This window comes from Streptomyces sp. NPDC107559 (genome assembly GCF_055657365.1).
Genome location: NZ_JBVKBD010000028.1, coordinates 1 through 54,780, shown reverse-complemented (window position 1 = coordinate 54,780; position 54,780 = coordinate 1). Strand labels below are relative to the sequence as shown.

General features: G+C 68.4%; 56 protein-coding genes and 9 pseudogenes (1 of these 65 only partly in view). 34 read left to right on the top strand and 31 right to left on the bottom strand.

Features of this window, described 5'->3' with window-relative positions; genetic code table 11:
* Positions 1-99, top strand: the final stretch of a protein-coding gene (locus ACZ7OY_RS41690; RefSeq protein WP_472250734.1) for a hypothetical protein. Its footprint begins 489 nt before the window's first position; only the last 99 of its 588 coding nucleotides appear in the window; the start codon falls outside the window, past its left edge; the stop codon is at positions 97-99.
* A 26-nt stretch (positions 100-125) separates the two neighbouring features.
* Positions 126-272 carry an antibiotic biosynthesis monooxygenase gene (locus ACZ7OY_RS41685; RefSeq protein ID WP_472250733.1) on the top strand — a complete coding sequence of 49 codons (147 nt, stop codon included), beginning with the start codon at positions 126-128 and terminating at the stop codon, positions 270-272.
* Here ACZ7OY_RS41685 and ACZ7OY_RS41680 read toward each other — a convergent pair.
* Together ACZ7OY_RS41680 and ACZ7OY_RS41675 are read right to left on the bottom strand one after the other, a co-directional pair.
* The gene (locus tag ACZ7OY_RS41680; protein WP_472250749.1) at positions 205-690 is read right to left on the bottom strand and encodes a zinc ribbon domain-containing protein; all 486 of its coding nucleotides are present in this window, start codon (positions 688-690) and stop codon (positions 205-207) included. The genes ACZ7OY_RS41685 and ACZ7OY_RS41680 overlap by 68 nt on opposite strands.
* A 118-nt stretch (positions 691-808) precedes the next feature.
* Positions 809-1,774 carry an alpha/beta fold hydrolase gene (locus ACZ7OY_RS41675; RefSeq protein WP_472250748.1) on the bottom strand — a complete coding sequence of 322 codons (966 nt, stop codon included), beginning with the start codon at positions 1,772-1,774 and terminating at the stop codon, positions 809-811.
* Between the two features lie 258 nt (positions 1,775-2,032).
* Here ACZ7OY_RS41675 and ACZ7OY_RS41670 point away from each other — a divergent pair.
* Positions 2,033-2,350, top strand: a pseudogene (locus tag ACZ7OY_RS41670) (transposase); the annotation flags it as partial.
* 229 nt (positions 2,351-2,579) lie between these two features.
* Here the strand turns inward: ACZ7OY_RS41670 and ACZ7OY_RS41665 are convergent.
* Positions 2,580-3,440, bottom strand: a complete 861-nt coding sequence (locus ACZ7OY_RS41665) for an alpha/beta fold hydrolase (protein WP_472250732.1) — start codon at positions 3,438-3,440, stop codon at positions 2,580-2,582.
* Between the two features lie 447 nt (positions 3,441-3,887).
* On the opposite strand from ACZ7OY_RS41665, the gene ACZ7OY_RS41660 reads away from it, so the two are divergent.
* Positions 3,888-4,424 (top strand): transposase, encoded by a 537-nt coding sequence (locus ACZ7OY_RS41660; protein ID WP_472250731.1) that lies wholly within the window; start codon positions 3,888-3,890, stop codon positions 4,422-4,424.
* 125 nt (positions 4,425-4,549) lie between these two features.
* On the opposite strand, the gene ACZ7OY_RS41655 is transcribed toward ACZ7OY_RS41660, so the two are convergent.
* Complete coding sequence (locus ACZ7OY_RS41655) at positions 4,550-5,818, bottom strand: FAD-dependent monooxygenase (protein ID WP_472250730.1); 1,269 nt, start codon at positions 5,816-5,818, stop codon at positions 4,550-4,552.
* Between the two features lie 663 nt (positions 5,819-6,481).
* Here ACZ7OY_RS41655 and ACZ7OY_RS41650 point away from each other — a divergent pair.
* On the top strand, positions 6,482-6,859 hold the full coding sequence (locus tag ACZ7OY_RS41650) for a TetR/AcrR family transcriptional regulator (RefSeq protein WP_472250729.1): 378 nt from the start codon (positions 6,482-6,484) through the stop codon (positions 6,857-6,859).
* A gap of 144 nt (positions 6,860-7,003) precedes the next feature.
* Positions 7,004-7,624, top strand: coding sequence for a hypothetical protein (locus tag ACZ7OY_RS41645; protein WP_472250728.1), 621 nt, complete (start codon positions 7,004-7,006; stop codon positions 7,622-7,624).
* Positions 7,625-7,888: 264 nt separating this feature from the next.
* Here the strand turns inward: ACZ7OY_RS41645 and ACZ7OY_RS41640 are convergent.
* Positions 7,889-8,403, bottom strand: a pseudogene (locus ACZ7OY_RS41640) (putative immunity protein).
* Between the two features lie 23 nt (positions 8,404-8,426).
* Between ACZ7OY_RS41640 and ACZ7OY_RS41635 the strand changes: the two are divergent.
* Positions 8,427-8,639 (top strand): hypothetical protein, encoded by a 213-nt coding sequence (locus ACZ7OY_RS41635; RefSeq protein ID WP_472250727.1) that lies wholly within the window; start codon positions 8,427-8,429, stop codon positions 8,637-8,639.
* A gap of 99 nt (positions 8,640-8,738) precedes the next feature.
* On the opposite strand, the gene ACZ7OY_RS41630 is transcribed toward ACZ7OY_RS41635, so the two are convergent.
* On the bottom strand, positions 8,739-9,305 hold the full coding sequence (locus tag ACZ7OY_RS41630) for a 2'-5' RNA ligase family protein (protein WP_472250726.1): 567 nt from the start codon (positions 9,303-9,305) through the stop codon (positions 8,739-8,741).
* A gap of 387 nt (positions 9,306-9,692) precedes the next feature.
* Between ACZ7OY_RS41630 and ACZ7OY_RS41625 the strand changes: the two genes are divergently transcribed.
* The 4 genes from ACZ7OY_RS41625 to ACZ7OY_RS41610 all read left to right on the top strand — a co-directional run bounded on the left by ACZ7OY_RS41625 (position 9,693) and on the right by ACZ7OY_RS41610 (position 11,034).
* Positions 9,693-10,052 (top strand): GNAT family N-acetyltransferase, encoded by a 360-nt coding sequence (locus ACZ7OY_RS41625; protein WP_472250725.1) that lies wholly within the window; start codon positions 9,693-9,695, stop codon positions 10,050-10,052.
* Positions 10,053-10,088: 36 nt separating this feature from the next.
* Positions 10,089-10,223, top strand: coding sequence for a GNAT family N-acetyltransferase (locus tag ACZ7OY_RS41620; RefSeq protein ID WP_472250724.1), 135 nt, complete (start codon positions 10,089-10,091; stop codon positions 10,221-10,223).
* Positions 10,224-10,452: 229 nt separating this feature from the next.
* Positions 10,453-10,605, top strand: coding sequence for a hypothetical protein (locus ACZ7OY_RS41615; protein ID WP_472250723.1), 153 nt, complete (start codon positions 10,453-10,455; stop codon positions 10,603-10,605).
* 48 nt (positions 10,606-10,653) lie between these two features.
* Entirely contained in the window at positions 10,654-11,034 is a 381-nt protein-coding gene (locus tag ACZ7OY_RS41610; RefSeq protein WP_472250722.1) for a hypothetical protein, read from the top strand.
* On the opposite strand, the pseudogene ACZ7OY_RS41605 reads toward ACZ7OY_RS41610, so the two are convergent.
* A pseudogene (locus tag ACZ7OY_RS41605) lies at positions 11,005-11,241 on the bottom strand (transposase); the annotation flags it as partial. The gene ACZ7OY_RS41610 and the pseudogene ACZ7OY_RS41605 overlap by 30 nt on opposite strands.
* Positions 11,242-11,364: 123 nt before the next feature.
* Here ACZ7OY_RS41605 and ACZ7OY_RS41600 point away from each other — a divergent pair.
* Entirely contained in the window at positions 11,365-11,493 is a 129-nt protein-coding gene (locus ACZ7OY_RS41600) for a hypothetical protein (RefSeq protein ID WP_472250721.1), read from the top strand.
* Positions 11,494-11,645: 152 nt separating this feature from the next.
* On the opposite strand, the gene ACZ7OY_RS41595 is transcribed toward ACZ7OY_RS41600, so the two are convergent.
* The 4 genes and pseudogenes from ACZ7OY_RS41595 to ACZ7OY_RS41580 form a co-directional block, all read right to left on the bottom strand.
* Entirely contained in the window at positions 11,646-12,314 is a 669-nt protein-coding gene (locus ACZ7OY_RS41595; protein ID WP_472250747.1) for a Type 1 glutamine amidotransferase-like domain-containing protein, read from the bottom strand.
* A 319-nt stretch (positions 12,315-12,633) separates the two neighbouring features.
* Positions 12,634-12,702 (bottom strand): annotated as a pseudogene (locus tag ACZ7OY_RS41590) (hypothetical protein); the annotation flags it as partial.
* Positions 12,703-12,927: 225 nt separating this feature from the next.
* Positions 12,928-13,365, bottom strand: a complete 438-nt coding sequence (locus ACZ7OY_RS41585) for a cytidine/deoxycytidylate deaminase family protein (protein WP_472250720.1) — start codon at positions 13,363-13,365, stop codon at positions 12,928-12,930.
* Between the two features lie 20 nt (positions 13,366-13,385).
* A pseudogene (locus ACZ7OY_RS41580) lies at positions 13,386-13,865 on the bottom strand (transposase); the annotation flags it as partial.
* A 140-nt stretch (positions 13,866-14,005) separates the two neighbouring features.
* Here ACZ7OY_RS41580 and ACZ7OY_RS41575 point away from each other — a divergent pair.
* Both ACZ7OY_RS41575 and ACZ7OY_RS41570 read left to right on the top strand, forming a co-directional pair.
* Positions 14,006-14,131 carry a hypothetical protein gene (locus ACZ7OY_RS41575; protein ID WP_472250719.1) on the top strand — a complete coding sequence of 42 codons (126 nt, stop codon included), beginning with the start codon at positions 14,006-14,008 and terminating at the stop codon, positions 14,129-14,131.
* A 27-nt stretch (positions 14,132-14,158) separates the two neighbouring features.
* Positions 14,159-14,462: pseudogene (locus ACZ7OY_RS41570) on the top strand (DUF2252 family protein); the annotation flags it as partial.
* 134 nt (positions 14,463-14,596) lie between these two features.
* Here ACZ7OY_RS41570 and ACZ7OY_RS41565 read toward each other — a convergent pair.
* Together ACZ7OY_RS41565 and ACZ7OY_RS41560 are read right to left on the bottom strand one after the other, a co-directional pair.
* Complete coding sequence (locus ACZ7OY_RS41565) at positions 14,597-15,073, bottom strand: iron chaperone (RefSeq protein WP_472250718.1); 477 nt, start codon at positions 15,071-15,073, stop codon at positions 14,597-14,599.
* A 60-nt stretch (positions 15,074-15,133) separates the two neighbouring features.
* The gene (locus ACZ7OY_RS41560) at positions 15,134-15,586 is read right to left on the bottom strand and encodes a pyridoxamine 5'-phosphate oxidase family protein (RefSeq protein WP_472250717.1); all 453 of its coding nucleotides are present in this window, start codon (positions 15,584-15,586) and stop codon (positions 15,134-15,136) included.
* 198 nt (positions 15,587-15,784) lie between these two features.
* On the opposite strand from ACZ7OY_RS41560, the gene ACZ7OY_RS41555 reads away from it, so the two are divergent.
* Entirely contained in the window at positions 15,785-18,583 is a 2,799-nt protein-coding gene (locus ACZ7OY_RS41555; RefSeq protein WP_472250716.1) for an ATP-binding protein, read from the top strand.
* Positions 18,584-18,801: 218 nt separating this feature from the next.
* Here the strand turns inward: ACZ7OY_RS41555 and ACZ7OY_RS41550 are convergent, their stop codons facing one another.
* From ACZ7OY_RS41550 to ACZ7OY_RS41535, 4 genes and pseudogenes are all read right to left on the bottom strand, one after another.
* Positions 18,802-19,152: a methyltransferase domain-containing protein gene (locus ACZ7OY_RS41550; protein WP_472250715.1), complete on the bottom strand. Its 351-nt coding sequence runs from the start codon at positions 19,150-19,152 to the stop codon at positions 18,802-18,804.
* A 586-nt stretch (positions 19,153-19,738) separates the two neighbouring features.
* A complete protein-coding gene (locus ACZ7OY_RS41545) occupies positions 19,739-20,107 on the bottom strand; it encodes a zinc ribbon domain-containing protein (RefSeq protein WP_472250714.1) in 369 nt (122 codons plus the stop codon).
* 163 nt (positions 20,108-20,270) lie between these two features.
* Positions 20,271-20,555: pseudogene (locus ACZ7OY_RS41540) on the bottom strand (transposase); the annotation flags it as partial.
* Between the two features lie 716 nt (positions 20,556-21,271).
* Entirely contained in the window at positions 21,272-21,685 is a 414-nt protein-coding gene (locus ACZ7OY_RS41535) for an aggregation-promoting factor C-terminal-like domain-containing protein (RefSeq protein ID WP_472250713.1), read from the bottom strand.
* 999 nt (positions 21,686-22,684) lie between these two features.
* Here ACZ7OY_RS41535 and ACZ7OY_RS41530 point away from each other — a divergent pair.
* Positions 22,685-23,665, top strand: a complete 981-nt coding sequence (locus tag ACZ7OY_RS41530; protein ID WP_472250712.1) for a threonine ammonia-lyase — start codon at positions 22,685-22,687, stop codon at positions 23,663-23,665.
* Here the strand turns inward: ACZ7OY_RS41530 and ACZ7OY_RS41525 are convergent.
* Positions 23,653-24,095, bottom strand: a pseudogene (locus ACZ7OY_RS41525) (transcriptional regulator); the annotation flags it as partial. The gene ACZ7OY_RS41530 and the pseudogene ACZ7OY_RS41525 overlap by 13 nt on opposite strands.
* 216 nt (positions 24,096-24,311) lie before the next feature.
* Between ACZ7OY_RS41525 and ACZ7OY_RS41520 the strand changes: the two are divergent.
* On the top strand, positions 24,312-24,653 hold the full coding sequence (locus tag ACZ7OY_RS41520) for a hypothetical protein (RefSeq protein WP_472250711.1): 342 nt from the start codon (positions 24,312-24,314) through the stop codon (positions 24,651-24,653).
* Positions 24,654-24,841: 188 nt separating this feature from the next.
* Positions 24,842-25,471, top strand: coding sequence for an Imm21 family immunity protein (locus tag ACZ7OY_RS41515; RefSeq protein ID WP_472250710.1), 630 nt, complete (start codon positions 24,842-24,844; stop codon positions 25,469-25,471).
* Between the two features lie 243 nt (positions 25,472-25,714).
* Here the strand turns inward: ACZ7OY_RS41515 and ACZ7OY_RS41510 are convergent, their stop codons facing one another.
* Positions 25,715-29,305: a hypothetical protein gene (locus ACZ7OY_RS41510; RefSeq protein ID WP_472250709.1), complete on the bottom strand. Its 3,591-nt coding sequence runs from the start codon at positions 29,303-29,305 to the stop codon at positions 25,715-25,717.
* A 68-nt stretch (positions 29,306-29,373) separates the two neighbouring features.
* Between ACZ7OY_RS41510 and ACZ7OY_RS41505 the strand changes: the two genes are divergently transcribed.
* Positions 29,374-29,763, top strand: coding sequence for a hypothetical protein (locus ACZ7OY_RS41505; protein ID WP_472250708.1), 390 nt, complete (start codon positions 29,374-29,376; stop codon positions 29,761-29,763).
* Positions 29,764-30,129: 366 nt separating this feature from the next.
* The gene (locus tag ACZ7OY_RS41500; RefSeq protein ID WP_472250707.1) at positions 30,130-30,285 is read left to right on the top strand and encodes a hypothetical protein; all 156 of its coding nucleotides are present in this window, start codon (positions 30,130-30,132) and stop codon (positions 30,283-30,285) included.
* Between the two features lie 98 nt (positions 30,286-30,383).
* Here the strand turns inward: ACZ7OY_RS41500 and ACZ7OY_RS41495 are convergent, their stop codons facing one another.
* The 3 genes from ACZ7OY_RS41495 to ACZ7OY_RS41485 all read right to left on the bottom strand — a co-directional run bounded on the left by ACZ7OY_RS41495 (position 30,384) and on the right by ACZ7OY_RS41485 (position 32,421).
* Positions 30,384-31,037: a hypothetical protein gene (locus ACZ7OY_RS41495; protein ID WP_472250706.1), complete on the bottom strand. Its 654-nt coding sequence runs from the start codon at positions 31,035-31,037 to the stop codon at positions 30,384-30,386.
* Positions 31,034-31,528 (bottom strand): hypothetical protein, encoded by a 495-nt coding sequence (locus ACZ7OY_RS41490; RefSeq protein WP_472250705.1) that lies wholly within the window; start codon positions 31,526-31,528, stop codon positions 31,034-31,036. Before ACZ7OY_RS41490 ends, ACZ7OY_RS41495 begins: the two co-directional genes overlap by 4 nt.
* A 239-nt stretch (positions 31,529-31,767) precedes the next feature.
* Entirely contained in the window at positions 31,768-32,421 is a 654-nt protein-coding gene (locus tag ACZ7OY_RS41485; RefSeq protein WP_472250704.1) for a hypothetical protein, read from the bottom strand.
* Here ACZ7OY_RS41485 and ACZ7OY_RS41480 point away from each other — a divergent pair.
* Entirely contained in the window at positions 32,411-33,127 is a 717-nt protein-coding gene (locus tag ACZ7OY_RS41480; protein WP_472250703.1) for an SUKH-4 family immunity protein, read from the top strand. The two genes, ACZ7OY_RS41485 and ACZ7OY_RS41480, sit on opposite strands and share 11 nt — an antisense overlap.
* 58 nt (positions 33,128-33,185) lie before the next feature.
* On the opposite strand, the gene ACZ7OY_RS41475 is transcribed toward ACZ7OY_RS41480, so the two are convergent.
* The gene (locus ACZ7OY_RS41475) at positions 33,186-33,440 is read right to left on the bottom strand and encodes a transposase (RefSeq protein ID WP_472250746.1); all 255 of its coding nucleotides are present in this window, start codon (positions 33,438-33,440) and stop codon (positions 33,186-33,188) included.
* 243 nt (positions 33,441-33,683) lie between these two features.
* Between ACZ7OY_RS41475 and ACZ7OY_RS41470 the strand changes: the two genes are divergently transcribed.
* Together ACZ7OY_RS41470 and ACZ7OY_RS41465 are read left to right on the top strand one after the other, a co-directional pair.
* Positions 33,684-34,571, top strand: a complete 888-nt coding sequence (locus ACZ7OY_RS41470) for a prohibitin family protein (RefSeq protein WP_472250702.1) — start codon at positions 33,684-33,686, stop codon at positions 34,569-34,571.
* Between the two features lie 469 nt (positions 34,572-35,040).
* The gene (locus ACZ7OY_RS41465; protein WP_472250701.1) at positions 35,041-35,547 is read left to right on the top strand and encodes a DinB family protein; all 507 of its coding nucleotides are present in this window, start codon (positions 35,041-35,043) and stop codon (positions 35,545-35,547) included.
* 12 nt (positions 35,548-35,559) lie between these two features.
* Here ACZ7OY_RS41465 and ACZ7OY_RS41460 read toward each other — a convergent pair.
* The 3 genes and pseudogenes from ACZ7OY_RS41460 to ACZ7OY_RS41450 form a co-directional block, all read right to left on the bottom strand.
* Positions 35,560-36,381 (bottom strand): annotated as a pseudogene (locus ACZ7OY_RS41460) (IS5 family transposase).
* A 105-nt stretch (positions 36,382-36,486) separates the two neighbouring features.
* Entirely contained in the window at positions 36,487-37,095 is a 609-nt protein-coding gene (locus ACZ7OY_RS41455; RefSeq protein WP_472250700.1) for an HD domain-containing protein, read from the bottom strand.
* A 305-nt stretch (positions 37,096-37,400) separates the two neighbouring features.
* On the bottom strand, positions 37,401-38,312 hold the full coding sequence (locus ACZ7OY_RS41450) for an MBL fold metallo-hydrolase (RefSeq protein WP_472250699.1): 912 nt from the start codon (positions 38,310-38,312) through the stop codon (positions 37,401-37,403).
* Positions 38,313-38,469: 157 nt separating this feature from the next.
* Here ACZ7OY_RS41450 and ACZ7OY_RS41445 point away from each other — a divergent pair, with 157 nt between their 5' ends.
* From ACZ7OY_RS41445 to ACZ7OY_RS41430, 4 genes are all read left to right on the top strand, one after another.
* Positions 38,470-39,012, top strand: coding sequence for a TetR/AcrR family transcriptional regulator (locus tag ACZ7OY_RS41445; protein ID WP_472250698.1), 543 nt, complete (start codon positions 38,470-38,472; stop codon positions 39,010-39,012).
* A 684-nt stretch (positions 39,013-39,696) separates the two neighbouring features.
* Positions 39,697-40,575, top strand: a complete 879-nt coding sequence (locus tag ACZ7OY_RS41440; protein ID WP_472250697.1) for a hypothetical protein — start codon at positions 39,697-39,699, stop codon at positions 40,573-40,575.
* Positions 40,576-40,875: 300 nt separating this feature from the next.
* On the top strand, positions 40,876-41,646 hold the full coding sequence (gene istB, locus ACZ7OY_RS41435) for an IS21-like element helper ATPase IstB (RefSeq protein ID WP_472250696.1): 771 nt from the start codon (positions 40,876-40,878) through the stop codon (positions 41,644-41,646).
* Positions 41,647-41,649: 3 nt separating this feature from the next.
* Positions 41,650-42,399 carry an MFS transporter gene (locus tag ACZ7OY_RS41430; RefSeq protein WP_472250695.1) on the top strand — a complete coding sequence of 250 codons (750 nt, stop codon included), beginning with the start codon at positions 41,650-41,652 and terminating at the stop codon, positions 42,397-42,399.
* Positions 42,400-42,428: 29 nt separating this feature from the next.
* On the opposite strand, the gene ACZ7OY_RS41425 is transcribed toward ACZ7OY_RS41430, so the two are convergent.
* The 3 genes from ACZ7OY_RS41425 to ACZ7OY_RS41415 form a co-directional block, all read right to left on the bottom strand.
* Positions 42,429-42,497 (bottom strand): hypothetical protein, encoded by a 69-nt coding sequence (locus ACZ7OY_RS41425; protein ID WP_472250745.1) that lies wholly within the window; start codon positions 42,495-42,497, stop codon positions 42,429-42,431.
* 406 nt (positions 42,498-42,903) lie between these two features.
* The gene (locus tag ACZ7OY_RS41420) at positions 42,904-44,400 is read right to left on the bottom strand and encodes a glycoside hydrolase family 64 protein (protein ID WP_472250694.1); all 1,497 of its coding nucleotides are present in this window, start codon (positions 44,398-44,400) and stop codon (positions 42,904-42,906) included.
* Between the two features lie 19 nt (positions 44,401-44,419).
* On the bottom strand, positions 44,420-45,847 hold the full coding sequence (locus ACZ7OY_RS41415; RefSeq protein ID WP_472250744.1) for a glycoside hydrolase family 16 protein: 1,428 nt from the start codon (positions 45,845-45,847) through the stop codon (positions 44,420-44,422).
* Between the two features lie 871 nt (positions 45,848-46,718).
* On the opposite strand from ACZ7OY_RS41415, the gene ACZ7OY_RS41410 reads away from it, so the two are divergent.
* The 5 genes from ACZ7OY_RS41410 to istB (ACZ7OY_RS41390) all read left to right on the top strand — a co-directional run bounded on the left by ACZ7OY_RS41410 (position 46,719) and on the right by istB (ACZ7OY_RS41390) (position 52,505).
* A complete protein-coding gene (locus ACZ7OY_RS41410) occupies positions 46,719-47,174 on the top strand; it encodes a hypothetical protein (RefSeq protein ID WP_472250693.1) in 456 nt (151 codons plus the stop codon).
* A gap of 392 nt (positions 47,175-47,566) precedes the next feature.
* Positions 47,567-48,889 (top strand): epoxide hydrolase family protein, encoded by a 1,323-nt coding sequence (locus ACZ7OY_RS41405; protein ID WP_472250692.1) that lies wholly within the window; start codon positions 47,567-47,569, stop codon positions 48,887-48,889.
* A gap of 528 nt (positions 48,890-49,417) precedes the next feature.
* Positions 49,418-50,110, top strand: coding sequence for an SMI1/KNR4 family protein (locus ACZ7OY_RS41400; RefSeq protein WP_472250691.1), 693 nt, complete (start codon positions 49,418-49,420; stop codon positions 50,108-50,110).
* Positions 50,111-50,343: 233 nt separating this feature from the next.
* On the top strand, positions 50,344-51,738 hold the full coding sequence (istA, locus tag ACZ7OY_RS41395; RefSeq protein WP_472250690.1) for an IS21 family transposase: 1,395 nt from the start codon (positions 50,344-50,346) through the stop codon (positions 51,736-51,738).
* Positions 51,735-52,505: an IS21-like element helper ATPase IstB gene (gene istB, locus ACZ7OY_RS41390; RefSeq protein ID WP_472250689.1), complete on the top strand. Its 771-nt coding sequence runs from the start codon at positions 51,735-51,737 to the stop codon at positions 52,503-52,505. The genes istA and istB (ACZ7OY_RS41390) overlap by 4 nt, the downstream gene beginning before the upstream one ends.
* A 22-nt stretch (positions 52,506-52,527) precedes the next feature.
* On the opposite strand, the gene ACZ7OY_RS41385 is transcribed toward istB (ACZ7OY_RS41390), so the two are convergent.
* Positions 52,528-52,998: a hypothetical protein gene (locus ACZ7OY_RS41385; RefSeq protein ID WP_472250688.1), complete on the bottom strand. Its 471-nt coding sequence runs from the start codon at positions 52,996-52,998 to the stop codon at positions 52,528-52,530.
* Positions 52,999-53,337: 339 nt separating this feature from the next.
* Between ACZ7OY_RS41385 and ACZ7OY_RS41380 the strand changes: the two genes are divergently transcribed.
* Positions 53,338-53,958: an FG-GAP repeat protein gene (locus tag ACZ7OY_RS41380; protein WP_472250687.1), complete on the top strand. Its 621-nt coding sequence runs from the start codon at positions 53,338-53,340 to the stop codon at positions 53,956-53,958.
* Positions 53,959-54,012: 54 nt separating this feature from the next.
* Positions 54,013-54,210, top strand: a complete 198-nt coding sequence (locus ACZ7OY_RS41375) for a hypothetical protein (RefSeq protein WP_472250686.1) — start codon at positions 54,013-54,015, stop codon at positions 54,208-54,210.
* Positions 54,211-54,258: 48 nt separating this feature from the next.
* Here the strand turns inward: ACZ7OY_RS41375 and ACZ7OY_RS41370 are convergent, their stop codons facing one another.
* Positions 54,259-54,597, bottom strand: a complete 339-nt coding sequence (locus ACZ7OY_RS41370; protein WP_472250685.1) for a hypothetical protein — start codon at positions 54,595-54,597, stop codon at positions 54,259-54,261.
* Between the last annotated feature and the right edge of the window lie 183 nt (positions 54,598-54,780).

The window sequence follows — 54,780 nt, the reverse complement described above, 5'->3', positions numbered from 1 at the left end:
GTCGTTGCCCAGCACGGCAGGATCGACACGTGCGGCGGCACGGTCTGGGCCGAGCCGACGATGCGGGATCTGTACCGCCAGGCGTTCCGGGACCAATGACCCGGGCCGTGCTGGAGAAACCAGTCATGATCTCCATCGCCGTCAAGTTCACCGTCCGTCGGAAGTACAGCGAGAGCTGGCTCGACCGTGTGGAGGACTTCACCCTCAGCCCCCGCCGCGAGCCCGGCAACCTCTTCTTCGAATGGTCCAGGAGTATCGCCAACCGTTGCTGAGTTCGTAGTCAGGTCTCAGCATTCCGGGCATTTCGGCCTGGAAGGTCCGTCTCATCACCAGAGCATCAGGGGCTCGGCTTGAGTGCGGTCTCTCGTTTCCTCCTGCTGCTGGTGCGGCAGGGTTGCGCCACCTGCCCCCCGCCTCCGCCTTACGGCGGGGGCGGGGGGGGCGGGTCTTCTGGTCGGCTCCGCGAGGCTTCGACACCCGCTCGGGGGTGTCCTGTTCGCCGGCCACTCCGGTACCAGTCATGCAGGCTGCCGCGAGGGCGGCGAGGTTGCGTGCGGCGTTGCCGTCCCGGTCGATGACCAGATGGCAGGCATCGCACTGGTAGGTCCGAACGTGCAGCGGCAGCTTGGCTTTCACCGTGCCGCACCCGGAGCAGGTCTTGGAGGAGGGGTACCAGCGGCTCGCCACGATGAGCCGGGTGGCGTGGCGCTGGCGGGTTTTGTAGTGGAGCTGGCGGCGGATCTCGCCGAATCCGGCGGGAGCGGCTGGGTCGGCCGGGAGGTCTGCTCCGGGGACAGCCGACTGATCGTCAGCTCTTCAGGGATCCGAGGAATTCGAGTAGCGCTGCATTCACCTCGTTGGGGCGTTCCTCGGCAATCCAGTGCCCGCAGCCGAACAGGATGTGCGCCGGTCCGACGGTCGGGTGGAGCGCGGGCAGGGCGGGGATGATTCGGTCCATCCCCGGGAATCCGTAGACCAGGTCCCGATCGCCGGTGAGATAGCGGCCGGGCATCCCATACTGCGCGCCGTCCCATGGGGCGGTCAGCTGCCAGTTGCGGTCGAAGTTGCGGTACCAGTTGAGGGCACTGGTGAACCCGGCTTCGGTGAACTCCGTCGCGAGTGTGTCGATGTCGGTCCCGGTGAGCCAGGCGGGAAGTTCCTCGGGGTCCTCGAAGAGGTCCAGGAATCCCTTGCCCGGTGGGACCAGCGGCTCGATCGGCGGGTCACTGTGCGGGTTGTCTCCGCAGAGGCCATACATCACGCGGCGGAAGGTGGCGTGCGGGTCCTTCGCGAGCTCGACGTCGGCGACGCCGGGGGTCTGGAAGTAGTTCCAGTAGAACTGGCCGCCGAACAGCTGGTGCATCGCCTGCAGCGGAGGGATCGGACCGCGCCGCGGCGGCGGGACGCTGAGGCCCACGACCCCCCGGATGACGTCGGGCCGCATCAGCGCGGTGGACCATGCGACCATGGCGCCCAGGTCGTGGCCGATGACCACGGCCTGCTGTGCGCCGAGTGTATGGATCAGGCCGATGACGTCACCGACGAGGTGCAGGGTGGTGTATTCCTCAACCGCGGCGGGCCGGTCGCTGCGGGCATAACCGCGCTGGTCAGGGGCGACGACGTGGTATCCGGCCCCAGCCAGGGGCGTGAACTGATGGCGCCAGTTGTACCAGCATTCGGGAAAGCCGTGGAGCAGGAGGACCAGGGGCCCCTCTCCGTCCTCCGCGGTGTGCAGCTGAAGCCCTCCAACGGTATGCGTGCGGTGCTCGACCATGGTCACGCGCCCCCTTCCAGGGTGCGGTTCGGTACGTAACTCACGCTACGCGCCATCCCACCGACCGCGGAGTGATCGCCCGCCGTGGTCGCGGAGCGGTGCTTAACCAGCAGTAGGTCGATGCCTCCGGAGCAGCGGCACCCCTGGGCGTTCGACGGGGAACTCGTCATCCGGCGCCAGGGGGACCACTCCGCGCAGGCGGAGGTTTCCGTCGAGCGCGTCGTCGACTACGCGCGCCGCCACGTTCCCCGGGCGACGATCTGGCGGCGGATCTGGTCAAACGATCCGCAGGAGCGGCTGGGCAAGGAGATTCGGCGTCGCACCGACGTGGTCGGCTTTCCCGTCGGCCGCACCGCCGTGATCCGCCTCGTCTGAGCGGTCCTGGCCGAGAAGATCGACGAGTGGACCGTGACCCGCCGCTGCGTGGGGCTTGGTCTGGTCGCCAAGGGCGTCCTCCACCCGGTCGAGTCAGAGTCCGGCGACACCACCCTGCCCGGCGAACTGACCGTACAGCCTCGGAACGAGATCACCGAGCAGCCGTCGGTACACCCCGGCTTTCCTCTTGATCAGGGCTGAGCGGCGGTGGCTCGGCGGTGAGGGATGGCGCCCAGCGTCGCGAGTGACTCGGCGGGGGGCGACCAGTGGAACATTTCGGGGAATCGCCACGGTCAAATCCTGTGGCTCCAACCACTTCATGACCGCCGACCAGAGCCTTCTCATTGACCTCTGATTCCGTGACTAACGGCAGGAAAATTGCATCAGGGCTCATCAGAAAGCCGACGGACCCACATACGGCCGCCCTGTTTCACTTCGGCCACATGTAATCCTCGGCAGCGTCGACGATCAGGTTCTTGACCGCCTGCGGGTGGGAGACGAGGGACACGTGCGAGGAGTTGATCTCCACTGTCTTCCGGGCGCCCGCCCGCTTCGCCTCGAACAACTCCAAGGCCGGGTTGATCGACTGGTCCTGCCTGCCGACGAGCACGTACACGGGCTTGTTCCGCCACGCGGCGCCGGTGAGCTTGTCCGCGAACGCCGACAGTGCGATCGGACGCTGGGTGACTCCCATGAGGTTGGTCTGACTGGTGGGCAAGTCCGCAGCGAAGACCTGGTGCAGCTTGTCCGGCTGTACGTAGACGTCCGTACCGGTGGAGCCGTCGCCGTTACGGAAGGGCACCTGCATGAGGACCTTGGTCAGCGGGGCGGGAGCGAACTTCGCAGAGAGGCTGGAGAAGGACTCTCCCACGTCCGGCATGATCGCGTTGATGTAGACGAGGGCCTTGACGTTGTCGTTTCCGACGGCGGCCTGCGAGATCACCTCTCCCCCGTAGGAATGGCCGACCAGGACGATCGGCCCCTTGACGGACTTCAGGAAGCTCGCGAGGTAGGTCGAGTCCTGGGGAATGCCCCGAAGCGGGTTGGCCGGCGCGTCCACCGTGTAGCCGTTCTGCTGGAGCCGCTGCACGACCCCGTTCCAGCTCGATGCGTCAGCGAAGGCCCCGTGCACCAGCACGATCGTGGGCTTCGCTCGGCCGGGATCACCGCCCGGACCACCGGCCTGCGCCGATTCGACTACCAGTGCGGAGGCGAGACCCGAGACGGCCGCAAGAGCCGCAGCCCAGCGGGCCATGTGCACGGTGGGGCGGGACGCGCGGGATATGTGCATGCCGGTCCTTCGGTGCAGGGGACGTCGTGCGACGCCAGGGATTCCATGTTTGATGGCACCCGACGGCTTGTCCCGGCGCCGGAGCCATTCGAGTGAAACATGAATCCCGCGGTAGCACTGCCGCGGGCTTCGGTGCACAAGAATTCGTCACTGAATTCCAGAGAGCCCGACGGTTTCAAGGTCGCCCTATCGCAATGGATTCAGTTTTCCCGTGCAGCCGACGGGAAAACTTGGTTGAAATACTTTCCCCCTAACTTGACTCTGTCGGGGATCTTGGAATTTCGCGGTGCGGCAGCATGGTCAACGGGCATGCTCGGGTAGTTCCGCCGACCGATGCAGCTGTCGAGGTGCCCGTTGCCCCTTCGCCCCCGTTCCGGTGAGCAGGTCCCGCCTCTGGCTGCGCAGATTGCGCGGGCGAGCAACCCGGGTGGTACGACGGCACTACGGGTGCGTGACCGGCTGGATGGGCTGTGGCGCGATGAGGACTTTGCCGACTGGTACCCGCGGGACGGGCGTCCAGGTCTCTCGCCTGCTCAACTGGCCACCGTCTGCGCGCTGCAGTTCCTACTCGGTCTCTCGGACCGGCAGGCCGCCGAGGCAGTCCGCTGTCGCATCGACTTCAAGCACGCCATGGCCATGGAGCTGGACGATCCCAGTTTCCATCACAGCGTGCTGGCCGACTTCCGCGACCGCCTCACTGAAGACGACCGTGCTGACCGCCTCCTCGACCTCGCGCTGGCCCGCCTCAAGGAGGCCGGACTCATGCGCGAGCGCACCTCGCAGCGCACCGATTCCACCCACGTCCTGGCCGCGGTGCGCGACCGGACCCGCCTGGAGCTGATCACCGAGGCCGTCCGCGCCGCACTCGACGAAGTCGCCGGCACATCCCCTCACCTGCTCGACGAACCGGTCGACGAGGACTGGGGCTCCGATACGGCCGACCGGTCCGCGAGATGCGAACGTGTATACGAAACCCTCATCTAGCCCCTGAACAGCGAAGTTATTACCGCATGAGCAAGGATTGACTCACCATCATGGCTACGTCGTCGCGCAGGACCGCGTCGGCAGGAGATCTGCAAGGCGGCGTCGAAGGCCCGTACCCCCGCTGCCTACCCGTCACGGTTTCCCGGTTGATCAAGTCCGGGCGGGCACGGTAGTCGGCCAGCTTGACGTGACTGGGCGTCTTGCCCGTCGCCTCTTCGGCGGGCGAGGTACCAACGTCGGCCAGTGGCAAAGGCGCGCCGTGCCGTGCGTACGGCAGCCATCTGGGTGGCAATGTGGAGTTGGTGGTGCCAGGGGCTCTGGCTGCCGTGGCGTACCGACATGGCGTGCGCGAAAGCCACAGCGTCGCGGTCGATGTACTGGTCCAAGTGCTCGAACCACGCCATGCTCGTACGCGAGGCCGCCTGCACCGGATGGAGTTCCACGCGGCGATGGCGGTCGTACTCCCGCAAGGCGTCCTCCACGGCGAGGTATTTCTGCAGGCTGTGTGCGAGGACGATCGCGTCGATGATCGCCAGGCTGGTGCCCGACCCCAGCGTGAAGTGGGTGGTGTGGGCAGCGTCGCCGACGAGCACCGTCGTGCCGTGGTACCAGGTCTCGTTGGTCACGTGCGCGAAGCGCTGCCAGTGCGCCGGCGCACCCCGTGATCGACTGATCAAGCGGTGGCCGTCGAGTGCGCGCTTGAAGGTGTCCTCCAGCAGTCGCACTCCCTGATCTCGGCCGAGCACGTCGAGTCCCAGACTGTGCCAGGTCTGCGGTGAGCATTCGACGATGCAGGTGCTGATTCCCGCGACCGAGGGGTAGGCGTGAAACCAGATCCATCCGGCGGACGTCTGCTCGAAGCTGAACACGAAGCTGCGGAACGCCTGGTCCGTGCCGAGCCAGATGTAGGGATTGAGGCCGACTTCCATGCGAGTCCCGAACGCTGTGCTCTGTCCCCGGATCCCGCTGTTCGCACCGTCGGCGGCAACGAGAAGGTCCGCTTTGGGAAGCGTCGTGTGATCTGCAACGCGATGACCATACTGGACGTCGACGCCGAGCTGCGAGGCACGCCGGGCCAGGACGTCGAGCAATGCAGATCGGCTGATGCTGTATCCGTAACCCCCGAAGTGCGCCGTCTGCTCGCCGCCCGAGCCGTGCACATGCACCTCCTGGTCCTGCCAGACCACGGACCTGGCGGTGACCTCCCGCGCGCTTTCCGGATCGTTGCGATAGAGGACGTCCAACAGGTCGTCCCAGTACACGACGCCCCAGCCGTAGGTGGCCGCGGGCGGGTCACGGTCGTACACCGTGATCTCGTGCCCGGCATCGCGCAACTTGGCCGAGATCGCAAAGTACAGCCCCGCAGGCCCCGCTCCGACGCACACGATCCTCACCGCTACCCACCGTCCCGACTATCAGTCGTATGGGAGGCCTGCCGCCTCAGACGGGTCCGGATGCCCGAGGTGTCTGGGCATCCGGATTCGGCACTCACGAAACTGCCGAACGTTGATTGCGAGCTCACTGCGCTGGAGCGTCAGTAGCCGTACCCGCCACCGCCGTGGTCACCACTGCCGTACCCGCCACCGCCGCGGGCTCCCCAGCCCCAGCCGCCACCGTAGAAGCAGCGATCCCCCAGGCCCTTGCTGCCGCAGGAGGGAGCCGAAGCGACATGGGACGACGAGGGGAAAGCGGCCGCGCCGGCAGCGTCGGCTCCGGCCGCGATGGCAAAGATGGTGCCGTGCAGATCACAGCGGCCATCCGCCGCATCCTGCTCGTGGTTGCGCGCATGATGTCCCCCTTCCGGGGGTCGCAACGGGGATCTCGGGCGCTCAGGGGGAACGCCGGTAGGCGCCAGATCCTGCGCGCGGGTCTGACGCGTGGTGATCCACCCGCCGGACCTGCTGAACCACGTCCCAGCATTTTCCGAACAGGCTTGCGGATCTTACTATTGAGTACAATGCGGAGCCTACAGTATGAAACGCACCGTTTCGCCAATATAGGGCCACTTTCGGGGCAAAATCAACGAGGCTGCCAGTGACTCACAAGGGGGACATGCGGTGGACGCTCCAAGGCGGCAAGACGGCCGCCAGAGCGCCTTGGCTCCTGAGTACGCCGCCCAGCCCGACCACATCGCGCCTGGCTCGCGTCGACGTCGCCGGGAATCTCACGAAGCCGTGCTCCGAGCCACGAAAGACCTCCTCAGCGAGGTCGGATACCAGCGGCCAACCTTCGAAGGCATCGCCCGGCGGGCCGGAGTCAGCAAGGCCACCATCTATCGGTGGTGGCCGAACAAGGCCGCACTCGTGATCGAGGCCCTCAGCGGGGGAGTCCCCCTGCCTTCCCTCCCATCCACGAGACCGGCGACCTCGAAGCCGACCTCCGCACGGCCGTCTGTCGCACTATCGAGCTCGTCTCCGCCATGCCCACTTGCCTGATCCTCCCGGCGCTGCTCGCCGACGTGATCGAGGATCCCACCGGCACCGAAGCCTTCGCCGAGCCCATCGAACCCCGCAGCGCGTCGGTCGTCCCCGGCAGCCCCCACACCCCCACAGACCAGCCACACGGAGTCCGGCAACCCGATGGCATCCGCAGGCCAGGTGCATGCAGGCGTCTCCCCCACCCTCGACCCGGGCACACCCCACACCGTCCCGGCCCCCGACTCCGTGGCCGGCCCGCAGGCGACCGGCCCCCGCAACGGCGCCACGGCGCACCACCCATCCCGCACTCCCGCGGCTGCCGCACGGGCCCGGCAGGCCAAGCGCAGGCAGCCTCCGCCGCCGGGAGGCCGGGCACGTCCCCCCACGTCGCAAGGCCGCCCGCATGGAGAACAACTCACCGCGCCCGACCGCTACTACCTCGCCTGGATGCAGTACCAGAGCGAACACGGCACCGAACCCACTGCCGAACAGCTCTCCGCCCACCTCGCCGGCCAAGGACTCCTCGGGCGCGGCCGCCGACCCGTCAGCCCCGCCAACCTGCGCCGCCACTTCCTGCGCTGGCGCGTCCACAACATCTGGGCCGAGCACCGGCGGCACACGCAGTCGCCCTCCAGCGCCGAAGTGGCACTAGAATGCGCGGCCCGTGGCATCACCGGCCAGTACAACCGGCCCGTGACCGCCCGCTACATCACTGACGAAACCCCGGACTTCGAACGCCGCCGACACGCCCTCACCACCCACCACACCCCCATCCACCCATGACACGGCGCCGTATCCACTGCCCCGGGCGTGAGCCTGGCCCGCCTCCTCCACCGGGCCGGATCCGCATGACCGCATCCTGCGTGACAGAGCGCCCCCTGCAGGCCGCCCGCGGCATCAATACTGTTGCGCGGCGTTGCAAATGCCGACGAAGGGGCCGTTCGCGACGTCGACGAATTCCGATGCCGACGCCCCGCCGGTCGCTTTCCCGGCGGGACGTCATCGGCGAGGTGCCGCATTCTTCGGCGAGGTGCCGGTGGTTCAGTCTCAGCAGTCGAACACCGACCAGCAGATGTCGTTCCTCAACCGCTGGTCGTCAAGTACGAGCTCCCGAATCGACTCCGGGAGCTGGTCACGCTGCCACTGGCACTCACGCTGCCCTGCAGCCTCACTCTCGCCATCAGGCGCGGCAGCGCGTACGGCCTTGATCGCATAGGCAGCCGCACCGAGCTCGTGTGCGGCAACTGTGCAACAACCCCGGCCTGGCCCGCGGCGTAGGCGGCACACCGTGCCGCGCCACGCAGATCCCTGGCCGCGCCCATCGCGTGGCCGCCCGCCGCACGGGCTTCCATCATCTTGACCTCGCCACGCACCCAGGCGCGGGCATGCTCGATCGCCTGGCGCGGCCGCGGGTCCTCAGGCCGAGCCGACTCGAACAGGCCAAGAACGTGCTCCGCGCAAGCTGCCGCCCACAGGGCCAGGAGATGGTGGTCCGCATCAGTGAGAGTCCCACCCCGGCGGATCGTCACGAAGCGAGAGTCTCTGACCTTCGGGAGGATCAAGACAGGTATTCCTTCCTGCTGGTATGAAGCGAAGCCTGCAACCCCGCGCCACACATCTGACCCCCTCGGTCACCGACATCACCGAGCACTTCGAGGGCAAGGTGTACTGCGCGGTCGTCCCGGACACCTTCTCCCGACGGTGCGCATCCGCGGCCCGTGGCGTATGCGAGAACGACGCCGACCTGGCAGCTCTCCGTACGGCCCGCAGCGCGGGAGTAGGGATGACCAGCGGCTGACCGACACGCTGCCCCCCGTACCGAGGCGGGACGGCAGACGTCCTGAAACGCGCCGACGCCCCTCCCACATAGCCCGCCCGCTCCCGGCACCTGTCGGGTCTAACCCAGTGGGACCGTGACGTAAGTCTGCCACTCGTACATCTGCCGGTCGCGGTGCAGCACGATCAGCTCGGCACTGGTGATCCGCGCACGGGCGGGCGTGAGATCGAGGCCGGCCAGGGCAGTCGCGACCGGCGCGATCGGCCCGTCACCGGCGCTGTAGGCCACCGATACGTGAGGGGTGAACCTGTCGGCGTGTTCGGGCACTTCGTCGAGGACGTCGCCGATGGCGGTGCGGATGCTGTCGCGTACCCGTCGCACGGCCGTGTCCGGGCGGACGTGCAGCAGGATGGCCTCCGGGTCGATGACGGCCGGGCCGATCTCGGCGTCGAAGGCCGCGACTTCGGCGAGTCGTTCCCCGGCGGCGGCCACGATCCTGTCGACGTCCTTCTCGCTCGTCTCGCCCACAAAGCCGATGCCCTGCATGGTGAGGTGCAGCCACTGATCGGGGATCGGGGCGACGGTCTCTCCCAGCGGGGCGAGAGCAGCCCGGTATTCAGCGGCCAGTCGGTGGACATCGTCCTGTCCCTCGAAGGTGAGGTGCCAGGTGTAGAAGTGGCGGCCCACACTCCAACCGGGCCGCCACCATCAGTGATTCCGCATTGTCTCGGTGTCCGATGTCATGGCCGCGATCCAATCAGGCGACACCGCCCCCCTGGCGAGAGCGCGAGATGTCGAGGAGCGGAGCCGAGACAGAAGGCTTCGATCGCACCGCAGACCTGCCCCGACGACGCGAGCCTGCCCTGGTCATCAACCAGCTCGTACAGCCGCTGCGTGACCGGGGCAAGGCAGTTGCGGCTCGGTCCGCGACCGAGGGTGGGAGTCGCTTCGTCTCGGGGGCAGCTGATCCGGGATGTGCGACGACCGTTGACCAGCACGGGGGCGTTGTGATGGGCGGCGCCCGGTCGGGATATTCGATGGTCGCCGCTTATTAACGGTGGTCATACTGCCGCGATGAATCCAGTGACGCTTGAAACCGACCGTCTGGTGCTGCGGGCCTTCACACCTGCCGACGTGGATGCGGTGTACGAAGCCTGCCAGGACGAGGACATCCAGTTCTACACCCCGGTGCCGGTGCCGTATCGGCGTGCGGACGCGGAGGAGCTCGTCGGCGAGAAGCTGCCCGCTCAGTGGGCCGAGGACAGGGACTACACTCTCGGCGCGTTCCGCAAGGACACCGGCGCTCTGGTCGGCTCGTACTGCCTGACCCTCGTCAGCCGAGGCGTTTGGGAGCTCGGGTACTGGGCGGTCAAGGAACAGCGCGGACACGGGTACTCGGTGGAGGCCGCTCGGGCCTTGTGCGACTGGGGCTAAGCCATCCTCGACGTCCACCGCATTGAGTGGTGGGCCATGGCCGGGAACACCGGCTCGCGTGCCGTCGCCGAGAAACTTGGCTTCACCGTCGAAGGGACACTGCGCGATCGCGGCATCGCCAACGACGGCAAGCCGCACGACTGGTGGGTGGGCGCACTGCTGAGGCCCTGATACTCGGGCCGATGCTCGGCCAGCCGCTTTTGCTCGCCTGCAGGACAGTTCCCGGCCCGGACGGTTCCCGCACAAGAGCCCCACCATTGATCACCGGCAGACAGCCCTGACGTGGCAGTGGCCGCACGGGCTCTTCGAATGTGGCCAAGAAGCGGGCCAGGGCGACCTTGACCCACACCCAACACCCTGTCCAAGGCCTACTCCGAAGCCAGCTACTTCGGAGCGCAACGTGCGCACCATCGACGTCCTGGTCGACGGCGACGCTGCGGCCGGTAAGCCCTGGCAGCACTACGACCGCGGACACGGCTACTGCAGCTGCACCTTCATCGAGCAATGCCAGCACCGCATGGCCTGCGCACGCTGCGACTTCTACACTCCATAGGAATCCACGCGATCCCAACTGCTGCAAGCCAAAGGCAACTTGCAGAAGATGGCTGCGTCCATCCCGCTGACCGACGATGAGCAGGCAGCCGTCGAGGACGGCCAGGCGGCCCTGGACCGGCTACTCGACCGCCTTGCCGACACACCCACTCCGGCCGGCCCTGCACCCAGCCACTCGGCAACCTTCGCCGCTCTTGACTCCCTGCGCCCCAACAGAACTACCAGCAAGACCGATCGGAGTGGGTACCTGGGTGTTCCGCGATCGCCCTGGAACGCGACCGGCTCACCCTTGTGGTTCGACCTCGCCGTCTCCCTCGTGAAGGTGACCGACGACGCCAGCCTGACCAACCTCGCCGCCGACGGCTGTGGCTCCACTTGGAGGTCGATTGCTTCCTTCGTTTCATCCCGTAATGCGGATTTGATCCGATGATGTCGGGTCGCGCCAGGAGATGGTGGCTTCGCCGGTGAGGCGACGGGCCATCAGGTCGGTCATGGCCAGGTGGATCACGGCTTCGGAGCGGGCCGGGAGGGTCTCGTAGTCGCGGGCCAGTCGGCGGTGGAGCATCAGCCAGTCGTAGGTCCGCTCGACCGCCCACCGCTTCGGTATCGGGGTGAATCCCCTGGTCCCGCGGCTTCGTCGGCCTCGACGACGGCGGCCCCGATGCCGACCCAGCCGTGATCACCGGCTACGAGAAGCCGGGGGGCAAGAAGCTCCCGCCCGCGAAACAGCTGGTCAACCATGATCGCGGCGGAACGGGCGGTGTGTGAGAACGCCTTCGCGCATCTCAAGAACTGGCACGTGCTGACCGAGCTCCGCCTCGACCTGAAGTGGGCCACCCGACTCGTCCGGGCGCTGCTGGTCCTCAACCAGCACGAGATCAGCAGGTGACCGACGATCTTCACAACAGACCGGCTGGGTCCCCTTCGTTGAGTTGCTCGGCGAGGCGCCGACAACGGGCGATCGGTCACCCGGAGCCGCTTGGGCCCGAACGCGGCGCTGGTGGTAAGGGACGGGCTGGCCGGACACCGGGCGTCGCTCGCTCAAGCGGGGAAGTGTCTCCATGTGCCCTCAGAGACGACCTCCAGCGCACCGTCGACCACCGTGATGGCGGTGTCATCGTCGATCGCATACGCCGGATTCGGGAGACCGGTCGCCCACTTCTCCGCCTCGGCCATGCTGTTCTCCGGCAGGTCGACGTGATCCACGTGCGGGAAGATCGAGAAGTCGACGAGGCCCAGCGCGCTGTCGTCGCCGGTGGGCGCCTTCCACTCGACGAAGTACTCCCCGATGCGGGGTGTCATCACCATGCTCCCGGCGCTGAGCCCCACCCAGACCTTCTCGGGCAGCGACGGCAGGAAGTCCGCCAGCCCGGACTGCCGCATCCAGTGGGCCAGATACAGCGCATCGCCGCCGTTCACCAGCAGGACGTCCGTCTCCTGGACCCACGGGATCCAACGCTCTTCACCGATGGTGGGCAGCGCGGTCAGCTCCAGCACCCCCAAGGACTTCCACCCCAGGTCGCACATAGGCAGGCGGGACTGTCCGCTGATGAAACGCCAGGCCCCAGCCGGGCTGCCCATCGGGTGCCCGTACCCCGCAGTGGGGATGCACAGGGCATCGGACTCGGCGATCGGCTTGCCCAGCAGCTGCACAAGCGCGTCCTGGATGCTCGCGTTGGTAATACCCGCCGATGTGAGAAGAAGCTTCAAGATGACTCCGATGCGAACGCGATGGAACGGTCTGACAGGTAGACCGGAGGCCATCACAAAACTCATCGTTGTGACGCGGCAAGACTTCTGCACCGGCAAAACCACCTCGCCCGACGAGGTCGGCCGCGGCCTGCTGATTCGTGCCGCCCTCCGCGCAACGCAGCACGATCTTGGCCCGCAACGCGAGGAACTGAGCGGCCCTGGCCTGTCGTGCCCACTGCTGCAGCTGCCTGCGCTCAGCATCGTCGAGGACCAAGTCGGCCTTCGGCCGGCCGATCCAGCCCGCGTCCTCAAGCCCCGCCATCCGCTCTGCGGCGAAGGCCCGACGCCACTTGCCGACCGTTTTCGCCTGGACACCGACGAGCCGTGCGACACCCGCGTTCGACATGCCCTCAGCACACGCCAGAATGATGCGGGCCTTCTCAGTCGAACGCCGGTGCGGCAATGCCGTCCGACGCACCAACTCGGCACGTTCGGCCTCGGACAGCGTGATCGCCACAGTAGAAGGCCCGGGATGCGACATGCCAACCGGGTGGTGACGAACCTTCAGGGTTTCTGGCGCATCACACTGGTGCCGTAGGAGGCAACGTTTGCCCTGTAATCGCCTGGGGCGTCAGCTCGTGCTGAGTGGTGCGCTCTCCTCAGCGTCGAGCTGGTGGTCCGCCCAGATGTAGCTTTCGGGAAGCAGGTCGGTGACGGTCACCATCCGGAGGCCGTCGCTTGTCCCGACGATGACCTTCAGGGCTGGGAAGTAGTCAAGGAGGACCTGGCGGCAGCGGCCGCATGGGGGCACGACGCCTCGGTCGCGGTCGCCCACGGCGACGATGGTGTCCAGGTCGTAGGCGCCCTGGGCGGCAGTAGCGCCGATGAGGACCAGCTCCGCGCAGGGGCCTCCGGTGAAGTGGTAGGCATTCACCGCGGTGATGATCTGGCCGTCTCGGGCGCGGGCCGCAGCCGCCATGGTGTGGTTGTCGCCCCGGCAGCGTGTGGCGGCGACGTGCGCCGCTGCCCGGATCAGCTCGTGGTCGACGCGGTCGGTCTGTGTGGTCATCTTCTCTGCCTTCATGCGGTTCAGGCAACGTTGGTCCTGTCGACGACGGCGCGCAGGCACCGGTCGTCGGCGTGGCGGTTTCGCCAGATGATGTAGCGGCAGATCATGCTGCCCTGCTCCTTGTGGCCGGCGTGGTCGGTGCCATCGAGGGTGAAGTAGCGCAGGGCCGTGAACTGGGCTTCTATGCGGTTGAGCCAGGAGCTGTTGGTCGGGGTGTAGGCGATCTCGACATTGTTCGCTGCTGCCCAGGTGCCGACCCGCTGACACTTCTTTGTGGTCAGGTGCGGGGAATAGTTGTCACAGACAATCGCAATACGGACTGGGGATGGGTAGAGGGTGCGTAGGTAGCGGCAGAACTCCAGGAATTGGGTGCGCTTCTTGACCGGCTTGATGTGGCCGTAGAGCTTGTCCTTGGCCAGGTCCAGGGCGGCGAACAGGTGCCGTACTCCGCCGTAGCGGTTGTAGGTCGCCCGCCGCCTGCGGCGAGGTTCGCGGTCGGCCGCGACGCGCCCGCCGCCCTGCGGTTCCTGGCGAAGCACGTGCTCGCGCCACTGGCACCCCTGATCAAGTACTGGAGTACCCCCAAGCGCGCCGGTCGCCTGCTCGCCGGGACGTTGACGAGCCCCTCACACCGTTCGGGGTGTACTACGACGAGAGAGGCAAGCCCATGCTGGGCTCCACCCAGGTGCGCGACGCCGCGTTCAGCGACCGCGTGGTCCTCGAGACCCGCGCCCTGCTCGCCCGGATCCCCAGCGACACCCTCTGATGCCGCGCCTTCCAAGGTCCCGGGAGCTTCTACGTCCGCCGGCTCGGCGACTGAAAGGGCATCGTGGTGGCGGAGACGATGTCCCCGAAGCTCATGCGGACGTTCGGCCAGGTCTGTGGCAACACCCTCGCCCGCGTGCACGCGCGCTCCGGGGACCGGATCGCGATCGCCGCCTGCCTGGGCGGCGGCGACGCGTTCGACCGGGCACTCGCGGCGTTCGCGGAGGCGCAACGCCGACCAGAACGAACGCGACCACCAGGCTCTGGTGACCGCGGTGCGCGCAGACCGGCTGCCCGCGGAGGAACTGCCAAAGGCCCAGCCGGGCACGTGACCACGGACGCGGACGCACGGTGCGAGCCGGGTACCCCGCTGCTGCTCCCGCCGGTGGGAGCAGCAGCCGATCGGGGCGGTGTCGCACCAGGTGGAGCCGGAGGTGCCGGTCGTCCGTCCGGTGTGCGTGGCGGATCAGGCCGCCGCTGCGCCGAGGAGTTCGCCGATGCGGGCCTCCACGGCGGGCGTCAGTTCGGTCAGGGCATAGGTGGTGGGCCACATGGCGCCGTCGTCGAGGTGCGCTTGGTCGCTGAAGCCGAGCGTGGCGTACCGGGTCTTGAACTTCGCCGCGCTCTGGAAGAAGCAGACGACCTTGCCGTCCCTGGCGTACGCGGGCATGCCATACCAGAGCTTGGGGGTGAGGTCCGGGGCGGCGGACCGGATGATCTCGTGGAGGCGTCCGGCGAGGGCGCGGTCGGTGTCCGTCATCTCGGCGATCTTCGCCAAAACGTCCCTCTCGGCGTCCGCCTGGGCCGTGCGCGGGCTGCGGCGCGCGGCGGTCTTCAGTTCCCGGGCGTGGTCCTTCATCGCCTCGCGTTCCTCGGCGCTGAAGCCGTCGTACGTCGTGCCGGCCGTCGCTCCGCGGCGGGCGGGCTTCTGCGTGTTCGTCATCGTGGCTCTCCTCGGTGTATCGGGTGTGCTCAGGGGTGATCGGGGGGTCTCGCGGCCGGGTCAGCCGAGCCAGCGGCCGTCGCGCATGAGGTCGCGTCCGGGCAGTTCGTCGGCCTCGCGCCAGGCCTGGACGCGGCGCGGGGTGACGCGGAACCAGCGGTACGGCGTGTTCTGCGCGCGGGGGTCGAAGCCGGTGCGTGCGGCGAAGCGTTCCGCCTGCTGTCGCGGCGGCGCATCGGGTTCGAGGACTTCGACGTCGCCGTCGATCACCGTGACGTCGCGGGTGGGACCGAGTGCCAGCCGGGTGGTCCGGCAGGCGGTCAGGTTGCGGCCGGTCGGGCTGGCGGCCGGGGTGGCCATCAGCAGCGTTTCGCCGTCCCAGTCGAAGGACAGCGGCACCAGGTACGGCGTGCCGTCGGCCGAGGCGCTGGCCACCCAGACGTCGACGTCGTGGGTGAGGCGGTGCTCGGTGTCGCGGCGTCGCACCGCTTGGGAGCGGGGTCCGGCGTTCACCGGGCGGGCCAGGCGACGGTGTGCGGCACGGCGGCGCCGTGCCGGGCGAACGAGCGGGTCATGGTCGCTCCCATGGTGGTGGATCAGGGCCAACCCCTGTGTGTCGCACCGGGGTTGACCGGCGTGCTCACAGCCTCCCGCGGGCGGGGTGGGGGCGCCTCCGTGCCGACCACGGAGAGCACCACGGATAATGACCCCGTGTCCACTGACGTGATCTCGGCTCGGGAATCCGAAGTGCTCGCGCTGCTCGGGGAGCACCTCAGCAACGCGGAGATCTCCGAGCGGCTGTTCATCTCCGTCCGCACCGTGGAGTCGCATGTCTCCGCGCTGCTGCGCAAGCTGGCGCTGCCGGACCGACGGGCGCTGTCCCGGCGAGCGGCGGAGTCCGCCCGTGCGGGGCGCCCCCGCCCGGCGCCGGTGCTGCCGGAAACGCTCACAGCGTTCGTCGGGCGCGTGCGGGAGCGCGCGGAGCTGACGGCGGCGGTGGGATCGCGTCGGCTGGTGACGGCGGTCGGTCCCGGTGGGGTGGGGAAGACCAGGCTGGCGTTGGCGGTGGCACGTCAGGCTGCCGAGGCCGGTGTCTTCGCCGACGGAGTGTGGTTCGTCGATCTGGCCCCGGTCGCCGACGCGCAGCGGGTGGGGGCGGCGGTCGCGGCGGCGGTGGGTGTGGGCGAGCAGCCGGGTCTCGGTGTCGACGAGGCGGTCCTGGCCGCGCTGGCGGATCGCGGGGCGCTGCTGGTGCTGGACAACTGCGAGCAGATACGCGACGGGGTGGCGCCGTTCGTGGAGCGGCTGCTGGTGGCCTGCCCCGGCGTGCGGGTGCTGGCGACGAGCCGGGCCCGGATGATGGTGCCGTTCGAGTGGGTTTTCCCGGTTCCGCCGTTGTCGTGGGACGGCGGGGGCGAGTCGGAGGCCGTGGCGTTGTTCGTGGAACGGGCGGCGGCGGTCGGGCCGGTGCCGGATCCGTCCGTGTTCGACGAGATCTCGGCCGTCTGTGAGCGGCTGGGCGGGATGGCGCTGGCGATCGAGCTGGCGGCGGCGCGGTGGCCGACCCTCGGACCGGACGGTCTGGCCGCCGGGCTCGGCGACCAATTGGGGATCCTGGCCGGGGGGCCGCGCGCGGAGGACCGGCACCGGTCGGTGCGGGCGGCCCTGGACTGGAGTCACGACCTGCTGGAGCCGCGGGACCGGGCGCTGTTGCGCCGGATCTCGGTGTTCGTCCTGCCGTTCACCGCCGAGGCGGCCGCCTCGGCGGCGGCCTTCGCCCCGCTGGATCCGGTCGCGGTCGCCGACGGGCTCGGCAGGCTCGCCGAACAGAGCCTGCTCACCGCGACACCGTCGGCGGCCGGCACCCGGTACCACGCTCTGGAGACGATCCGGCAGTACGGGACGGAACGGCTCGCCCACGCCGGTGAACTGGTGGACGTGCGGTCCCGCCACCTGGGCTGGTGCCTGGCCGCTGCGACGGCCCTTGCGGACGGTGACGGCACGGATCGGCGCGGGCAGTTCGACGCGGTGGCGGAGGACCTGCGGTCGGCCCTGGCCTGGGCCGTGGACCGGCCCGAGCACCAGGTGGACGCCCACCGTCTCGCGCTGTCCCTGGCCGGACTGGCGTTCACCGGCAACCTGCTCGGTGAGGCCCAGCAGCGGTTCGAGCAGGCGGCCGCGCTCGCCGGTGCCGCGGCAGGGGCCGCCGCGTTGCGGGAGGCGGCGGGGGTGGCCGGTTGCCGCAGGCTCGGCGACGACATGTTCCGTCTGCACCTCGCCGCCGCCGAGGTCGCCCGCGGCGCCGGTGACACCGTCGCGGCGGGCCGTGATCTGGCGGCCGCCGCCACTGTGGCTTATCGCTTCTCCAGCGAGTTCGCGCTGGTGCCGACCGTGGACGAGGTGTCCGGCGTGCTCGCGACGGCGCGAGAGCTGTCCGGCGACGGTGACCCGGCGGGCGAGGCGGCCGTCGCACTGGCCGAGGCGGCCGTGCTCGCGGACGCGTTCGGCGCCGTGCAGGGGGCTGCCGACAACACCGCGGAGCGCACGGTCCGGTACGCGGAACGGGCGGTCGCACTCGCGCGCGCGGCCGGTGACCCGGTGGGCGAGTCCGCGGCCCTCGACGCGCTCTCCGGCGCCCGGACCTGGTCCGGTGACTCCTTCGGCGCCGCGGATGCCGCCCGCCGCCGGATCGGCCTCCTGGCGTCGGTGCCGCATGGGCCGGCCGCCACGCACGAGCTGATGGACGCCCTCGCCATGGCCGCCGGCACCGCCCTGGGCGTCGGGAATCTGGCCCAGGCCCGCGAGTGGGGCGTTCAACTGGCCGACCAGCCACTGTTCGCCGAGGTGCGCCACCACGCCACGTCCTGGCTCCTGGTCACGAACGCCTTCGCGGGCGACGCCAACGCCGTACTCACCGGTGGCGAGAGGTTCCTCGACGCATGGCAGCACAGCGGCCGGCAGCGGTCGTTCTCGCTCGGTCCCGCCGCCGCGTCCGTCGCGATGATCCACGGCCTGCGCGGCGACCACGACGCCCGGGCGGCCTGGCTCGCGATCGTCGGGCAGGCCGGTACCGCGTCGGAGCACCACCACGGCTACGGCGCGGTGTTCGACGCCATGGTGCTGCTGCACCACGGTGACGCCGAGGCGGCCCTGGAGCGGCTCGCGCCGGAGCCGGAGCGGGTGTGGAAGTGGATCTCCTGGATATGGCTGCACTGGTACACGGCGTTGCGGGCCGAGGCCTCGGTACTCGCCGGGCATCCGGCTGCCGGGGAGCGCGTGGAGGCCGGGCTCCGTCTGGTCGCCGGCAACCCGGTCGCCGGCGCCCAACTGCAGCGCGCGCGGGCACTGCTGGAGGGCGACATGACGCGGCAGCTCGCCACCGCCGCGGCATTCGACGCGTCCGGCTGCCACTACCAGGCGGCACGCACGCTGCTGCTTGCCGGAAACGGCCATGCCGCCGCCGGGACGGCGGCACTCGCCGCCCTGGGCCTCGCTCCCGGGGCCCGGTGAACGCTGCGCCGGACCTGCCTGCGCCCGGAAGCGCTGCCGTGCGCCGACGGCACCGGCCGCGGCACGCTCTCGCCGGGCGGAACCTGCCGGCTGCGGTACCGACTACGCGTGACGAGCACCCGTCCGTCGCGGCGCGAGCCGGTCCTTCGTCAGCGGGAGCAGATCACGGTGACGAGGGTGAAGGAGGCGAAAAGGGGGCCTTCGCAGAGGGAGGCGAATCAGCGGCGGCCGCGTGGCTCGTCGATGTGGCCGTCTCGGATGCCTCGTTGCACGTTGCGGCCGAGTCCCAGGGCGTCATCCGCGTCGAGGAAGACCGCTGTGGTGGCCCGCACCGTCTCGACGGCGAAGCCCGATCTCTCCGCAAGACGGGCGAGGCTGCGTCCGATGGTGGCGTGACGGACCACTTCGAACGTGGTGGAGCGGGTGAACGCGCGGCTGGTGTCGAAATCTTCGGCATCGACCGCCATGGTGTCCCAGTCCGGCTCGGCCAGGCCGACGCGTGCTCCGGGCCGGGCGGCCCGATGGAGCTGTTGCAGCACAGCGGCCGGGTCGGTGACGTGCATGAGCATCCGGTCGATCTTGGCCCCGTCCACCGTGCCGGGCGCGACGGCGAGGGCATCCGCTTCGCGGAGGTGGACCGCCGGCAGGTCGCCGGTGCGTCGCCGGGTCGCGGTCCACGCCGATCACCATGCCGCTCGCCCGACGCACAGTCTCTCGCTCCGGCTGCCACACTCCATTTCTGCTTTCAGCAGCCGCTGGTTCTCGCCCCGCAGCCGGGCCGACTCCTTGGCCGGACTCTGCACGCTGCTGTCCGACGGCTGGGGCACAAACCGAGCGGTGTCCTTGCCGAGTCGCGTGCGCAGTGTCTCTCAGTGATCCCGGGATCCGCGGCCGCCGCCGCATACGTGCGCCTGCCGCCGGACGCGCGGTCCAGCGCGAGCGTCCTTCCGGAACTCCTGCGGATACGGAGGGGCGTCTCACCTGGACATCCCTTTCTGGACCGCCACGATCCACTGTCAGGGTGTCCCCTGCAGAGGATCAGCCTCAGCCGCCCAGGGGGCCGGATGGGTGGACGTGGCCGTTCGAGCATGCCGTTGCTGAGGCTGTAGTCAGGCTTCGGCAATTCGGGCATTTCGGCCCGGATGGTCCGTCGCATCACCAGAGCATCAGGGGCTCGGTTTGAGGACGGTCTCTCGTTTCCGTCCGCCGCTGTGGCGGCAGGGTTGCGCCACCTGCCCGCCCCGCCTCCGCCTGGCGGCGAGGGCGGGTGGCGCGGGTCTTACGGTCGGCTCCGCGAGGTTTCGACACCGCCAGGTCGGTGTCCTGGTCTCCGGCCACTCCGGTACCAGTCATGCAGGCTGCCGCGAGTGCGGCGAGGTCGAGCGCGGCGCCTGCGTCCCGGTCGATGACCAGGTGGCAGACGTCGCATCCGTAGGTCCGGACGTGCAGCGGCAGCTTGACTTCCACCGCGCCGCACCCGGAACAGGCCTTCGAGGAGGGGCACCAGCGGTCGGCGACCACCATGCGGGTGGCATGCCGCTGGCGCATCTTGTAGGCGAGCTGTCGGCGGATCTCGCCGAATCCGGAGTCGGCGAGATCCGGCGGGCAAGGCGCCGGTTGCGGGGATGCCGGCGACGTTGAGGTCTTCGACCACGACGGTGCCGTACTCGGCTGCCACGGCGGTGGTGAGCTTGTGGAGGGCGTCGGCGCGGAGGTTCGCCACCCGGTGGTGAATCCGGTTGCGGGCGGCGTCGGCCTTCTCCCAGCGCTTCGAGGGCTTCTGCCCGGTGCGCCGGTCGGGGCCCTGGCGCCGGGAGACGACGCGGCAGGCGCGGCGCAGTTCCCCGAGCGCCCGGTCGTAGTGGGCCGGGTTGGCGACGGTGCGGATCTTGCCCATGCTGTCGGCCATCACTTCGAGGCTCTTCACGCCGAGGTCGATGCCGACCGCCGTGTCCGGGCGCGTGACGCGCACCAGGTCTCGCCCGACCTCGGTCTGGAACGAGGCGAACCAGCGTCCGCGTTCGTACCGGACGGTCGCGGACAGGATCCGGGCCGTCCCGGCCTGCAGACGGGCCAGGAGGCTGCCGGTGGGCTCGTGGGTGCGGATCGTGCCCAGGCGAGGCAGGGTGACGTGCCGGCCGTCGGCGTCGATGCGGATGGTGCCGGTGGTGAACCGGCAGGCCAGGCGCGCCTTCCGACGCTTGGCCGGAGTCGGTCTCGGCGTCCGTCCCGGGCTGGTGGTGCGGTCTTCTGGCGTCGCCGGCTCGCGTGGCGCACCCCGTCGAGCACGCGATCGTTCCCACCGGGCTCGCGCTGGAGCCGTCCCGGGATCCGCCTCACGGTGTGCTGCTGCTTCGGCGGTGCATCCCAGCCGCCATCGTCCAGCGGTCACCGGCCGGTCGTCTTCCTGAACGGCTCCGACCCGGGTGAGCGCCGCAGCGGCGCCCGGTGCGGGCCGGGCAGGCTCGGACGCAGTGCCTGGTGTATCGGCCGACGGTGGACCGGGTACGTGCGCCCCGGCAGCCCTCACGCCCTGGCCTGCGGTGGATCGGCAGGGCCAGCTCTTGCGTGGATCACAGGCTGGTCGGGGCGGGAGCCGGTGGATGGCGGGTGGGCCGGAAAACGCCGGAGGCGGCGGTCCCGGGGAGGGGACTGCCGCCTTCGGTGTGTGGCGTGGTGCCGTTCTGTTTAGTACCAGTGGTGGGTCTGCCAGAAGTCCCAGGCCTGGGCGGGGCTGCCGTAGCGGGAGTTCATGTAGTCCAGGCCCCACTTGATCTGGGTGGCGGGGTTGGTCTTCCAGTCGGCACCGGCGGAGGCCATCTTCGAGCCGGGCAGGGCCTGCACGAGGCCGTAGGCGCCGGAGGAGGAGTTGGTGGCGGTGTGGTTCCAGCCGCTCTCGTGGGTGACGATCTGGTTGAAGGCGTTGTACTGGGCCGCGTCCGGGATCATCCGGTGCGCGATCGCCTGAGCGGAGGAGGCGGACGTCGTGCTGGCCTGCGCGGGGGCCGCGGCGAGGGCCATTCCGGCAGTGGCGGCGGCCACGGCGACGACGGTGAGGGCCTTCTTCGGGCTGGCGATGCGACGGATGGTGGACACGGACACAGAGAGCCTCTTTCTTCGGGGACAAGGAGGTCGCTCGCTCGCCGGGACCGGGGGGTGCGTGGGTCTGGCATGCGTCGGCACCGCGACCCCGGGGGGTTGTGGTGCCTGGCGACGTCCTCAAGACAAGCAGGCCCGAGAAGCGTCCGCAATGACCCCTTTTACTAGTTGTGGCCGCATTAGGGTGTTTGCCGACTGGTGTGAGCTAGCTCTCAATCTGCAGGTCAGAGGCAGTAGCGTCACTCGCGCATATCCCTTTTACTCCACTATCGCGGGTAGTGGGTGACATGGGTCATGTGGGGTGCTTCACCGGTTCCGCCACGCTGCGTGCACAAAGGTTCACGGTGCGGGTGGGGTGCCTGTGACCGCGGTCTCGAAGGCGGCCGGCATGGCGGCTTGGCGTGCGGTGCGGCGCACCGGTGCCAGCACCGGCACGGAGGCGACCCCGCCTTGAGCCGGCCGCCACCGGGGGCACCCCGGATACCGAGACCGTCACCGGCACACACCTCTGCGGCACTGTCGCCACCCGGTCCCGAGACCGTCTTGCGCGGGCGTCCATACGGATCGCCCGGCCGAGTGCGGAGGATCGGCGGGCAAGCGGGGATGCGTGTGCCTCGTGCCGATCGCCCAGACGGATGCCGAGGACGGCCTTGACCGGGTTGCCGCGGTCGCTCCCGTTGCCGCGCCGGCGCGCCTGGCACGGCACCCCGGGGTGTGCTCGGCAGCGTGATCGAGTCCTGGCCGGAAGCGGTTCGGGCCTGGCGGTACCAGGAGGTGGAGGTGAGGGAACGAGGGCGTCGGGCTTCGCCGTCGGCGGGGGCTCTGCGCTGTGCCGGGTTCGGTGGAAACTCGGCGCCCTTGTCCGGGCCGGCGCCCTCTTCGAGAACGGACACCTCGTTGAATGCCCCGCGGAACCCGCCGCAGCGAGACACACCTCAACCGGCCTACGACTTGCGACAGTTGCTCATGGAACCAGCGCCGATGGCGCTACGCTGCTGTGCCGTGCAGGAGACGCGTCTCGACACTGCTCGTATCCGGGCGGCTCGCTGGGTGATCGACCCGGTCTTTCGCGACACTCCGCTGTACCGCTGCGAAGCTCTGGAGCCCGGCCTCGGGTGCGCGGTGAGCATCAAGCTGGAAACGGCGAACCCGGTCCGCAGCTTCAAGGCCCGTGGCACCGAGGTAGTCGCGAGCCTGCTCGCTGACCGCGGGCCGCGCGCCATGGTGTGCGCGAGCGCGGGCAACCTCGGCCAAGCCCTCGCGTGGTCCGGCCGCGGCCGAGGACTCGACGTCACCGTCGTGGCATCCCGCTTTGCCACTCGGACCAAGCTTGATCGCATCCGCGCGTTGGGCGCCGGATTGGAGTTGGTGGACGGCGACCACGAGATGGCCCGCGAGCGGGCGGCGGCCATCGCACGGTATGACGGCATCCGGCTGGTCGAGGACAGCCTGGACATCGAGACCTGTGAGGGCGCGGCGACCATCGGCCTGGAGCTGGTGGACACCGCGCCGTCGTTCGACGCTGTCCTGATTGCCCTCGGCGGCGGGGCGCTGGCCACCGGCGTGGGTCATGTGGTGAAGGCATTGGCACCCGAAGTCGAGGTGATCTGCGTCCAGCCGCTGGGCGCACCGGCGCTGACACACTCGTGGCGCCAGCGGCGCGTCGTCACCACCGACTCGACCGACACCATCGCCGACGGCGTCGCCGGCCGGCGTCCCATCCCGGCCGTCCTGGACGACCTCCTCCTGGTCGCTGACGACGCCGTCCTGGTCCAGGAGGCGTCGATCATCGCCGGTATGCGGATGCTCCTCGACCACGCAGGCCTCGTCGTCGAACCTTCGGCCGCGCTCGGCATCGCGGCGATCCTCGAAGACCGTGACCGTTTCGCCGGCCGACACGTCGTCACCATCGTGTGCGGCAGCAACGTCGACGTAGACGCTTATCACCAATGGGTAGGCGCGGCTCCCACCCACAGGTCTTGACAATTGCCCCAGCGGCGCACGTTCGGTGTGCGGAACTCCACCACGCGCTGGCGTGGCCGGTCGACCTGGACTGGTTGAGCGGGTGGATCTCCACGCGGGTGCCGCGGCCGTCGCGGTTGAGGCGGGCGAGAAGGTAGCGGGCAACGTTCTCGCGCCGCACGGCGCGGTAGGCATGCTCGATGCGCTCCAAGTTCCGCCTGGACGGCGAGCGGGCGCCTTCCAGCCAGGCACGCAGGGTACGGGCGGTGACGGTCAGGCCGGCCGCGTGGGCGCCGGCACGGACATGGTCCGTGCGGGTGAGGTAGTGCAGGCGGGCCAACAGGCCGCGGCGGGCGGTAACGGGGGTGGCGATGGAGCCGCCGAGCGCGTCCAGCTGACGGGCGACAGCCTCGTGGCTCTTGATGCCGCTCGCGCCGTACCTCCCCCGTATGCCGTTTGTGAGCGGACCTCGACTGTAGTAAGGGCCGCCTGCCCCCGGTACCGGAAAATCACGGATTGCCCTGGGGATTTGGCGGAGCACAGCGCCGGTGGGCAGGCCATGTACGCCTGCGCCGCCCAGGCGCTGCATCGGCACTTCCGCCGGGCGCCCGCCTGGCCCCGCTCGGAACCCGGCCCACGCTCCTTCTTGAAAGGCACACTGCTGCTGATGGCAACAACCACGCAACGCCTCCTCGGCCTCGCCGCGGCCGCACCGGCCAGCCCCGACGAGGACCTGGTGCTGCTCCTGCGCGAAGCAAGCGAGTTGTGCCAGCGGGGGTTTGCCGACCTGCGCGACACGGTTGCGGCCCGCTTCGCCGGGCTGTCCGGCGGGGATCTGGTGGCGGCCGCGACCGCGGCCGGCATGCCGTGCGACGCGTCCCGGGACCGCGACGAGCTGGTCCTGATGCTCGCCATGGCCGAATGGGAGATGACTCCGGCAGCCCTGGCCTACTCGGAGATGGCCCAGGACGCGGCTCGCCGCGGGGTGTGCCTGATCCCGGAGGAATGACTTCTCCCCGCGCCGGTGCCCTGTGCCATCGAATCCTCGAGGGTGTGACATCGAAGTCTGAGTGACCGCTTGTCGGTCGACCTGGCTGGCCTACGGGCCGTGTCAGTCAGGGGCGGCAGACTGCACGCACGGACGATTCTCACGACACCGATCGCCGCGTTCGTGCCGCGCCGGCCTGGGTCCGGTCGATGGGCGGCCCGCTGATCGTCGTTCCGGAGTCCTCGGTGAACGCCTGGGGCGGGTGCACGCAGGACGGATCCGTCCTGGGAAATGCCGATGGGCGGGATGACTGCGACCGCGCCTGCGAGGTGGAGGGCTGGGCCGGGGTGATCATCGTAGGCGCGGAAGCTGCCACGGTTCTCGTTCTGGCCGATGAACCTGCAACGACGTGCTTCCTGCCCGAGAAGCTGCTGTTCGTGAGGTGGCTGGCTGCGGACTCGGAGGCCGAGTTGTTCTCGGCGGCCGAGGCAGTCATGGCCGACCCGGACACCGCATGGGACGACGGCGGGCTGTGGGTCACCGATGGCCCGGCAGTATTGATGGACTCGGCCGAAGCGGGCGCCGATCTGGGAGTGGACTACCCCGATGGAGGCCGACCGGACCAGGCTCTGGTGAAGCTTCCGGCCGGCCGGTGGAGAGTGCGTGCCGTCCATGAGACAGACCCCATTCCCGTGGGTGGGTGTGGTGCAGCTCGTCGCCGAGGACGGCCCGGCCTGACGACCAGCAACCCGCATCACTCAGTCTTCGCTGGCACAAACCTCGATGACGCAGGACAGCCGGTCGTCAATATCGGCGCGCGGCCCTCCCCAAGGTCCTGACGCCGGCCGGCCTGTGCCAGGACCCGATCCTCCACGAGGCGTTGGAGAGCGCCGCCCCCTCAGACCGATGCGGTTGTTCGGCATCACCGAGCAGACCGCCATGCGCTACGTCACTGCCGCCCACCCCGAGCGCGCGGCCAGGCTGCCCCGGTAGTCGGAGTGGCGAGCCGTGTCAGCAGCAGTGCCATGGCGGTGGCCGCGACGTTCAGCGCCATGTTCCTGCCCGAAGACACGGTCCCCTACCTAGAACCACATCTCCATGCATGCGTCCGTCGCCTGGCGTACGGCCGTCGGCTCGGCCCACAGCAGTGTGGGCAGGGTCCTCGTCCACTCCGCATGGTGCAGCGCGAGGCGAAGCCAACGGCACGCCTCGTCCCAGGGGGCGTGCTCCGCGAGGAGGAGGTACGCCTCGATCGCCCGATCGCCGCGGGCATCGATGCGTACGGCCTGTGCGACGGCCCGGTCCAACTCCCCCATGAGGACGTATTCCTTGACGAGGGCCAGTCTCGACCGGTCGCGGTCGTCGGAGCGGTCCATGGCATCGACGCGCGCCTCGGTCTCATCGTAGCGACCGAGGTCGAGGCGCACCCCGGCCAGGTCCGCGAAACAGTCCGCCAGCGTCAACAACTCGGGGACAGCGTCGAGTTCCGTCTCCGTCTCGGCGAGCCAGCGCGCGGCCGGGTCCCGGTCGCCGAGTGCGATCCTGGCCCGCGCGACGGCGGCCTGCGCCCGGACGGCCGCGGCCCGCCAACGGGATGCCGTGTCGGTATCCACCGCATCGGCGCCACGGGCCTTCACCAACTTCAGCGCCTCCGCCTCGACCGCGTCGGCGTCCGCAGCGGCGATCTCCAGCAGGTGTGCCGCCCAGGCGCGGTCGTGCTCGTCGCTCGACTCGGCCAGTGAGCGCACGATGCCTCCCAGGGCCACGCAGCACCGGTCGACACCGGCCATCCGCTTCACCGCCTCGACGGCCAGACCGTAGTCCCCCCGCTCCGTGGCCGCCTCGGCCACGTCGGGCCACGCGTGCTGACACTCCTCCTCATCGCAGCCTGCCATGAGAATGAGAAGGCGTTCCGATTCGCCGGCCCTGATCATGCGCCGCGCCAGGGACGCCAGGTGCAGGCCCCGCACGAAGGCGTGCTCCGGTCGTCGGGCCAGGGCAACCGCCTCCTCGTACTTCCCGAGCGCAGCCAATGCCGTCGCTTCCTCACTCTCCCCCAAGGGGTCCTCGGGAACGGGCCGGGGCGGCAGGACGGCAAGCAGCGCCCGTGCCTCCTCCGGTCGATCGTCGTCGGCGAACGCTGTGATCGTGCGGCACACCATGGTCCGCTGCTCGCGGATCGTGTCGCTGTCCTGTCCCACGAACGTGAGGTCGTGCAGCAGGCTCTCGGCCTCCTTCCGCCGCCCCGCGCGCCACAGGGTGACGGCCACGCTGGTGAGCAGGTCCACTCTGAGGGACGGCTGTTGTGCGGACCGAGCGACCCCGTCGGCGCGGGCGAAGTCGCCCGCGCGCAGCAACCCGTCGACCACCTGGCCCAGTTCCCGCGGCCAGGTCTCCTCGACGGCGACATCAACGGCCCGTTCGAACTCTCCCGCCTCCACCAAAGCGCCTACGAAACTCTGCCGGGCATCCATTTTCGCGCCCTCGGTGCTGAGTGTGCGCAACAGGAGTTCTGCCCGGTCGTATGCGCCATCCTCGGCGAACGCCCGGAGCATGCCCTCCCGGATACGGTCCCCCTCCTCGGGGTCCGCCCGGGCGGCGGCCAGCGCCTCGGCGCGTTCGTGCTGTCCCGCCGATACCAAGGCGCAGCCCAGCTGGTTCCAGGACCGCGACGGGATCGGGCCGGTCGCCGCCCGCGAGGCGAGCGTCACGGCACGGTCGAACATCCCGGACCAGGCCAGTCCCTCGACGACATGGCCCCGGTCCTCGGCGGACTCGGCGACGCGCACCGCCTCGTCGAACAGAGCCAGGCCGGACGGCTCTGCCTCCGCCTCGCGCCTGGCGTAGGCGACCTCGGCGAGCCCAGCCGCCCGGCCTCGTCCGACGATGCTCCGTGCCAACGACTCGGCCCGCTCGAACTCACCCCGGTCGGCCAGAGCGCCCACCACTTCCGCCACCGCCAAGGTCTTCGGTTCGGCGTCCCGAAGGTCGGACAGCACGGACTCGGCCGCATCGACCTCCCCCGACCACACCAACTGTTCGACCAAGGCGCCCAGTTCGGCTTCGCGCAGCCACTCCTCCGCAGCGTTGCGCTCCAGGGAATGGGCCCGGTCGGTCTCTCCCAGCGTGACCCAGGCGTGCCGAATCGTGCGCAGCGCAGAGAGGTGGCCGATTCTGCCGTCCCGGCCGTCCTCACGTGCCGCGCGTTCCGCGTCGGCCAGCAGCCGCCGTGCCTCCTCCCGCTCTCCGTTCGTCCCAATCTCCAGGGCGATCTCCCCCAAGGCCACAGCCCGCCAGCACAACAGGGGCAGGCTGTGGGCGAGCGCCTCGGCACGGTCGTGCCAGCCGATCCTCGCCCATGCGGCAGGACGGCCGACAGCGATGCCCCGGCCACGGCGCTGGAACTCGTCGCGGCTAATGGCCAGTGCCAGCATGTCCGGCAGGGTCGTTTCACCGTCGCCCTCGAGCAGCGCCTCCTGCGCCGAGCGGATCTCCGCGAGGGCCGCCGCGTTGCCGCCCGTGGCCTCCCACATACGGGCCTGCCGGTCCCGGTCCAGCGCAAGTGCCGTCATGCGATCCGCGTCCCCGATCGACCGGAGCATCGCGAAGTAGCCGCGCAGCAAATATGCCGGCGTGTCCACAGGCCAGCCCCGCCTGCCGTACTCCTGCGCCCAGTCGTGCAATCGCTCGCGCTGTCGGCCGAGTTCGCGGGCGCCCAGCATCTCCTCCGCGCGTGCCCTCAGCTCTTCGTGCGCGAGCAGATACAGGCCATCCCTGGCGGTGAAGGTACGCCCGGCACGGGTGCGCAGCGCGTCGGCCACCCGGAACGGCGAAGCTTCGGTGAGAGCGGTCAGGTCGCCTGCCGACAGGCCCCCGCCGGCTGCCGTGACGAGGGCGAGCAGGTCGTACTCCAGACCATGAGCCTCCAACAGGTGCTTGAGCTCCCGCTCGGCCTCCGTACGGATCGCCCGCGCAGCCGGCGAGACGGCCAGCTGACGGACCACGTCCGGCGCACGTAAGGGGTGGCCATCCAAGACGTCCGGGGGCAGCGGCGGATTGAACCGCCCCGAGACGACCACCCGCATGCCGGGCTCGGGAGCCCTGGGCAGCAGGCTCGCGATGCTGTGGGCACCGGGGCCGGTCGTGACACCGCGGTCCTCATCCAGCCCGTCCACCAGGAGGATCAGGCGTTCGCCGCGCCCGGCGCAGGCGCGGGCCGCCTCCCCGTACAGGCGGAGCAGGTGCGCCTCCCGGGTCGCCTCGGTCAGGTACGCCGGAAGTCCGGCACCCGCCAGTTCCGCCAACTGCTCGAGTACGACGTCGACATAGGCGACGACATCGTTGTGAGTGCCGAGACGGCCGGTGACGAAGAACGGCACGACCCGTACTCCGGGCGGCGGATGGAGCGCGAACCAGGAGAGCAGGGCCGTCTTGCCCGCCCAGGCATCCGCTCGCCACCACACGTGGGACGGACCCGACTCCGCACAGCAGAACGCTGCCAGTTCGGCCAACTCCCTCTCGCGGCCGACGAGTCGGCCCGGTGCGATCCGCCTCACCTGTTCGCCGTACGACGACCGGACAACGGGCGCGAGGACGACGTGATTGTGATCCCCCGTGACGGCGACACCGACGTCCCCGCCCGCCGTGACCGACCGCTTCCCCGTACCGCGCATGCCAGCATGGTGCCCGTCGCAGGGCCGCCGAACCCGTAAGCGCCGTCGGAGCGGGGAAGGATGCCGTCATGAAGGCCTTGATGTGGACCGGTGTCGCGCTGTGCGGGCTGGGCGCGGCAGCGCTGTTGGTGGGCGGGGCCCTGGATGTCGCCACGGCCGATCCCTGGGCGAGCGTGGGTGGAGGGGCCGCCGGACTGGTCGGTCTGGCACTCACCCTCTACGCGGCTCTCGGTCCGCGTGCCGGCTCTTCCGGCTCGCAGGTACGCGCCGAGGGCGAACGCTCGGTCGCCGCTGGCGGGAACATCGGCTCTGTGACGACCGGCGACAGCGCGTTACCGCCCGCTTCCCCGAGGATGCCGCCGTCGTCGTCCGCGCCAGCCGGTCCGGTGAGCGCGTCGGGTGACCGTTCGGTCGCTGCGGGCGGCGACATCGGGACCGCCTCAACCGGTGACCACTGAGTGACGCCGACTCGACCGGTCACCCCCGAACCACGCCGGTCCACTGACATCGGTTCGTCAGGGTGAACTGTCGCGAAGTCCCTGATAGGCCCGCTGCGTTGGCTGTATCTCGTGGTGTGTGAAGTATGCGGATGGCGGCAGTCTGACCGCTGCGGGGCGACGGCGGCGCCGGGAGACGGTGCGGATGCAGACGGGCACTTGAGCTGACTGTCGCTCCTCGGCGAGACAGGGAAGCAGTGGGCGTGGCTGTCGGCGTTCACTGGTGGCCACTTGCTCCGGCTCGTGCCTCCTGGAACCAGCGAGACCTGGGAGCCGCACCGGTACGGCACGTGTCTGGGCAGGCCGCCCCAGTTCGCTCTACCGTCGATGGCGCAGACGAATCCCGGACCGCACTGGCTGCGCCCGTGCCGTAGCGACCGGCTCGCGCCGCCGACGCTCCTGCGCGACCTCCTCGACCGGTTCCAGCCTGGCCCAGCACCGCACGAGGAGATCCTCGCGAACATCCTGTGCACCATCACCTGACCTCCCCGCACGGCAGCTCCACGGCCCGCTGCGAATCGGGTTTGCCGTGGTTTACGGGCTTCGGCTTCCCGAGTGTTCGCCGTGCCGCATCCGAGTGGCTATCTCGCAGGCCAGTGTGGGTTCGGCATGCCGTCATCGCTCATGTGCGCCCGCTGCCAGACCTCCTTCCAGCCGTAGGGGAGCTCCGGCACCAGCCGGTGCTGCTGCCCGCACGGACACGGCGACGGCGCCCACGCACACCCACGGCACAGCTCGACCCAGACGTGCCCGGTCGAGTTCGGCTCCAGCGGTCCCTCGTCCCCGCAAGCCGGGCAGCCGGACAGATCGGCGCCGTCCAAAAGCGCGTTCTGCCGCCGGACGTACTCGGACAGTCGCAGCGACGGGTGGCGAAACGGGTCGTCGAACCAGGCACGCTCCGGGCTCTCCCACCAGTTCCGCAGCCACCACGGCCGAGGGTTCGGTACAGCCCGCCGCCCGGCCTGCTTCTCCGCCCGACGCTGCACGGCGTACTCCTTTGCCCGCACGAGCCACAGCACCCGCGCCTCGTGCAGTTCCTCCACCGCCCGCGCCAGCGCGTCCGGGTCCGCCTCCAGCCGCCGGGGGATCGCGGCGCTGAGCGTGAGGTGGTGGTACGTCGCCCGCAGGCCGTAAGGAGCGAAAACGGTGAGGCAGGTGCGCAGCGCGCTGTGCCGCCGGTGGAGGGGAAGCCGGGCGTCGTGCACGTACGCCCGGTGGGTCAGGAAGCTGGTCACTGTGTGAACTCCAGATCCAGTGCCCGGGCCAGGGCGGCCGTGACGGCGGCGGCGTGTGTCGGCAGGTGCTGTTCGGCCCAGGTTCCGGCGAGGCAGAGGAAGTCCCGCAAGTCCGCCTCGGCACCGGCGACGAGCGCGCGCACCTGGTCCACCGGCAGCTCGATCACCGGGCTTCCGTCCTTCGCGTAGGCGTCGAGAGTCAGCCGGACGGTGTCGCCGACACGTTCGGCCGCCGAGGACGGGTCGTGGCCGAAGTAGGAGCAGCCGTCGCCGTCCAGCACCTCCTGCCAGTCCCGCCAGGTCTCCAGGCCGTTGCAGCAGCCCGGCTCGACGAAGACGGTGCCGCTGGCTATGTCGGTCACCCGCAACCCGCCGGCGGCGAACAGGTCCGGCATGGTGAGCAGCCCGTGCAGGAACGCGCCGAGCGGGTCGGTCGGGCACGGCCCGTGCTCCTCCTCCGGCTCGAAGCCGTTGGAGTCGGCGATCCGCATGACCGCCGTGCCGACCTCCGCCGGAGTCAGCTCCCCCGTCCAACACGAGGTAGTCGTACGACCCGTGCTCGCCAACCGGCCAGAGCGCGAAGCCGTCGGCAGCGAGGATCTCCAGAACAGGTTGCATCACGATCACACCGAGATGATGCCGAACCCGCTGACACACCACCACGGGCTTTCCGCCGGACCCGCATCCTCACCCAGTCGTGACCTGCATCAATCAGCCGAAAACACTGCCCTCATTGCCAGAGGTCAGCTCCGTCGCGCCCGCTGGGATCCGTTGTCAGGAGGTCTTCATGCAGGCCCGACAAGGCCCTCCCAGTCGGAGAGCCGTCTTCGTCCGACTCCATGACCACCCAGCCGACCTCCGCACCCGACACGTTCACATCGCCGCCGGCGTCCAGCTCGTCGAGCGTCGCGAATACGGCCTCATAGGCAACGGCTCGGACCAGGCGAACAAGGTCCTCCCGGTCCGCTCCGGCGGCAAGGAGGCGTTGCGCGGCCGGCAGTTGATCGAGCGAGCACGGCACGGTCCAGCCGTCGATCGCACCATCCCACAGGCTCCGCAGCAGCACGAATCGCCCGAGCTGCGGAAGGTCTTCCATGACCTCCGACTTGATCAAGTCAACAGGATCGGTGACGCCGAGGGCGCTGAACCGGGCACGCAGCGAATCCGCGGCAGCCTTCTGTGGCCCGGCCAGGCTGTTCAGCCATTCCTGCCAGGCTTGTTGAGGATGACTCACCGCAACAGCATGCCCTACGGTCGGGAGGCGGGGCGATCGGCGCATCTGTCTCTGCCGGCGCATCAGGCGCTGGGATTCATGGAACTGCGGCCAGAGCCCGAAATCGGTTCTGGCCGCAGTTCCGTGAACGATCTTGAAGATGAGCGTCAATGCCGGAATGCTGACGTGGGTGGAGAGCAACGGTGCAGACGGGTGGGCTTCGATCCATGACGCCCTTCGCCAGGTGTTGTCGCTGCCCGTATCGCGTCTGGTGACCGCGGAGTCCCGCATTGCTGTCGAGGCTGCCGAGCGATGGGACCTCCCGGAAGGCGACCGGGCTGCTCTGTATGAGTGGGGTTTGCCACGGACGCCGCTCTTCACGCCTCGCCAGGCTGACATGCTCCCCACAGTTCTGCCCAACAGAGCTGGAGAGCACGAGCGCCGCCTGGTCAAGGACGAACAACGGCTCTACGACCTGGGCTACTGGGGGTCCGATCCGAGCAGTTGTGTGGCTGGTGTGGTTCCCGGGGAAGGCCGCGTTCTGTGCCTTCTCCCTGCGCCGATCACCATCGACGACATGCCGGAGGTTCTCCGGCCGTACAACCAGGGCTTCCATAAGCCTGCGGTCTGCGTCTTCAGTTCCTCTGTCGCCCAGTACGTCGAGACGGCCTGGCGGTGGCAAGCGGCCCTGCAGATCCTGCAGCAGATTGAGGAACCTGAGTACACGGTTGGAGAGGCGGAGTCCATGCGGCACTACGACCGCGTCTACTCGTGCGTGGAGCTTGTGGTGGACGCGGCACGACACATCGATCCTCAAGCAGAGGCCGACGATCTGCCGTCGGTCTGGATTGAGTTGATCCGCGAAAACTCTGTGTGACCCGGCGGACGGCACTACTTGACGATCGCGCCCCCTGTCCTGCCCCAGACTTGGAGGTTCACTGCTGGGTGAGGATGCGGGTACGGAAGAGTTCGAACGAAGCTCGGCCATACATGGCCCGCTTGAGCGTCTTCACCCGGTTTACGTGTCCTTCGACGACCCCGGAGCTCCAGGGCAAGGTCAGGCCAGCAGCCACTGCGTCGAGGTCTTGGCGGAGGAAGCCGGCGAAGCCCCTCACGGGCTTCGGTGCGTCCTGCTCGGCTTGCCGGATCCACTCCAGCAGTTTTCCGCCGGCTTCTTCAACGCGGCGTATGACGGCCAGATGCCGCTTGGCCTCGCGGTCAAGCGGCGAAGGGTATTGGACTTCGACATGTGGATCTCCGTAGTGATCGGAGATCCAGGTGTCAACGATGATCGTCAGTTCTATAGACCTTGTTCTGATGACTGTTCATCCAGTTGTCCGTTCACTCCTCCCCCACTGGTCCCAGTCGCCGATAGGCTGCGCTGCCAGCCGCTCCGGGGGGAGCGGGGATCCATGCTCCCAAGGGGGATTTCAATGGTCGTACTCTGCGTACTGCTGCTCATAGCGGCGGTCGCCGTGTTCTTCGTCGGCCGTGGCCGCGACGGGAACGGCTGGAAGCTGGGGGCGGCGATCAGCGCGCTGGGAGGTGTTCTGGCCGGCGTCTTCGCCTGCGTCCACGTCGTGAACGCCTACGAGGTCGGCGTCCCGGTGACCTTCGGAAAGGTCGGCACGCCGCTGACCTCCGGCCTCCACTTCAAGTCGCCGTTCACCGATGTCACGTCCTTCTCCACCCGCCCGGTCGACCTCGACCTGCATGACAAGGACGTCGTCGAAGTGCGCTCCGCGCAGGGCGGCGTGCTGTATGCGGACGTCACCATCAAGTGGACCGTGGTGCCGTCGAAGGCGGTCGCGCTGTACCGGCTGGCGGGCACTCAGGAGGCCATCCAGGAACGGCTGGTGGTGCCGGACAGCCGCGAGATCATCCGCAACGTCTTCGCGAAGCACACCAGCGAGGAGGGATACGCCTCCGCCCGCGAGCAGATCGGCGCGGAGATCGAGACGCTCGTCAAGAAGCGCCTGGCACCGCGCGGTATCGATGTCACCGCCGTCAACCTGCGCAACGTGAAGCCCTCGGACCAGCTCCAGGAGCAGATCGACAAGAAGATCCAGCAGGAACAGGCCACCGAGCGCGCCGTCGAGGCCTCCCGTACGGCCACGGCGGAGTCGGAGCGCAAGCGCATCGAGGCGGAGGGCATCGCCCGCGCCAACAAGATCATCGAACAGTCCCTGACCGACAAGGTCCTCTACAACCAGTGCCTCGACGCCTACAGGGAGGCCGCCAAGTCCAACCCGGTCTACGCGGTCCCCTGCGGCACAGGCTCGAACGGCACACCGGTCATCGTGGACAACACCAAGAAGTAGGCCATTTCGTTTGGATCAGTCGGCCGCTGGTCCGGGTGTGCCGTCAACTGATGTGCAATGGGCACGGATCAAGCCGTTGCTCCCGGACCGGAGACCGAGGCGAGGGGACTTGGGAACGGTGAGCACGGAGCCGGTGGTGGCTTCTTTCAGCATTCGGCGAAAGCGCCACTCCCGGCCGTAGGCGGCATCGGTAGTCACCCCAGGTAATCGGCAGCGGCAAGGCGGGGCGCCCAGCAGCATCGCCTTGGCCAGCTCCGGTTTGGCGGCCGCGCCCCGCGTGGTTGCGTCCTATGGCTCCTATGTCAATCAGGCGGCCTGTGTGAGGTCAGCCTGTCCGGCGGATCATGCCGGGCGGCCCACCGGCGCCGAACGGCTGTAGCGACCCATCGGACAAGGAATTGAGTGGAGCAGGTTGGGCCCGTCGTAAATGCCTCGACATCGGTCGCGGTGATCGGGGACGCTTCGCGCGATGACCAGAATCGACGACACACCGCCCGCGTGGGACGAGCGCACCCAGCTCACCACGTTCCTCGACTACGCACGGGACACCGCCCGCGCCAAGTGCGATGGCGTCTCTGCGGAGAATGCCCGCAAGGCGCTCCTGCCGGGCTCACCGCTGATGACCATGAGCGGGGTGATCAACCATCTCCGCTGGGTCGAGTACTACTGGTTCCAAGTGGTCTTCCTCGGCGAAGAAGACCGGGGCCCCTGGACCGAGGAGGACCCCGACCGCGAGATGCGTATCGCAGTCGACTTCCCGCTCACGCAGTTGCTCGACGAATACGCCGAACAGAGCGCCCGCTACCGCGAACTGGTCGCCGGGAACGACCTGGACAAGCACGCCCAGCGATCCGTCCGCAACGGCCTCCACGTCGACCTGCGCTGGATCCTCCTCCACCTCACCGAGGAGACCGCCCGCCACAACGGCCACCTGGACATCCTGCGCGAGATGCTCGACGGCACGACCGGCGGCTAGATCCGGCGGAGATCACAGCCGGAGCCAGAGTCGGATTGAGGCGACGGTGACGGTGTTGGAAGATGCAGCCGCGCTTGTCGAACCTCGCGGCCACGGCCCGGGAGTTCTTCAACGCGTTGATCGTCCGCTCGACTTCGTTCCTGCGCTTGTAGATCGTCTTGCCGAAGCCTGCGAGCCGGCCGCCCTTGCTGCCTCTTCGTTGACGGTTGGCCCGCTGGTTCCTCGGTTCGGGGATGGTGTGCTTGATCTGGCGTCGTCGCAGGTAGCGGCGGTTGCGGCGGGAGGAGTACGCCTTGTCGCCGCCGAGGTGGTCGAGCCGGGTGCGCGCGCCGCGGGCGTCCGCCACCGAGGCGGCCGACACAGATGCGCTCCATGACCGGGATGAGCTGCGGAGCGTCGCCCCACTGGCCCGACGTGATCAGCAGGGGGGCGGCGTCCACCCTCACCGGCAAGGTGGATCTTGCAGGTCAGGCCGCCCCGGGAGCGTCCGAGTCCCTCGTCGGGGCGGTGCTGCCGGGGCGTTGTTCTCTTCCCGGCACCCGCCGGCTTCTCCTGCGGGCTCCGGCGACGTGCTGGTGGGCTCGACAGGAGGTGGAGTCCACGCTCACCATCGACCAGTCGATGCGGCCCTCAGCGTCGGCGTCGGCCAGGACGGCCGCGAAGAGGCTGTCCCAGGTGCCGTCCGCCGACCATCGTCTGTGCCGCTCGTACACGGTCTTCCACTTGCCGAAACGTGCAGGCAAGATCCCGCCAGGGCACCCCCGTGCGATTCCGGTACAAGATCCCGCGGTGCCCAGCCCAGCCCCACAGTCGGCATGCCGAGCGCCTGACCAGGACGGAGCGCCAGCTTCGCTCCACCACGCTCGCTCGGCTTCACCGACACCGCCCTGGCCTCTGTGCCGGCGCGGTCGGCTCCGCGCCGGTCCGGGCGGCCGGGGATCAGCGGGACAGCCCCCGTCCCTCGGCGGCCGAGGCGGCGACACGCTCGACGGCCGGACGCCAGTGGGCCAGGCCCGGCACCCGCAGACCGACGACCTTGCCCGCGTCGTCCGCGCGGCGCAACGCCACCGCGGCCGCGAAGTCGGAGTCGGCCTCGAAGGCGGCGGCCTCCGCCTCTGTCATCGCGCCGCCCTGGCAGCCGAGGGTGCGCGCGCTTTCCGGCGACAGCGCGAGCCGCGGGTCGGTTGCCGCGAGGTACCGCTTCGCCGGTATGTGCAGCGCGACGAGACGTGCGGTGCGTGGTCCCAGCAGCGACGCCACCGCCGTCGAGGCGTGCTCGCCGTGTCCCGCCTCGTCGCCGGGCAGCAGGTGGTGACCGATGTCGTGGACCAGCCCTGCCACCTGCAGCTCTTCGTCGTCCGGGCACCACTGTGCGAGGACCGCCGCCACCTGGAGCCCGTGGTCCAGAATGTCCACCGGGTCACCGGACCTGTCCGGAGTGTCCCAACTGTCCTCACAGTCGGCGAGCAGGGCCATGAGCCCGTCCACGGAGCGAATGGGGTCCACCGGGCGCACAGGGCCGTCGGGCGTCGCCGGGTTGTCATTCATAGCGCCAGGCTCATGCAGGCGACGGTACGGCGGGTGGATGGGAGGTGACCTGCGGGAATCGTCGGGCGAAGAGCACGGGGGACGAAAGCCCGCGACGGGCGGACGCAACACCCTGGAGCACCTTGTCGCCAAGAGCCACACCGAACGCTCAAAGCAGGGAAACACGGTGTACCACACCGGCCTGCCAGCCGACTCCGATAGCGACGCCACGGAAACAGACACCGCACCCTCCCCCACGACGGAAGCCAACGACGCGAGCGAGACGGTCCCGGCCCAGGCATAGCCCAGGCCCATCCTGTGGCCAGTCAGGGCTGATAAGCCTTCACCCAGCCTTCGACGATGTGCCGACGGGTGTCTTCGGGGTGCTCGCGCGAGTTGCAGAGTGCCTGGGAGCTGGACCACAGGGTGAGCGCTCCCAACCGACGGTTCGGAAAGCGTTCGAGCATCGCGTCGAAGAAGCCGAGAGCGGTGTCGTGCTTCTCCAGGAGCTCATCGGCGGCGTCGAGGTATGCGCGGGTCTCGGTGAGGACACGGGCGGCGTCGTCGTCGAGGGTCTTGTCCTTGTGCCCCGCGACGATCCGGCGCGGGTTCAGGGCCTCGACGGTATCGATGGCCTGGCGCCAGGCGTCGCGCCCGCCGCCCATCGACTGGCCGAGGTACTGGTGGACATTGTTGTAGAGGACGTCCCCGGCCACCACCAGATCGAGGTCGGGTACGTGCAGGACGGTGGTGTCGTCGCCGTCGCTGTGGCCAACCTCGACGATGGCCAGCTCGTGCCCCTCGAGGGTGAAGCGATTGTCCGGCACGGTGATCGCCGTGACCGGGGACGGCGGGATCTGCCCGGGCCACGCCTTGTCCCACACCGCCTCGCGGCTGGCCACACTGCCCCGCATCTGCGTGATCGTGCCGGCTGAGGCCACGACCTGGGCGCCGAACCTCTGGGCCAGGAGGTCGGCTGTGAACCAGTGATCGCCGTGGCCGTGGGTGACGAAGATGTGGGTCAGCCGCTTGCCGTGCGCCTCGACCCAGTCGCCGACCTCCTTCGCCTGGTCGGTGAGGAGCGGTGCTTCGACGAGCACGGCGTCCTCGCTGCCGTAGATCAGCGTGGTCGACAGCGGCGCAAAGAGGCGCGGCTCGCCGTTGGGCAGCAGCCCGGGGATGGTCTGCGGGAACGGGTCGGAGATGAAGACGTCGTATCCGAGGGTGCCGTCGGGCATTGGTTCTCCTGACAGGTCTCAAGTAAAGCGATCGATTTACTTAGACGCTAGCAGCGACCCCACGACATGTAAAACGATCGCTATACTTCGAGGGATGGAGACTGAGATAGAGACCGAGGCAGCCTCACGCGGAGGCCGAGGGGCGCGCGAGCGGATCATGCAGGCGGCGGAGCGGCTGTTCTATCGGCACGGCATTCACGCAACTGGAATCGCGGCGCTCACCGCCGCTGCCCATGTCTCGACTCGCACGTTCTACCAGCACTTTCCGACCAAGAACGCTCTCGTCGAGGCCTACCTGCGCCGCTATGTGGACACGCCGATCGCATCCGAGCGTCAGCTCGATCGCGACGACCTGCCCGCCGTCGAGCGGCTCCTCGCCATCTTCGATCCGCTGGAAACAGACTCGTCCGCCGTCCAGCGCGGCTGCCCGTTCCACAACGCGGTCGTCGAGGCCGCGGGTGACATCCCCGACATCGCCCGGCTGGTCGAGCGGCACAAGCGCGCCTTCCGTGACCGCCTCACGGCCACCGCGGCCGAGGCCGGCGCTCCCGATCCGGATGGACTGGCCAGACAGCTCGCCGTGATCTTCGAGGGTGCGGCAGCGTATGCCGCGTCCTGCAATGACGCCCGGGTCGCCGCCGACGCGCGTACCGCAGCCGCCACGGTCGTCCACACGGCCCTGGCGCCGCACAGTCGATGAGCCGTTCTTTCCCGTACATGAATCTTCGGGTCGGCGAATGACACATCGCTTCTCGCCCTGCCCCTAACCGGAGAGGGCCAGGTTGTGCAGGCGGGCGCTGCCGTGCAGGGCAGTGGTGAACACCGTCGGGTTCGAGGCGACAGTCGCGAAGGATCAGCCACCGGCCAGACCTCGTCCGCATCCAGCCCGTACCGCGTAGATCGGCCCGCCCCCGACCGCGGCTGCTCGCCAATGAACAGCATCCACTGACCGACCGCGGGTCCATCTTCGGCGTCGGCCGAGTCGGCTCGCAATTCAAGCGTCGCCGACACACAGGACCAGTGCTTGCCGCGGAGCGGGCACCGACAATCCGCCGAGAAGAGCCACGAACAAGACCGCGACGGCAGACCTCAACTGGAGACTCGTGACCCCGTCGAAGGCGATATCGCATCCGGCCGCCACCCCGTCCACGGCTCTTCGCAGCAGTTTGCCGGCGGGCAGCGAGGGTGTTTGCTACGAGCGGTTCAGACCGATGCCGTCGATCTGGACGGACGCTGTGTTCTGGCTGCGGAGGGTGAGCGTGCCTGGCTTGATGCCGGCGAAGGTGGTGAAAACCGCTTAAGGCAGGAGACGTTCCGGTTGGCGAGACCGTAAGGAGACCGGCCCGTTGTCCCGAACCCGGTGTCGACCCGCGACCATGCAGACATGGATCAACCCACGGGGGAACGCGGTCGGGCGGGGGCACTGACACACGGATGCGTGATCGCCGTGCTGGTCGCGGTCGGCGTGGTGTGCGCGCTGGTGGTCTGCGTGCTGTGGCAGTTTCACCGTGCCTTGGACAGCACGCCGCCCGATGTCGGCGCCTTCGCACACTCCGCCGCCACCCGCACGGCCGGCGCGGCCGCGGCACGGACGAGTTCCGCGCGCCTGACGAACCTGACGTCGGCGCTGCCCTGGGCCGTTCCGCTCGGCACATCGGTGGCGGACTCCTGCCAGACGCAGAACCAGAACCCGTTCCTCGGGCCGGCGAACTGGGCACCGATCAACTGCGTCCGCAGCACCGTCTTCTACCTCGCGTTCGACGGGGACATTCACACGCACCTCCACCAACTCGACACGGTGCTGGCCGAGCAGAACTGGGTGGGCTCAGGTTCGTCCCCGAGCACGCTGACCGGAATGGCGACCTGGCTGAGCCAGGCCGGCGGTGACCCCTCCCCCGCCGCGTCGCAGCGGGGAAGCACCCAACCCCCGGGCTCCCGGCCGATCTGCCTGTCCACGACCTACGGCCCGGCCACGCAGAAACACGACGCTCCGCACGGCCGGCCCGGCATCCGACTCCAAGTGGCGGTGGCGGAGCTCCCGTGCACGCCCAGCGCGCAGACTGGCGACATCCAGACAGACGGCAGACCGAAGAAGAACGCGGTCGAAACAACCGTCTACCTCGCCTGGCACCCCCTGTCGACCGACACCGTGAGCCGCTCCGCCTACACCAAGCACCACTACGTGGCCGCCCTCTCCCTCGCCGACGGCTACGCCGTCCAGTCCACCCCGACGACCTCCCCGCCCCCGCCACTGACCAGATAAGACCGCCAGGGCCCGGACAGCGGCGAGCGGCAGAGACTGCTGTCCCGGACGCAGTCTTCCCGCAGCGGCCGCACTCTGGGACGGGCTGCCCACCGGCTCCGGCCGCCGCGTCACCACGGGGGATGTTCTGCCCTCGCCCCGCCGCGGCCAGTCGTCCGGGGGGTCGAGTGGGCCGCTGCAGGCTCTCCTGAACAGGTCCGCTGCCGCCCGCGTCGAGGTCGGACGGCGTCCCTTGTCGGTCTATGACGAGCTGACCGGAACGCGTCCCTTCAACACCAACGCATCGACGAAGGAAGCCCGTTGAGCGAGTTGACCAGCAACCGCATCCGTGCCACCGCCGTCAAGCTCGGCTTGCCGCACCTGGCCGAAGTCCTCGATCAGTACGTCCAGCGGGCGGACGAGGCGAAAATGGGCTACCTCGACCTGATCGATCTGGTGCTGGCCGAGGAACTCGCCGTCCGTGACGACCGCAGGTTCCGCAACGGGCTCCGGCTGTCGAAGCTGCCGCACCATAAGACGCTCGAGGACTACGACTTCGCCTTCCAGCCCGAACTGGACCCACGCAAGGTCAAAGACCTGGCCACCCTCTCTTTCGTCGTAAACAAGGCCAACGTCGCCCTGCTCGGGCCGCCTGGGGTCGGCAGGACCCACATCGCGGTTGCCCTGGCCGTTGCGGCCTGCCGTGCGGGCTACTCGATCTACTTCACCAGCCTCGACGACATGGTCCGCCACCTCAAATCCGCCGAGAAGCAGGGGCGGTTGATGAGCAAGCCCACCAGCTATTTCCGACCCGCTGTCCTCGTCGTCGACGAAGTGGGCTACCAACCCCTGGAACGAGCCGAGGCGAACCTGGTCTTCCAGGTCGTCTCCAAACGCTACGAGAAGGGCTCCATCATCCTCACCTCGAACAAGACCTTCGGCGAATGGGGCCAGGTCTTCGGCGACGAGGTGCTGGCCACCGCGATCCTCGACCGGCTCCTGTACCACTGCGAGGTCGTCCCGATCAACGGCAACAGCTACCGGCTCAAGAACCGCCTCCAGGCCATGGCACGGGACACCGACGTTGCCTGAGCAGTGGTGCACATAGCCTCGTACTCGGCGGTGCACTCAGACGAGTACGCGGACAGCTGCTCTGCCGAAGATCTTGTGATCGCCATTCGAAGCGGGCGGCGAGGCCGGTGCCGGCTATACCTATGTCGCCGAGGCGGCGCCTCCCGGACGCCCCGGCGTTTTCGGGAGTCTCGCCACGCCTCGTATCTGCCCGCATACGCGACCCACCACGGACTGGACCTCGGCAAGGCCCTCACCGCCAGCGTCATTGGCCAAGCTGTGCTCATCTGTGCACTCCCGATGCTCGGCAGACTGCCGGACCGGGTAGGCCACCGCCGGAACGTCGTGGTGTTCGGCTTCCTCAGCGTGATCGCCTCGGTGCCGCTGTTCTCGTTCTTGCAACCGAGCTTCGGATCACTGCTCCTGGTACGGAGCATCGGCCTGGTGATTTTCGCGGTGTGCGGGTCCCTCGTCGGATCGACGATGGCCGAGCAACTGCCCACCGAAGTCCGCGCGGGCGGGCTCGGACTGCCGTATGCGCTCTCGGTGGCGATCTTCGGAGGCGCGGCCCCATTCGCCATGGAATGGCTCGATGCCCGGAGCCTGCCCGGGATCTTCCCCTGGTATCTCGCCGCACTCTGCGCAGTCACCCTCGTATCGGCCCTCACCTTCCACGAAGGACGCCATAAGGACCTGCGCGAGATCACGAGCGCCCCGCGGGGCGCTGGTGATGTCATCGCCGACCCTGCGATGACGCGGAATCCGGCACCGTAGCGCAGACCCGATGTCCAGAGGTCAGGACGTCACCGCTCACGGCCCATGACACCTTCGAGGGCGACGCCGGTGATCATGTCTTCCTGGCCGCCGATCATGTCGCAGCGGCCGATCTCAGCCAGGACGTTTCCGCGTCCCGGCCATGCAGGTCGGCCGCTGCTTCGCCATTCCTCGGAAAGCTCCGGTACACGTCGGCATAGCCGAGGGTGAGAATCTCACGGCTGACACGAACGGGGTGGTCTTGGACGAGGACGGCCTCAGCAATCTAACGCCAGGTACAACAACGTAATCGGCGATGGCTCCGAGGGTGAGGTGCAGCACGCCCACACCGCGCCTTCTGCCTGTCATGCGTGCTGCCCGGCGCCCACCGCAAATGCGAGGAGGTGTAGATACCGGAGAGGAGCGGACCGAGTCCGCTCCCCCAGCACCAGGGCGACAGTGCGCTCTTCGGCCTGTCGCGAGAGAAGGCCGGGCCCGCCCCGGTATGCGGAGCGGGCCCGGTCATCACCAGCCTATGCCGAGTGTGAGCGCGGTTGGCGGGTTGGCGTTGCCCAGAATCTGTACGGACGACTGATCGTTGATGTCGTCGTAGGGGAAGCCGTAGGCGCGCTTGTTGAGGCCGACGCCATGGAAGAAGCCGGCGTAGTCGTTCTTGACGCTTGCGGTGTAGTAGGCGGACGGGGTGTACCAGGTGGAGGTGTCCAGGGCCACGCCCCGGTTGAACGCGGCGCAGAATTCGGCGCCGAGTTGTTTCTCGGTGTCATTGCCCGAGGCGAGTGCTCCGGCGCAGGCGACGGCGTCCGGAGAGGTGGGCTTGTTGAGATGGAAGGGGCCTGTGCCGTTCTTGGTGAAGGTGAGCGTGGTGCCGCTGACCTGGCCGGTGAACGTCTCGCCGAGCCGGGCCAGTTTGAAGGGGTGCGTGGAGTAGTAGCTCCAGGTCTGATCGATGTACGTCTGCAGATAGTTCGCTTGCTGTCCTCCCGCCAGGAAGAGGTCGGAGGAGCGCGGGGCGATGATGCGGTAGGTGTTTTGCAGTGGCTTGAAGGCTGCGCCTGCTGAGGCCGCGTACTGGGACATGACCTGCGCCCGGGTCAGTGCGATGCCCTGGGTGTTGTCGTAGCCGCTGGATGTCTGCGTCAGGTGGGCGGTCATGGGGAAGCCGAACTGGTCGACCTGGGTGGTGTTTCCGCCGAAGGCGACCTGTCCGTGGACGTAGGTGTACTCGTACCAGTCGTAGTAGACGTCGGTGTTGGGATCGTTGGGGTTTCGCAGGTCGGGGCCGCCCCAGCCCTGGTCGTCGGGAGAGACAGGGATGTACATGGGAGATCCCAGTGAGACGTAGATCCGCCCCCCGCGGATGGCTGTGGGTGAGGGCACGGAACCGGCCGACTGGGTCAGCGTGAACGACATGTTGGGGTAGTTCACGCCCCTCTTGGTGAGATGTGCGGGCGCCGTCGCTTCCAGGTGGTTGATGTGGGCCATCGTCCCGTCGGCCTTCATGTACGACCACTGGCCGGGCGTCACCTGCCCCAGCACGGTGATGTAGATCTGCGAGTTGCTGTAGACGCCGCGGGTGTTGTTCTGGAAGGTGATCGGGAAGGTACCCGCACCGCCGCCTCCGCCGCCTCCCGTGTCGCCAACTGCGTACGTGAAGTGCGGGGTGTCGTAGAGCGGGCCGTTCTTCTCGTACGTGAACCAGTACTCGAGGGTGAAGCCGCTCGGCAGGTTGCTGACGTTCTGTTGCCACGTGCCCGCGTTGTTCGTCATGCGAAAGTCTTGCTGGCCGGCGTTGGGTGAGAGGTAGTGCACGTCGACGAGGGAGGCGGACGTGGTGGGCTTGAACCAGATCTCGGCTGTGCCGGAGCCGGTCGGCGTGACCCCTTGGGTGTAGTCGGCCGCGGCCTGTGCGGGCGCGGGGGTGGTGAGGATGAGGCCTATGAACGTCAGGAGGATGGTGAGGGCGGTGGCCAGGGGCCGTTTGTGTGATGGATGTCTGGTCATGGGCAATCCCTCTTGGCGGTCAGTGGCCGAAGTTGAACCAGTTGATGTTCACGAAGTCGGCGGGCTGGCCGCTGGTGAAGGTGACGTAGACGTCGTGCTTGCCAGTGACGGCGCTGATGTTGGCCGGGATGTCTTTCCAGGTCTGCCAGCCTCCGGTGTTGGCCACGGCGAAGCTGCCCACTGGTGCGTTGGTGCGGCTGTCGATGCGTACTTCGACCAGTCCGCTGATGCCACCGGGTGCACCACTGGCGACGCGGGCGATGAACTGCCTGGCCGGTGTGGAGCCGAAGTCGACGCCCTGGTACAAGGCCCAGTCGCCGTTGGCGGCGGTTGCGAGGTTCTGGCCTCCGCCGGTGTCAGTGGTTGTCTCCGTGGTCAGTCCCGACTGCTGGTCCGCGGACTCGGCCTGGATGGTGCCGTATGCGTCGCGGTTGCCGGACGGCGGCGGTGTGGTGGGAGGGTCGGTCGGAGTGCCGCCACCGCTGCCGGTGGACTGCAGGACCTGGACGTAGTCGACGATGAGCGGGTGGCCGGGCTCGGTGCCACCGTCGGGCCCACCGCCGAAGGCCGCGGGGAATTCGCCGCCCATGGCGACGTTCAGGATGATGAAGTAGCCGTGGTTGGTGGCGTTGGCCCAGGTGGCCGCGTCGACCTGGTTCTGGCGGACGGTGTGGTAGTTGACGCCGTCAAGGTAGAAGCGCATCTCCTGCACGCTGGTCGACTTGTCCCACTCGACCGCGTAGGTGTGGAAGCCGGCCTGGCAGGTCGTGCCCGCGCATACCTTCTGCCCACCGATGCCTGACTTCTCGTTGCAGGGACCGCCCGGGCTGGTGCCGCAGTGCATCGTGGCCCACACGTTGTTGATGCCTTGGACGTTCTCCATGATGTCCAGTTCGCCGACGCCCGGCCAGTTCCACCAGTTGCCGCGATAGGGGGTGCCGAGCATCCAGAAGGCGGGCCAATAGCCCTTGGCGGCTGCACCTGTCACGTTCGGCATCTGAAGCCGTGCCTCGACACGCAGCTTTCCGCCGGCGGGCGGCTGGAAGTCGGACCGGACGGTTTCGACTCGGCCGGAGGTCCAGTTTCCGGCACTGTCCCGTCGGGGAGTGATGCGGAGGTTGCCGGAGCCGTCGAGTGAAACGTTGTTGGTGCTGGAGGTCATCGTCTCGACCTCGCCCGTACCGAAGCCGGCGGGTCCGCCCGGATAGCTGGTGCCTGTCGTGTACTGCCAGTTCGCCGTATTCATGCCAGAACCGGCCGGTCCATTGAAGTCGTCGGCGAAGATTTGCGTCCAACCAGACGGCGGTGGGGGCGCGGAGGCATTCGCGGGCACGGTGACGCCGACGGCTACAGCGGCAAGGAACAACGCGCTGACTGCGGCGATCAGATTTCGCCTCATGGGCGAGCTGACGTGCGGATTTCGTTCCACGGACGGTACCTCTTTCATCGAGTCGTCACGATCACGAAACCTTGAGAGCGCTCTCAAAGCGTCGGCCACACTGTGCTCTCCACCCCTTCGACCGTCAAGAGTTGAAGCACAGGAATCAAGAATCCGCCCACAGGTTTCAAGCGTTGGATGCCGGCGCGTCCACGTCATCCGCAGCTCTTGCCCCAGGCTGAGGCTGCTCCGAAGGTGCCACGCCACTCAGCCAGTCAGTCAGTCAGTCGACCTTGACGCGTCGGACTTGAGACTCGTCGCGAAATTGATCTCCGGCTGAAGGTGAACGTGGTCAGCGAGCGGCAGGAAGCCCAGGCACTGGCCCGCAGCGGCTCCCACAGCACCACAGATCCGGCGCAGTTCCTGCCGTGCCCGGCAAGGGCGTGCGTCATTTGAGGGTGCGACCACATGCAGGAATCGGGCCTGGGCGCGTGATGGATGAGGGCCGGCGCCCCGTGACCCGCATTCGGGTGGTGCTCCAGAGCGTCCGGCTCACGGACGACTCTCCTGAATCCGGCTGCGGCCGTCCGCGTCGAGGCCGACCGCAGCCCTCTGCCGGCCCATCGCGAGCCGACCGGGCCTCGTCCCTTCACCACCCAACCCCAACGGGAGGAGCCCCATTGAACGAGGTGGTCAGCGCCCACCTGGCGCACCCTGGGCACCTGACCTCGAACGCTCCAAGATCCCAGACAGAGTCAAGCCAGGCGAATCCGCCCGCGTCACCAGCACCCAACCCACTGACCTGCACCTTCAGCCCGGGAGGGACTCCAGAACCCCGAATTACGCGGAACGCAGGCTCGGCATCCCTGCGCCGACTGCTGCACCCACAGCCGAATCCGCCGCCTCGGTGCCTGCCGCCCGCAAGAAGCCAGCGGGGACATTGGGCGCACCCAAGCAGCCTGCCGTGCCCCGGAAACGAACCGGCAAGAAGACCGCCGCCAAGGCACAGGCCGCGTGGTCAACATCGCCCGCGCTCGTCGACCCCATGCGCGAACAATTGGCGGCCCGGAGCGAACCCCGCTCCGCTGCCGAAATCGCCACCGCCCTGGGACAACAGCACCCCGAGCGCACCATCAAAAAAACCGTCGTGCACACCACACTCGAAGGGCTCGTGGCCAAGACCCAGGCCCAACGCACCAAACAGGGTGCATCCGTCTACTACACCACCCCGACCCAGCCAAGCTGGCCGAACCGGGCGAGCAGCACTCCGCCTGACAGCCAGCGGCTCGGACCAACGCGCCACGAAGATTATCGGCGGCAGCGTGATTCGGCAAATTCGTCAAGCAGGAGAAACAGCGCCGAAACCGCTCGCTCATCTTCCTCCGGAGTGAATTAGCGGATATCCGGCAGTGCACCATCCTCATAAATTTCACACAGGACCAGCCGCGGGATACAGATCAACATTTCTGCGGCCGCCTCTTCGTCACCGAGGTCGTCGACCGGACCGAAGCCCGTGTCGGCGATGCCGCCCCGACTCCCGTCCAGGTTGCTCGCTTACGCAGGGAGAGATAGCGTTACGGTCAGCAATGAGCCAGTCGAGTCGCCTGAGCGCTTCGATGACACGCGACTGCACTCTTTGAGTGGCAAGACTCGAGTCGGTCGACCTGCCGTGAAGCAACTCGGTGCGGGCAGGATTCAGCTCGCGCCAATAAATAGAAGATTCATGCAGGATTTTTCTCCGCGCACTCCGCGTCTCCGGATCCAGGATTTAATGCAGGGAGATCTGTCATGCCCGAATTTCTCCGCCCGTACTCCCGTCGCAATTTCCTCGCTGCATCGACCACCACTTTGACCCTGGCGGCGACCGGGACTCTCGGACTGCGGTTCTGGGAATATTCAGGCAAGCCGCTCTCAGCGAGTGAGCGGCAGAGCATCCGTCCCTTCCGCGTGAACATTCCACAGCAGGACCTAACAGATCTGCGCCGTCGGATCATGGCGACGCGCTGGCCCGACCGGGAAACGGTCAAGGACAGCTCCCAAGGCGTCCAACTCGCCACGATGAAGCAACTCGCCCAGTACTGGGGCACGAGGTACAACTGGCGGAACGTCGAGGAGACGCTCAACTCCCTGCCGCAGTACCTGACCGAGATCGACGGCTTGGACATACATTTCATCCACGTCCCCTCCCGCCACCCGAACGCCCTGCCGATCATCCTGACCCACGGCTGGCCCGGCTCCATCCTGGAGTTCCTGAAGGTCATCGGGCCACTCAGCGACCCCACGGCCCACGGAGGCCGTGCCGAGGACGCCTTCCACCTCGTCATCCCGTCGATGCCCGGCTACGGATTCTCGGAGCGGCCGACGGCCACCGGGTGGAACCCGGACCGCATCGCGCGCGCCTGGGCCGTGCTGATGGACCGCCTGGGGTACAAGCACTACGTCTCCCAAGGCGGCGACTGGGGTGCCGTGATATCGGACAAAATGGCTGTACAGCGGCCTCCAGGACTTCTCGGGATCCACGTCAACTTCCCGGCCACCGTGCCCCCGGACATCGCGGAGAAGCTCGCCTGCGGCGACCCGGTGCCGGCCGGTCTCGGCCCCGACGAAAAGGCGGCCTACAACAAGCTCGCCGATTTCTACAAGACCGGATCCGGCTACTCGGCCATGATGGTCACCCGCCCTCAGACCGAGGGATACGGACTGACGGACTCGCCCGCCGGACTGGCCGCCTGGATGTACGACAAATTCGCGGCATGGACATACAGCGGCGGCCACCCCGAGCGTGTGCTCACCAAGGACGAAATGCTCGACGACATCACCCTCTACTGGGTGACGAACACAGCGGTCTCCTCGTCGCGGCTCTATTGGGAGAACAACGCCAACAACTTCAACGCCGTTTCGGTATCCCTCCCGGCCGCCATCTCAGTGTTCCCCGGCGAGATCTACCAGGCCCCGCGCAGCTGGGCGTCACGCGCCTACCACGACCTTTTCTACTTCCACAAGGCACGCAGCGGCGGCCACTTCGCGGCCTGGGAAGTCCCGAACATCTTCACGGACGAACTCCGGGCCGCCTTCTCGTCACTGCGTAGGCAGCAGAGCGCAGGAAAGTAGGTACCGGCCAGGAGGCTGGGACCCGCGACACCTATCGGCCCATCAGGGACGGTTGAAGCGGTGCAGCCAGCAGCGGACCGTCTTTTGACCGCAGTCCGGCTCCACCGCAATCGCGGGCACCCGGGTGTGTCGCGTGTGACGCGCCCGGGTGCTGCCCCTGCCCGCCTCGTCGGCCGCATACACCGCAGGGCCCGCTCGTCTGGTCACCGGCCGGGCGAAATCCGCCGCGAAGGCGTGTTGTTGATGCAGCGTCAGCACTGCGTGCAGCCGCCGTCCCGGCTGCGCCGCGGTCGCCGACAGGGCCGCAGCGTTCGCCCGAGGGTGGGCCCGTCCGGCTTCCTGCCTGGTGGCGCACGAACGGAAGGCAAGTTCGACGGCTGTCACGCAAAAAGCAGCCGTGCAAAGGCAGTTGTGAACTGCACCACGCTCGCGACATCGCGGTCACGACCGGGTCGCTGTCTCGGCCGGAGTCGAGCGCCGCAAAAAATTCACATGTCGGCGTGGTGGGCGGCCCACTAGCGTGCAGCCATGACCGAGGAGATATGGGCGCATGTGCGCCAGCGGGTGCTCCGGCTGGCCGGACACCCCGGGGCGGAGAAGGTCTTCGGGGCACGGGGGCACCGCTTCCGGCTCGGTCCGGTGATGGACGAGGAAGAACTGCAGGCGCTCGAGGCCGACCTGGGCATCGGGCTGCCGGCGCAGTACCGAAGCTTTCTGCTCTGCGTCGGCAGCGGAGGCGCCGGCCCCGACTACGGCCTCATGACGCCTGTGCGCGACGGCGGCCAGTGGCAGTGGCGCGGCATCGGGCTCGCCTTTTCGGCGCAGCCGACCACGGCCGAGTTCGCCGGACGGCCCTTCGTCGCCGAGGCACTTCAGCAGGACCTCGACTCGCTCGAGACACAGGAGCCGCAGTCAGGGGCCTTCGCGGACGACGACGCTTTTCGCCGCGCGCACGCGGCATGGGACGCGCGCTACGAGGAGCTGAGCGACGCCCAGGAGGCAGGAGCGGTGTTCCTCAGTGAGCAGGGATGCGGCTACACCTCGCTGCTGGTGATGACGGGCCCCCACCGGGGCGCCGTCTGGGAGGATCTACGTCCTGCGGACCTGGGGATCAAGCCGTCCGGGTACGACTTCGCCCACTGGTATCTCAGATGGCTCGAGCGCACCGAACGGCAACTCGCGGCAGCACCACCAGCGCAGGCCGACTCACAGCGGACCTGACCGCCGAGCGAAAGGACGTCGCCGGCCATCAGATTCCGGCGTCGGTCTCCGGGCCAGCGGGTGTCCTCGTGCTCGTGCTCCTTGCTGTCGGCGTACACGTGAACGTGCCCAGTCACGTACGGATGAACGTGCTCAATTCGTGAGGTGCGGGACGCCGTTGCTGGGCAATCAGCTGCTTGATCTGTTGGGGCGGCAGAGGGCGGCTGGTCATGGTTTTGGACCCTCATCGGTGGTTGGAGCTTCGCCGGTTCCGTGGTCTGTATGAGTCCGGTGCGATCAGCCTGTCGGAGATCGCGAAGGAGACCGGTCTGAACCGTCGGACGGTCCGGAAGTACCTGTTGTCCCAGGCCCCGGTCGCGCCGCCTCGGCGGTCGGCCAACGGTCGGCCACGCAAGCGGGTGGTCGACGAGGTCGCTCCGCTGATCGACGCGATGCTGCGGGCGGAGATCACGATCAAGGGTGCGGTCGTCCACGAGCGGCTGGCCCAGGAGTACCAATTCACCGGCAACTACCAGCGTGTGAAGCTCTACCTGCAGGAAGCCCGTCCCCGGATCGCAGAGGAACTCGGCATCGCTCCCGGTGACCTGGCGGGCCTGCACCGCCGGTTCGAGGTTGTTCCCGGAGCCCAGGCACAAGTGGACTGGGGTGACGAGGGCAAGATCCTCGCCCATGTCGGGATCCCGAAGGTCTACTCGTTCCATATGGTCTTGTCCTACTCGCGCGACCCGTTCTGCTGTTTCACCACAAGCCAGGACCTGGCCACCTTCTTCGATTGCCACCGCCAGGCGTGCGCCCACTTCGGCGGGGTCCCGATGTCGATCGTCTACGACCGCACCAAGACGGTAGTCCGTCGGCATGTCGCCCCAGGTGAGGCCGTTCCGCTGCATCCGGAAGCAGTCGCGTTCGCCGGGCACTACGACTTCGACATCGACGTCCTGGCGGCCTACCGCCCCACCGGGAAAGGCCGGGTCGAGCGCCAGGTCGACATCGTCCGGGACCACGTCCTGGCCGGCCGGGCCTTCGCCTCCATCGAGGAGATGAACTCAGCGTTCATGGCCTGGGTGCCCCTTCGGCGGGCCCGGACCCACCGCACCCACGGCGAGGTCATCGGCCTGCGGGCCGTCAGGGATCACATGGCCTTGCGGCCGCTGCCAGAAACGCCCTATGTCGTCACCCAGCGGCACCTGCGGCCGGTCGGCAAGGACTGCCTCGTCGCCTTCGCCGGAAACCTCTACTCGGTGCCGGCCCGCAAGGTCCATGCCCGCCAGCTCATCGAGGTCCGGGCAACGAAGTCCCAGGTCATGCTCCATGCCACCACCGCCGATGACGAGGGCTCCACGTTGCTGGCCGCCCACCCCCGAGCGGTCGGCAGAGGCGTCCGCGTCGTCGACGAGAAGCACTGGGACGGTCTGCCAGACGGCAGGAACCGCCGTGTCACCACCGGCGACATCGTCCCCAGGCCCCGCCAGGAGGCGCCCCTGGGCGAGGAGGCCGGACCGCTGCAGGCCCTCCTGACCCGGGCCGCGGCCGCCAACGTTCAGGTCGGACGCCGTCCGCTGTCGGTCTATGACGAGCTGACCGGCACCCGCCCCTTCACCACCGCCGCCAACAAGCAGGAGTCGTCTTGAGCGAGCTGACCGGCAACCGCATCCGCACCACGGCCGCGAAGCTCGGCCTGCCCCACCTGGCCGAGGCCCTGAACCAGTACGCACAGCGGGCCGACGAGGCCAAGATGGGCTACCTCGACTTCCTCGACCTGGTGCTGTCCGAGGAACTGGCCGTCCGCGACGACCGCCGCTTCCGACAGGGCCTGCGGCTGTCAAAGCTCCCGCACCACAAGACGCTGGAGGACTACGACTTCTCCTTCCAGCCCGAACTCGACCCGCGCAAGGTCAAGGACCTCGCCACCCTCTCCTTCGTCGAGGCCAAAGCGAACGCCGCCCTGCTCGGGCCGCCCGGGGTCGGCAAGACCCACATCGCCGTCGCCCTTGCGGTCGCGGCCTGCCGGGCCGGCTACTCGATCTACTTCACCAGCCTTGACGACATGGTCCGCAACCTCACTACTGCCGAAGCCGCAGGGCGTCTGACCAGCAAACTCGGCACCTACCTCCGTCCCAGCGTCCTTGTGGTGGACGAGGTCGGCTACCAGCCCCTGGAACGAGCGGAGGCCAACCTCGTCTTCCAGGTGATCTCCAAACGCTACGAAAAGGGCTCGATCATCCTGACCTCGAACAAGGCCTTCAGCGAATGGGGCCAGGTCTTCGGCGACGAGGTACTGGCCACCGCCATCCTCGACCGGCTGCTTCACCACTGCGACGTCATCTCGATCAACGGCCCCAGTTACCGGCTCAAGAACCGGCTCGCCGCCATCGAACGGGACACCCAAGTGGCCTGACCAGCAAGAACGATGGAGTCCGTCACCGGATGACGGAAATCTCCGGAAGCGGCCGCTGCCATTCACCCAGCTCGGCAACGAGTACCCGGCGGGCCAGCCGTCGGGTCTGGATCCATCCCCCATCGACGGACAACGCGTCCCTCGTCCACCGATCAGCGTTTTCCGCACCGCTCATCTCGCTGAGAACGGCGTCGATCTCCCGCAGGTCATGCAGGACACCGCGACCGAGTTGCCCAGCCTCCACCAGTACCTCAGCCATGCCAAAAGCGTGATCGAAGTCCAGGGCGATCTCATCCGTCACCACGTCGTGCTTGGCCAGCCAGGCAACCTGGGACTGGGCATCAGCCGCTAGCACGGTCAGCGACTCAAGCAACAAGCGCCGACGGAACAAGGGATCAGGACTCTCCACAACACGATCGTCGCACGCGTCCACCTGTCCGAGCCCACAAACGAACACCCGTCTGAGCACATTCATCCGTACTTCGTTGAGCACTTTCACGAGTACGCCGACACTTGCAGGCTCAGGATGTCGGCGAACGCAGCCGCGATGTCGCCGGCGTCGGGCAACCGGCCCCAGTGGCCGTTGGAGTTGCACTCGGTGGTCTTCCCACGGCTGCACTCCGACGGCGGGTCGAGCCGACGTCACGCACGCAGGTAGGTTCCTGGTGTGCCGACTTCTCCTGTCCCGAAGCGAGCCACGTTCCGGAGCCTGCTGACATCGCTGCCGCGACCGCGAACACGCCGCCAGCGACTCGCAACCGCTCTTGCCGTGTTCGCCGGTGGTATGTGGCTTCTGCAGAGCCTCGAACCCCGACCCGGGGATCACGCTCCCATGGCCATCTGCGCCGCTGACGGCTCCACCTTGCGCGCCGACGTGGACGCGGACGGACACCTGGACGAGATCAACGAGAGCACCGGTTCGGTGGTCTTCCGGGGATACGGTCACCGGACCGTCGTCGAAGTCGACGATGCCCGCGGGTTCTGGCAGATGCTGCAGGGCTCATGGAGGAAGAACATGAAGACCCGGGGGGCCTTCGGCGACTTCGACGGCGACGGTTACCTCGACCTGGCCGTCTTCTACAGCCAGGGGAACAACGGCGACACACCGATGGACAACATGGTGGTGCATGAGGTGCATTACGGGCCTCTCGCCCGCGACCTGAGCAGCGGCCGGACCGGCACCATCCGAATGTGGTCGTCGTCGTTCGTGTACGAGGCACGGGCCATCGACACCAACCACGACGGCCGCGCCGAGCTGGAGGTCTTCCAGTCGGGCGGGGACGGCGCCGTCTACAGCGTCATCGGCCGGCAGGACAGGGGCGGCGTGTCCGTGAGTCGTGAGGAGACCGGCTTCTACGGGGAGTGGGACTTCCCCTCCCGCGACCCCGACACCCTCGACTACGGCGCCTGCGCGGATCGCCAGTCGGCAGGACCTGAAGTAGACCCGTCGTAGAGCCTCAGCGGTCGGCCGGGCAACGCAAGGGCCGGACCAGCCCTGCGGATCGCGGTGGAGTTCAACGGAGAGCAGGACGATTCCGTCCTCGTCGCTCACGATGCAGCGGACCCCGCACTGTCCGCGCATCACGCCGCCGCGCGGCTCGTACGGGCGCTGCGGCGCCTGCACTCCGGACGCCTCGGTGACCACCTGGCCCGACTCGCCCCCCACATCGCCGTGCTGTGTGTCGCGATCACCGTCCAGGCATGAACGACCGAGCTGTGCCTCACAGCCGCTCCTCCATGCCGACGGCCTCCTTCAGGTCCTCGTTCGCCTGCCCACACCGGCCTTCCTGCTGCTCCAGCATCGCCCGCGCGATGGCGTCGAGCTTGCGCTGGATTGCGTGCTCGGCCTGCGCTCGGTGTTCTTCAGCATCGCCGGCAGCAACAGCGTCACGGCGCCCATCGAGTCGCCGACCAACAGCTGCCACTCCATCGACAGCCCGGCCACGTGCACCGCAGAGAACGCCGCCACCAGGCACAGGCACAGGATCGCAAACAGCGGCGAGCTCGTGAAGTTCGACGCCAGCTCCGCGAGTTCCTCGAACCGCCCACGCCTGCCGTCCTCGCGCTTGCGCGCCGGATGTTCGAACGTCATGACGTCACACCGCTCCGTCCAGGAACGCACCGACAGCGCACCTCCACCGTCCGCCAGGAATCCTCCCTGTTTGTAACCACTTCTTTGGGGGTCTGGCCCAAGTTGTGTGGGGTGGTGACGCAGCGTCATGCGAGGAGGACTCGTTTCCGGAGGAGCGGGAACCCGGCGCGGCCGAACATCTGC

Excerpts from the sequence above, each read along its gene's own strand:
- ACZ7OY_RS41440 (WP_472250697.1), top strand. The coding sequence starts at position 39,697 with ATGGATCAACCCACGGGGGAACGCGGTCGGGCGGGGGCACTGACACAC.
- ACZ7OY_RS41370 (WP_472250685.1), bottom strand. The coding sequence starts at position 54,597 with ATGACGTTCGAACATCCGGCGCGCAAGCGCGAGGACGGCAGGCGTGGG.
- ACZ7OY_RS41545 (WP_472250714.1), bottom strand. The coding sequence starts at position 20,107 with ATGGTGGTCGCCGACCGCTGGTGCCCCTCCTCGAAGGCCTGTTCCGGG.
- ACZ7OY_RS41490 (WP_472250705.1), bottom strand. The coding sequence starts at position 31,528 with ATGCGGATCGCCGACTCCAACGGCTTCGAGCCGGAGGAGGAGCACGGG.
- ACZ7OY_RS41645 (WP_472250728.1), top strand. The coding sequence starts at position 7,004 with ATGGCATCCGCAGGCCAGGTGCATGCAGGCGTCTCCCCCACCCTCGAC.
- ACZ7OY_RS41550 (WP_472250715.1), bottom strand. The coding sequence starts at position 19,152 with ATGCTCATGCACGTCACCGACCCGGCCGCTGTGCTGCAACAGCTCCAT.
- ACZ7OY_RS41510 (WP_472250709.1), bottom strand. The coding sequence starts at position 29,305 with ATGCGCGGTACGGGGAAGCGGTCGGTCACGGCGGGCGGGGACGTCGGT.
- ACZ7OY_RS41635 (WP_472250727.1), top strand. The coding sequence starts at position 8,427 with ATGAAGCGAAGCCTGCAACCCCGCGCCACACATCTGACCCCCTCGGTC.
- ACZ7OY_RS41505 (WP_472250708.1), top strand. The coding sequence starts at position 29,374 with ATGAAGGCCTTGATGTGGACCGGTGTCGCGCTGTGCGGGCTGGGCGCG.
- ACZ7OY_RS41400 (WP_472250691.1), top strand. The coding sequence starts at position 49,418 with ATGACCGAGGAGATATGGGCGCATGTGCGCCAGCGGGTGCTCCGGCTG.
- ACZ7OY_RS41685 (WP_472250733.1), top strand. The coding sequence starts at position 126 with ATGATCTCCATCGCCGTCAAGTTCACCGTCCGTCGGAAGTACAGCGAG.
- ACZ7OY_RS41455 (WP_472250700.1), bottom strand. The coding sequence starts at position 37,095 with ATGAATGACAACCCGGCGACGCCCGACGGCCCTGTGCGCCCGGTGGAC.
- ACZ7OY_RS41515 (WP_472250710.1), top strand. The coding sequence starts at position 24,842 with ATGGGCGGCCCGCTGATCGTCGTTCCGGAGTCCTCGGTGAACGCCTGG.
- ACZ7OY_RS41500 (WP_472250707.1), top strand. The coding sequence starts at position 30,130 with ATGGCGCAGACGAATCCCGGACCGCACTGGCTGCGCCCGTGCCGTAGC.
- ACZ7OY_RS41625 (WP_472250725.1), top strand. The coding sequence starts at position 9,693 with ATGAATCCAGTGACGCTTGAAACCGACCGTCTGGTGCTGCGGGCCTTC.
- ACZ7OY_RS41405 (WP_472250692.1), top strand. The coding sequence starts at position 47,567 with ATGCCCGAATTTCTCCGCCCGTACTCCCGTCGCAATTTCCTCGCTGCA.
- ACZ7OY_RS41585 (WP_472250720.1), bottom strand. The coding sequence starts at position 13,365 with ATGACCACACAGACCGACCGCGTCGACCACGAGCTGATCCGGGCAGCG.
- ACZ7OY_RS41420 (WP_472250694.1), bottom strand. The coding sequence starts at position 44,400 with ATGACCAGACATCCATCACACAAACGGCCCCTGGCCACCGCCCTCACC.
- ACZ7OY_RS41565 (WP_472250718.1), bottom strand. The coding sequence starts at position 15,073 with ATGACGAACACGCAGAAGCCCGCCCGCCGCGGAGCGACGGCCGGCACG.
- ACZ7OY_RS41445 (WP_472250698.1), top strand. The coding sequence starts at position 38,470 with ATGCAGGCGGCGGAGCGGCTGTTCTATCGGCACGGCATTCACGCAACT.
- ACZ7OY_RS41610 (WP_472250722.1), top strand. The coding sequence starts at position 10,654 with ATGGCTGCGTCCATCCCGCTGACCGACGATGAGCAGGCAGCCGTCGAG.
- ACZ7OY_RS41465 (WP_472250701.1), top strand. The coding sequence starts at position 35,041 with ATGACCAGAATCGACGACACACCGCCCGCGTGGGACGAGCGCACCCAG.
- ACZ7OY_RS41675 (WP_472250748.1), bottom strand. The coding sequence starts at position 1,774 with ATGGTCGAGCACCGCACGCATACCGTTGGAGGGCTTCAGCTGCACACC.
- ACZ7OY_RS41470 (WP_472250702.1), top strand. The coding sequence starts at position 33,684 with ATGGTCGTACTCTGCGTACTGCTGCTCATAGCGGCGGTCGCCGTGTTC.
- ACZ7OY_RS41415 (WP_472250744.1), bottom strand. The coding sequence starts at position 45,847 with ATGAAAGAGGTACCGTCCGTGGAACGAAATCCGCACGTCAGCTCGCCC.
- ACZ7OY_RS41520 (WP_472250711.1), top strand. The coding sequence starts at position 24,312 with ATGGCAACAACCACGCAACGCCTCCTCGGCCTCGCCGCGGCCGCACCG.
- ACZ7OY_RS41665 (WP_472250732.1), bottom strand. The coding sequence starts at position 3,440 with ATGCACATATCCCGCGCGTCCCGCCCCACCGTGCACATGGCCCGCTGG.
- ACZ7OY_RS41450 (WP_472250699.1), bottom strand. The coding sequence starts at position 38,312 with ATGCCCGACGGCACCCTCGGATACGACGTCTTCATCTCCGACCCGTTC.
- ACZ7OY_RS41480 (WP_472250703.1), top strand. The coding sequence starts at position 32,411 with ATGAGCGTCAATGCCGGAATGCTGACGTGGGTGGAGAGCAACGGTGCA.
- ACZ7OY_RS41380 (WP_472250687.1), top strand. The coding sequence starts at position 53,338 with ATGGCCATCTGCGCCGCTGACGGCTCCACCTTGCGCGCCGACGTGGAC.
- ACZ7OY_RS41620 (WP_472250724.1), top strand. The coding sequence starts at position 10,089 with ATGGCCGGGAACACCGGCTCGCGTGCCGTCGCCGAGAAACTTGGCTTC.